56 protein-coding genes (2 of these 56 only partly in view) are annotated in these 55,283 nt (G+C 71.9%); 20 read left to right on the top strand and 36 right to left on the bottom strand.

Translation table 11 applies throughout. The annotated features are described in order from the left end of the window. On the top strand, positions 1-125 hold the 3' end of the coding sequence (locus ACIRB4_RS03045; RefSeq protein ID WP_403288066.1) for an alpha/beta hydrolase. The gene continues 652 nt to the left of window position 1, outside the view; only the last 125 of its 777 coding nucleotides appear in the window; its start codon lies beyond the left edge, outside the window; the stop codon is at positions 123-125. 4 nt (positions 126-129) lie between these two features. Here the strand turns inward: ACIRB4_RS03045 and ACIRB4_RS03040 are convergent, their stop codons facing one another. After that, the gene (locus ACIRB4_RS03040) at positions 130-1,083 is read right to left on the bottom strand and encodes a LysR family transcriptional regulator (protein ID WP_403288065.1); all 954 of its coding nucleotides are present in this window, start codon (positions 1,081-1,083) and stop codon (positions 130-132) included. A gap of 62 nt (positions 1,084-1,145) precedes the next feature. Between ACIRB4_RS03040 and ACIRB4_RS03035 the strand changes: the two genes are divergently transcribed. The 3 genes from ACIRB4_RS03035 (at position 1,146) to ACIRB4_RS03025 (ending at position 4,255) form a co-directional block, all read left to right on the top strand. Beyond that, positions 1,146-2,420, top strand: coding sequence for an MFS transporter (locus tag ACIRB4_RS03035; protein WP_403288064.1), 1,275 nt, complete (start codon positions 1,146-1,148; stop codon positions 2,418-2,420). Between the two features lie 77 nt (positions 2,421-2,497). Then, positions 2,498-3,196 carry a L,D-transpeptidase family protein gene (locus ACIRB4_RS03030; protein WP_403288063.1) on the top strand — a complete coding sequence of 233 codons (699 nt, stop codon included), beginning with the start codon at positions 2,498-2,500 and terminating at the stop codon, positions 3,194-3,196. A gap of 81 nt (positions 3,197-3,277) precedes the next feature. Next, entirely contained in the window at positions 3,278-4,255 is a 978-nt protein-coding gene (locus tag ACIRB4_RS03025) for a sigma-70 family RNA polymerase sigma factor (protein WP_403288062.1), read from the top strand. Between the two features lie 13 nt (positions 4,256-4,268). Here ACIRB4_RS03025 and ACIRB4_RS03020 read toward each other — a convergent pair whose 3' ends face one another. The 13 genes from ACIRB4_RS03020 to ACIRB4_RS02960 all read right to left on the bottom strand — a co-directional run bounded on the left by ACIRB4_RS03020 (position 4,269) and on the right by ACIRB4_RS02960 (position 18,710). After that, positions 4,269-4,538: an STAS domain-containing protein gene (locus tag ACIRB4_RS03020; protein WP_403288060.1), complete on the bottom strand. Its 270-nt coding sequence runs from the start codon at positions 4,536-4,538 to the stop codon at positions 4,269-4,271. A 75-nt stretch (positions 4,539-4,613) separates the two neighbouring features. Next, positions 4,614-5,204 (bottom strand): Uma2 family endonuclease, encoded by a 591-nt coding sequence (locus ACIRB4_RS03015; RefSeq protein WP_403288059.1) that lies wholly within the window; start codon positions 5,202-5,204, stop codon positions 4,614-4,616. 100 nt (positions 5,205-5,304) lie between these two features. Further along, positions 5,305-6,582: a thymidine phosphorylase gene (locus ACIRB4_RS03010; RefSeq protein WP_403288058.1), complete on the bottom strand. Its 1,278-nt coding sequence runs from the start codon at positions 6,580-6,582 to the stop codon at positions 5,305-5,307. 80 nt (positions 6,583-6,662) lie between these two features. Beyond that, complete coding sequence (locus tag ACIRB4_RS03005) at positions 6,663-7,067, bottom strand: cytidine deaminase (protein WP_403288057.1); 405 nt, start codon at positions 7,065-7,067, stop codon at positions 6,663-6,665. After that, on the bottom strand, positions 7,064-8,356 hold the full coding sequence (locus ACIRB4_RS03000; protein WP_403288056.1) for an ABC transporter permease: 1,293 nt from the start codon (positions 8,354-8,356) through the stop codon (positions 7,064-7,066). The genes ACIRB4_RS03005 and ACIRB4_RS03000 overlap by 4 nt, the downstream gene beginning before the upstream one ends. Next, positions 8,353-9,465 carry an ABC transporter permease gene (locus tag ACIRB4_RS02995; protein ID WP_403288054.1) on the bottom strand — a complete coding sequence of 371 codons (1,113 nt, stop codon included), beginning with the start codon at positions 9,463-9,465 and terminating at the stop codon, positions 8,353-8,355. Before ACIRB4_RS02995 ends, ACIRB4_RS03000 begins: the two co-directional genes overlap by 4 nt. Continuing rightward, positions 9,462-11,072: an ABC transporter ATP-binding protein gene (locus tag ACIRB4_RS02990; RefSeq protein ID WP_403288655.1), complete on the bottom strand. Its 1,611-nt coding sequence runs from the start codon at positions 11,070-11,072 to the stop codon at positions 9,462-9,464. Before ACIRB4_RS02990 ends, ACIRB4_RS02995 begins: the two co-directional genes overlap by 4 nt. Before the next feature lie 194 nt (positions 11,073-11,266). After that, positions 11,267-12,307: a BMP family protein gene (locus tag ACIRB4_RS02985; RefSeq protein WP_403288053.1), complete on the bottom strand. Its 1,041-nt coding sequence runs from the start codon at positions 12,305-12,307 to the stop codon at positions 11,267-11,269. A gap of 254 nt (positions 12,308-12,561) precedes the next feature. Continuing rightward, on the bottom strand, positions 12,562-13,806 hold the full coding sequence (locus tag ACIRB4_RS02980) for an amidohydrolase (protein WP_403288052.1): 1,245 nt from the start codon (positions 13,804-13,806) through the stop codon (positions 12,562-12,564). 116 nt (positions 13,807-13,922) lie between these two features. Then, positions 13,923-15,179 (bottom strand): hypothetical protein, encoded by a 1,257-nt coding sequence (locus tag ACIRB4_RS02975; RefSeq protein WP_403288051.1) that lies wholly within the window; start codon positions 15,177-15,179, stop codon positions 13,923-13,925. Further along, complete coding sequence (locus ACIRB4_RS02970; protein ID WP_403288049.1) at positions 15,176-16,093, bottom strand: N-acetylneuraminate synthase family protein; 918 nt, start codon at positions 16,091-16,093, stop codon at positions 15,176-15,178. Before ACIRB4_RS02970 ends, ACIRB4_RS02975 begins: the two co-directional genes overlap by 4 nt. 14 nt (positions 16,094-16,107) lie before the next feature. Beyond that, positions 16,108-17,418 carry a cytidylyltransferase domain-containing protein gene (locus ACIRB4_RS02965; RefSeq protein WP_403288048.1) on the bottom strand — a complete coding sequence of 437 codons (1,311 nt, stop codon included), beginning with the start codon at positions 17,416-17,418 and terminating at the stop codon, positions 16,108-16,110. Next, positions 17,418-18,710, bottom strand: coding sequence for a DUF6716 putative glycosyltransferase (locus ACIRB4_RS02960; protein ID WP_403288047.1), 1,293 nt, complete (start codon positions 18,708-18,710; stop codon positions 17,418-17,420). The genes ACIRB4_RS02965 and ACIRB4_RS02960 overlap by 1 nt, the downstream gene beginning before the upstream one ends. Positions 18,711-18,930: 220 nt before the next feature. On the opposite strand from ACIRB4_RS02960, the gene ACIRB4_RS02955 reads away from it, so the two are divergent. Beyond that, complete coding sequence (locus ACIRB4_RS02955; RefSeq protein ID WP_403288046.1) at positions 18,931-19,935, top strand: glycosyltransferase family 2 protein; 1,005 nt, start codon at positions 18,931-18,933, stop codon at positions 19,933-19,935. Beyond that, positions 19,932-21,278 carry an alpha-2,8-polysialyltransferase family protein gene (locus tag ACIRB4_RS02950; protein WP_403288045.1) on the top strand — a complete coding sequence of 449 codons (1,347 nt, stop codon included), beginning with the start codon at positions 19,932-19,934 and terminating at the stop codon, positions 21,276-21,278. Before ACIRB4_RS02955 ends, ACIRB4_RS02950 begins: the two co-directional genes overlap by 4 nt. A gap of 75 nt (positions 21,279-21,353) precedes the next feature. Here the strand turns inward: ACIRB4_RS02950 and ACIRB4_RS02945 are convergent, their stop codons facing one another. From ACIRB4_RS02945 to ACIRB4_RS02935, 3 genes are read right to left on the bottom strand one after another with little or no spacing between them, the layout of a single operon-like run. Next, positions 21,354-22,178, bottom strand: a complete 825-nt coding sequence (locus ACIRB4_RS02945; RefSeq protein WP_403288044.1) for a MerR family transcriptional regulator — start codon at positions 22,176-22,178, stop codon at positions 21,354-21,356. Positions 22,179-22,215: 37 nt separating this feature from the next. After that, positions 22,216-22,863 carry a leucine efflux protein LeuE gene (gene leuE / locus ACIRB4_RS02940; protein WP_403288043.1) on the bottom strand — a complete coding sequence of 216 codons (648 nt, stop codon included), beginning with the start codon at positions 22,861-22,863 and terminating at the stop codon, positions 22,216-22,218. A gap of 58 nt (positions 22,864-22,921) precedes the next feature. Continuing rightward, positions 22,922-24,502 (bottom strand): methylmalonyl-CoA mutase, encoded by a 1,581-nt coding sequence (locus ACIRB4_RS02935; protein WP_403288042.1) that lies wholly within the window; start codon positions 24,500-24,502, stop codon positions 22,922-22,924. A 204-nt stretch (positions 24,503-24,706) separates the two neighbouring features. Here ACIRB4_RS02935 and ACIRB4_RS02930 point away from each other — a divergent pair, with 204 nt between their 5' ends. Further along, positions 24,707-25,567 (top strand): L,D-transpeptidase family protein, encoded by an 861-nt coding sequence (locus ACIRB4_RS02930; RefSeq protein ID WP_403288041.1) that lies wholly within the window; start codon positions 24,707-24,709, stop codon positions 25,565-25,567. A 185-nt stretch (positions 25,568-25,752) separates the two neighbouring features. On the opposite strand, the gene ACIRB4_RS02925 is transcribed toward ACIRB4_RS02930, so the two are convergent. From ACIRB4_RS02925 to ACIRB4_RS02910, 4 genes are all read right to left on the bottom strand, one after another. Next, complete coding sequence (locus tag ACIRB4_RS02925) at positions 25,753-26,952, bottom strand: hypothetical protein (RefSeq protein WP_403288040.1); 1,200 nt, start codon at positions 26,950-26,952, stop codon at positions 25,753-25,755. Continuing rightward, the gene (locus tag ACIRB4_RS02920) at positions 26,952-27,620 is read right to left on the bottom strand and encodes an RNA polymerase sigma factor (RefSeq protein ID WP_403288654.1); all 669 of its coding nucleotides are present in this window, start codon (positions 27,618-27,620) and stop codon (positions 26,952-26,954) included. Before ACIRB4_RS02920 ends, ACIRB4_RS02925 begins: the two co-directional genes overlap by 1 nt. Positions 27,621-27,913: 293 nt before the next feature. Beyond that, positions 27,914-28,765 carry a DUF2690 domain-containing protein gene (locus ACIRB4_RS02915; protein WP_403288039.1) on the bottom strand — a complete coding sequence of 284 codons (852 nt, stop codon included), beginning with the start codon at positions 28,763-28,765 and terminating at the stop codon, positions 27,914-27,916. Further along, the gene (locus tag ACIRB4_RS02910) at positions 28,762-29,559 is read right to left on the bottom strand and encodes a peptidoglycan-binding protein (RefSeq protein ID WP_403288038.1); all 798 of its coding nucleotides are present in this window, start codon (positions 29,557-29,559) and stop codon (positions 28,762-28,764) included. Before ACIRB4_RS02910 ends, ACIRB4_RS02915 begins: the two co-directional genes overlap by 4 nt. 311 nt (positions 29,560-29,870) lie before the next feature. On the opposite strand from ACIRB4_RS02910, the gene ACIRB4_RS02905 reads away from it, so the two are divergent. Then, positions 29,871-30,338 (top strand): hypothetical protein, encoded by a 468-nt coding sequence (locus tag ACIRB4_RS02905; protein ID WP_403288037.1) that lies wholly within the window; start codon positions 29,871-29,873, stop codon positions 30,336-30,338. A gap of 74 nt (positions 30,339-30,412) precedes the next feature. Here the strand turns inward: ACIRB4_RS02905 and ACIRB4_RS02900 are convergent, their stop codons facing one another. Beyond that, positions 30,413-31,066, bottom strand: a complete 654-nt coding sequence (locus ACIRB4_RS02900) for a hypothetical protein (RefSeq protein ID WP_403288036.1) — start codon at positions 31,064-31,066, stop codon at positions 30,413-30,415. Between the two features lie 76 nt (positions 31,067-31,142). On the opposite strand from ACIRB4_RS02900, the gene ACIRB4_RS02895 reads away from it, so the two are divergent. Further along, entirely contained in the window at positions 31,143-31,880 is a 738-nt protein-coding gene (locus ACIRB4_RS02895; RefSeq protein ID WP_403288035.1) for a Clp protease N-terminal domain-containing protein, read from the top strand. Positions 31,881-31,948: 68 nt separating this feature from the next. Here ACIRB4_RS02895 and ACIRB4_RS02890 read toward each other — a convergent pair whose 3' ends face one another. The 3 genes from ACIRB4_RS02890 to ACIRB4_RS02880 all read right to left on the bottom strand — a co-directional run bounded on the left by ACIRB4_RS02890 (position 31,949) and on the right by ACIRB4_RS02880 (position 34,533). Next, on the bottom strand, positions 31,949-32,497 hold the full coding sequence (locus ACIRB4_RS02890; protein WP_403288034.1) for a hypothetical protein: 549 nt from the start codon (positions 32,495-32,497) through the stop codon (positions 31,949-31,951). A 121-nt stretch (positions 32,498-32,618) separates the two neighbouring features. After that, the gene (locus ACIRB4_RS02885) at positions 32,619-32,753 is read right to left on the bottom strand and encodes a hypothetical protein (protein ID WP_403288032.1); all 135 of its coding nucleotides are present in this window, start codon (positions 32,751-32,753) and stop codon (positions 32,619-32,621) included. Between the two features lie 130 nt (positions 32,754-32,883). Then, positions 32,884-34,533, bottom strand: coding sequence for a glycoside hydrolase family 20 protein (locus ACIRB4_RS02880; RefSeq protein WP_403288031.1), 1,650 nt, complete (start codon positions 34,531-34,533; stop codon positions 32,884-32,886). Positions 34,534-34,750: 217 nt separating this feature from the next. On the opposite strand from ACIRB4_RS02880, the gene ACIRB4_RS02875 reads away from it, so the two are divergent. From ACIRB4_RS02875 to ACIRB4_RS02850, 6 genes are all read left to right on the top strand, one after another. Beyond that, the gene (locus ACIRB4_RS02875) at positions 34,751-35,284 is read left to right on the top strand and encodes a 2-oxo-4-hydroxy-4-carboxy-5-ureidoimidazoline decarboxylase (RefSeq protein WP_403288653.1); all 534 of its coding nucleotides are present in this window, start codon (positions 34,751-34,753) and stop codon (positions 35,282-35,284) included. 172 nt (positions 35,285-35,456) lie between these two features. After that, positions 35,457-35,837, top strand: coding sequence for a succinate dehydrogenase, cytochrome b556 subunit (sdhC, locus tag ACIRB4_RS02870; RefSeq protein ID WP_356885877.1), 381 nt, complete (start codon positions 35,457-35,459; stop codon positions 35,835-35,837). Positions 35,838-35,845: 8 nt separating this feature from the next. Then, on the top strand, positions 35,846-36,322 hold the full coding sequence (locus ACIRB4_RS02865; RefSeq protein WP_403288030.1) for a succinate dehydrogenase hydrophobic membrane anchor subunit: 477 nt from the start codon (positions 35,846-35,848) through the stop codon (positions 36,320-36,322). A 24-nt stretch (positions 36,323-36,346) separates the two neighbouring features. Then, positions 36,347-38,101 carry a succinate dehydrogenase flavoprotein subunit gene (gene sdhA / locus ACIRB4_RS02860; protein ID WP_403288029.1) on the top strand — a complete coding sequence of 585 codons (1,755 nt, stop codon included), beginning with the start codon at positions 36,347-36,349 and terminating at the stop codon, positions 38,099-38,101. Then, entirely contained in the window at positions 38,101-38,859 is a 759-nt protein-coding gene (locus ACIRB4_RS02855; protein ID WP_403288028.1) for a succinate dehydrogenase iron-sulfur subunit, read from the top strand. Before sdhA ends, ACIRB4_RS02855 begins: the two co-directional genes overlap by 1 nt. Before the next feature lie 81 nt (positions 38,860-38,940). Then, on the top strand, positions 38,941-39,450 hold the full coding sequence (locus tag ACIRB4_RS02850; RefSeq protein WP_403288027.1) for a hypothetical protein: 510 nt from the start codon (positions 38,941-38,943) through the stop codon (positions 39,448-39,450). A 50-nt stretch (positions 39,451-39,500) separates the two neighbouring features. On the opposite strand, the gene ACIRB4_RS02845 is transcribed toward ACIRB4_RS02850, so the two are convergent. Continuing rightward, positions 39,501-40,085 (bottom strand): MarR family winged helix-turn-helix transcriptional regulator, encoded by a 585-nt coding sequence (locus tag ACIRB4_RS02845; protein WP_403288026.1) that lies wholly within the window; start codon positions 40,083-40,085, stop codon positions 39,501-39,503. Positions 40,086-40,171: 86 nt separating this feature from the next. Between ACIRB4_RS02845 and ACIRB4_RS02840 the strand changes: the two genes are divergently transcribed. Then, positions 40,172-41,395: an MFS transporter gene (locus ACIRB4_RS02840; RefSeq protein WP_403288025.1), complete on the top strand. Its 1,224-nt coding sequence runs from the start codon at positions 40,172-40,174 to the stop codon at positions 41,393-41,395. A gap of 19 nt (positions 41,396-41,414) precedes the next feature. On the opposite strand, the gene ACIRB4_RS02835 is transcribed toward ACIRB4_RS02840, so the two are convergent. Next, complete coding sequence (locus tag ACIRB4_RS02835; RefSeq protein WP_403288023.1) at positions 41,415-42,176, bottom strand: alpha/beta fold hydrolase; 762 nt, start codon at positions 42,174-42,176, stop codon at positions 41,415-41,417. An 82-nt stretch (positions 42,177-42,258) separates the two neighbouring features. Between ACIRB4_RS02835 and ACIRB4_RS02830 the strand changes: the two genes are divergently transcribed. Then, positions 42,259-43,140: a TetR/AcrR family transcriptional regulator gene (locus tag ACIRB4_RS02830; RefSeq protein ID WP_403288652.1), complete on the top strand. Its 882-nt coding sequence runs from the start codon at positions 42,259-42,261 to the stop codon at positions 43,138-43,140. Between the two features lie 26 nt (positions 43,141-43,166). On the opposite strand, the gene ACIRB4_RS02825 is transcribed toward ACIRB4_RS02830, so the two are convergent. The 3 genes from ACIRB4_RS02825 to ACIRB4_RS02815 all read right to left on the bottom strand — a co-directional run bounded on the left by ACIRB4_RS02825 (position 43,167) and on the right by ACIRB4_RS02815 (position 46,602). Beyond that, entirely contained in the window at positions 43,167-44,726 is a 1,560-nt protein-coding gene (locus ACIRB4_RS02825) for an ABC transporter substrate-binding protein (protein ID WP_403288022.1), read from the bottom strand. Between the two features lie 196 nt (positions 44,727-44,922). Continuing rightward, the gene (locus tag ACIRB4_RS02820) at positions 44,923-46,344 is read right to left on the bottom strand and encodes a metallophosphoesterase (RefSeq protein ID WP_403288021.1); all 1,422 of its coding nucleotides are present in this window, start codon (positions 46,342-46,344) and stop codon (positions 44,923-44,925) included. Between the two features lie 12 nt (positions 46,345-46,356). After that, positions 46,357-46,602, bottom strand: coding sequence for an SCO4848 family membrane protein (locus tag ACIRB4_RS02815; RefSeq protein WP_403288020.1), 246 nt, complete (start codon positions 46,600-46,602; stop codon positions 46,357-46,359). 109 nt (positions 46,603-46,711) lie between these two features. On the opposite strand from ACIRB4_RS02815, the gene ACIRB4_RS02810 reads away from it, so the two are divergent. Continuing rightward, positions 46,712-48,007 carry a D-alanyl-D-alanine carboxypeptidase family protein gene (locus ACIRB4_RS02810; RefSeq protein ID WP_403288019.1) on the top strand — a complete coding sequence of 432 codons (1,296 nt, stop codon included), beginning with the start codon at positions 46,712-46,714 and terminating at the stop codon, positions 48,005-48,007. Here ACIRB4_RS02810 and ACIRB4_RS02805 read toward each other — a convergent pair. From ACIRB4_RS02805 to ACIRB4_RS02795, 3 genes are read right to left on the bottom strand one after another with little or no spacing between them, the layout of a single operon-like run. Beyond that, positions 47,937-48,842 carry a YihY/virulence factor BrkB family protein gene (locus tag ACIRB4_RS02805; protein ID WP_403288018.1) on the bottom strand — a complete coding sequence of 302 codons (906 nt, stop codon included), beginning with the start codon at positions 48,840-48,842 and terminating at the stop codon, positions 47,937-47,939. The two genes, ACIRB4_RS02810 and ACIRB4_RS02805, sit on opposite strands and share 71 nt — an antisense overlap. Before the next feature lie 26 nt (positions 48,843-48,868). Continuing rightward, positions 48,869-49,837, bottom strand: a complete 969-nt coding sequence (locus ACIRB4_RS02800; RefSeq protein WP_403288017.1) for a decaprenyl-phosphate phosphoribosyltransferase — start codon at positions 49,835-49,837, stop codon at positions 48,869-48,871. Next, a complete protein-coding gene (locus ACIRB4_RS02795) occupies positions 49,834-50,544 on the bottom strand; it encodes a phosphatase PAP2 family protein (RefSeq protein ID WP_403288016.1) in 711 nt (236 codons plus the stop codon). The genes ACIRB4_RS02800 and ACIRB4_RS02795 overlap by 4 nt, the downstream gene beginning before the upstream one ends. Before the next feature lie 181 nt (positions 50,545-50,725). Here ACIRB4_RS02795 and ACIRB4_RS02790 point away from each other — a divergent pair, with 181 nt between their 5' ends. Both ACIRB4_RS02790 and ACIRB4_RS02785 read left to right on the top strand, forming a co-directional pair. Then, positions 50,726-52,123 carry an FAD-binding protein gene (locus ACIRB4_RS02790; protein WP_403288015.1) on the top strand — a complete coding sequence of 466 codons (1,398 nt, stop codon included), beginning with the start codon at positions 50,726-50,728 and terminating at the stop codon, positions 52,121-52,123. Positions 52,124-52,245: 122 nt separating this feature from the next. Further along, entirely contained in the window at positions 52,246-53,001 is a 756-nt protein-coding gene (locus ACIRB4_RS02785; RefSeq protein ID WP_403288014.1) for a decaprenylphospho-beta-D-erythro-pentofuranosid-2-ulose 2-reductase, read from the top strand. 36 nt (positions 53,002-53,037) lie between these two features. On the opposite strand, the gene ACIRB4_RS02780 is transcribed toward ACIRB4_RS02785, so the two are convergent. From ACIRB4_RS02780 to glyA, 3 genes are all read right to left on the bottom strand, one after another. Next, on the bottom strand, positions 53,038-53,628 hold the full coding sequence (locus ACIRB4_RS02780) for a 2'-5' RNA ligase family protein (RefSeq protein ID WP_403288013.1): 591 nt from the start codon (positions 53,626-53,628) through the stop codon (positions 53,038-53,040). A gap of 94 nt (positions 53,629-53,722) precedes the next feature. Then, a complete protein-coding gene (gene trpS / locus ACIRB4_RS02775; protein WP_403288012.1) occupies positions 53,723-54,736 on the bottom strand; it encodes a tryptophan--tRNA ligase in 1,014 nt (337 codons plus the stop codon). Positions 54,737-54,866: 130 nt separating this feature from the next. Further along, positions 54,867-55,283: the final stretch of a serine hydroxymethyltransferase gene (gene glyA, locus ACIRB4_RS02770; RefSeq protein ID WP_403288011.1), read on the bottom strand. The gene runs 852 nt beyond the window's last position; the window shows 417 of its 1,269 coding nt (coding positions 853-1,269); its start codon lies beyond the right edge, outside the window; its stop codon occupies positions 54,867-54,869.

Genomic DNA, 55,283 nt, shown 5'->3' with positions numbered 1-55,283 from the left:
TCGTGCTCGGTTCACTCTTCTCCCGCCCCTACGCCCGGCCGCTCGCCGACGCGCTGGCGGCCCCGCCGCCGCTGGGTCTGCGGATGCCGCTGGCTGCGGGGTTCGGCCGCTCGCGGCGGCGGTGAGCCGTCACTCCGGCAGGAGATGGCCCCGCTTGCTCAGGAGGAACTTCTTGAAGGCGGCCACCGGGGCGGTGTCCGGGTGGCCGTCGAGCCAGGCGACGCCGATCTCGCGGACGGCGCGGGGGGCCGTGACGTTGAGTTCGACGACGCCGGGGCGCGGGACGGCGGGCGGCGGCAGCAGGGCCACGCCGAGGCCCGCCGCGACCAGGCCGCGCAGGGTCTCGGCCTCCTCCCCCTCGAAGGCGACGCGCGGCTTGAACCCGGCCTCGGCGCACAGGTCGTCGGTGATGCGACGCAGCCCGTAGCCCGGCTCCAGGGTCACGAAGGTCTCGTCGGCGGCCTCCGCGAGGCGGACGCGCCTGCGGGTCGCGAGGCGGTGGTCGTCGGGCACCACCAGGCGCAGGCGCTGCTCGTCGATACGCCGGGCGACCAGGTCGGGCGCGTCCGGGACCGGGGAGGTCAGGCACAGGTCCAGGTCCCCGGCCCGGAGGCGTTCGATCATCGCCTCGCCGTAGTTCTGGACGAGGGTGAACCGGACCCGGGGGTGGTCGACCCGGAAGGCCCGGATCAGCCCCGGCACGGTCTCCGAGCCCATCGTGTGCAGGAACCCGAAGGCGACCCGCCCCGCCGTGGGGTCCGCATCCGCCCGTACGGAGTCCGCCGCGCGCTCCACCTCCGCGAGCGCCCGCTCGGCCGAGGCGAGGAACGTCCGGCCGGCCGGGGTCAGGGAGACCGTGCGGCCCTTGCGGGCGAACAGGGCGACTCCGAGGTCCTGTTCGAGCCGGACCATCGCCCGTGAGAGCGTCGACTGCGGGACGCCCATCTCGGCCGCCGCCCTGGTCACATGCTCGTGCCGGGCCACCGCCGCGAAGTACGCGAGCCGTGGCGCGAGCAGCAGCCCCATGTCTTCTTCGTAACTACCCGGTGACAGCCGACCCTGTGACCTGTACTCATGCACCATGGGAACGATTACAGCAGTTCCATGCATTGGACGCATGAAATGATCCGGCCTACGTTCGATGCATGCCTTCCGCCAGTACCAAGGCGGCCGCCACCAGCACGGTCGCCGACACCCGCCTCTCCCCCGGTGCCCCCGGCTACCGCCGTATGAGCTTCGCTCTCTTCGCCGCCGGACTCGCCACCTTCGCTCTTCTCTACTCCACCCAGGCCCTCCTCCCCGCGATCTCCGCGGAGTTCGGCGCCACCGCCTCCGCCGCCTCCTGGACGGTCTCCGCCGCGACCGGCGCCCTCGCCCTCCTCGTCCTCCCGATGAGCGCCCTGTCCGAGCGCTTCGGGCGGCGCGCGCTGATGACCGCCTCCCTCGCCGTCGCGGTCGTCGTCGGGCTGCTCGTGCCGTTCGCCCCGAGCCTGGAGTGGCTGGTCGCCCTGCGCGCCGTCCAGGGCGCGGCGCTCGCCGGTCTGCCGGCCTCGGCGATGGCGTTCCTGGCCGAGGAGGTGCGGCCGAAGGCACTGATCGCCGCGATCGGCCTGTTCGTCGCGGGCAACTCCATCGGCGGCATGAGCGGCCGGATCGTCACCGGCTGGGCGGCCCAGCTGTGGGGCTGGCGCGCCGGTCTTCTCGCGGTCGGTCTGATGGCCGTGGTCTGCGCGGTCGTCTTCCGGCTGATGATCCCCAAGGCCCGGCACTTCACGCCCGGTTCTCTGAACCCCCGCGCACTGGCCCGGACCGTCCGCACCCACCTGTCCGACCCGCTGCTGATGCGTCTGTACGCCATCGGCGCCCTGTTCATGACGGTGTTCGGCGCGGTCTACACCGTGATCGGCTACCGCCTGGTCGAGGCCCCGTTCTCGCTCCCGCAGGGCGTTGTCGGCTCGATCTTCCTGGTGTACCTCGTCGGTACGGTCTCCTCCGCCGCGGCCGGGAAGCTGGTGGCCCGCCTGGGCCGGCGCGGTGCGCTCTACCTGGCCGTCGGCACGACCGCGGCCGGACTGCTGCTGTCGCTCGCCGACACCCTGACCGCCGTCCTGCTCGGCCTTGTCCTGATCACCGCCGGGTTCTTCGCCGGGCACGCGGTCGCCTCCTCCTCGGTGAGCCGTACGGCGACGACCGGCCGCGCCCAGGCGTCGGCGCTCTACCAGTCGGCGTACTACGTCGGCAGCAGCGTGGGCGGCACGCTCGGCGCGATCGCCTTCCACGCCGGCGGCTGGGCCGGCACGGTCCTGCTCGGACTGGTCGCGGTCCTCGGCGTCGTGTCGATCACCCTGTACGGCAGCCACAGCGCGCGCGTGGCGGCGCGGGCCGAGGCCCGCCGCTTCCAGCTCCGTACGGCGGCCTGAATCCGTACGGAGAACGTACAACCGCACCGGCTCTTCGTTCGTCCTATGTCGTAGGACCCTAGGGGGAGTTGGTGATCATGGAAGCCATACGCAAGCGGACCGGGATCGTCCTCGGCATCACCTCGATGGTGGTGCCGCTGACGGTCGCCCTCGGCGCCGCGCCGGCCCAGGCGGCCTCGTCGTGCAACGTGACGACGGGGCCGTACCAGAAGCAGGTGGAGAAGTTCCTCGGCCGGCCGGTGGACGGCCGTCAGTCGCGGGCGGACTGCCTGGCCGTCCAGACGTTCCAGCGCAAGCACGGCATCACCCCCGCGCAGGGGTACGCCGGGCCGCTGACCTGGCGGACGATGAACACGATGCTGGCGCAGAAGGCGGCCGGCACCAACCCGAACAAGGCCGGGTCGTGCCCGACCAACCGGGGCCGGATCGCCTGCGTGGACCTGACCCGCCAGCTGAGCTGGATCCAGGACGGCGCACGGCTGAAGTACGGCCCGGTTCCGGTGCGTACGGGCAAGAACGGCACCGAGACCCGCACCGGCTCCAAGAAGATCTACTGGCGCAGCATCAACCACTGGTCGACGCTCTACCACGTCTCCATGCCGTACGCGCAGTTCTTCGACGGCGGTCAGGCCTTCCACTCCACGACCAAGTCGATGTGGAACCCGCCCGGGTCGGGCGGCTGCGTCAACATGCGCCCGGCGGACGCGAAGAAGTACTGGAGTCTCCTGCGGAACGGCGACGACGTGTTCGTCTACGGGCGCAAGCCGGGAACCTGACCCGCGCTGTCGGTGGGCTGCGGTAACTTCCCCTCATCGGCACCGCGTCGGTGCCGATGAGGGGCGAGTGGGGTGGACCCGATGAGCGATCTGACGACGACCGGCGATCTGGACGCGCAGCTGGAGAAGTACCGCACCGAGCTGACCGGCTACTGCTACCGGATGCTCGGTTCGGCGTTCGAGGCCGAGGACGCCGTCCAGGACACGATGGTCCGCGCCTGGCGGTCCATCGACTCCTTCGAGGGGCGCTCGTCGCTGCGCTCCTGGCTGTACCGCATCGCGACCAACGTCTGCCTGGACTCGCTCAACGCGGGCAACAGGCGGGCCAGACCGATGGACCTGACGGCCGCCACCCCCGTCGCCCAGGCCCAGTTGAACGCCCGGCCGGAGATCACCTGGCTGGAGCCGGTGCCCGATGGGCGGGTGCTGCCGTCGGTGGCCGACCCGGCGGAGACGGCGGTGTCCCGCGAGACCGTGCGGCTGGCGTTCGTGGCCGCGCTGCAGCACCTGCCGCCCAAGCAGCGGGCGGTGCTGATCCTGCGCGAGGTGCTCGCCTGGAAGGCGAGCGAGGTGGCCGAACTGCTTTCGACCACGGTCGCGTCGGTCAACAGCGCGCTCCAGCGGGCGCGTGCCACGCTCGCCGAGCAGGGACCGGCCGCCTCGGACCCGGCGAACCCGCTGGACGAGGAGCAGAAGGAGCTCCTCGAGCGCTATGTCGCCGCCTTCGAGGGGTACGACATGAAGGCGCTGACCGCGCTCCTCCACGAGGACGCGACGATGTCCATGCCGCCGTACGACCTGTGGCTGCGCGGTCACGACGACATCGTGGGCTGGATGCTGGGCGTCGGCGAGGTCTGCGCGGGCTCCAAGCTGGTCCCGACCGTGGCCAACGGCGCCCCGGCGTTCGCGCAGTACCACCCGGCCCCGGAGGGCGGGTACAGCCCGTGGGCGCTGATCGTCCTCGACATCCGCGAGGGCAAGGTCGCCGGGATGGACTTCTTCCTGGACACCAAGCGGTGGTTCCCGCTGTTCGACATGCCGGAGCGGCTGGAGGCGTAGCCGTAGGGGCGCGTCATACGACGTCGGCGAGTCCCACGAGCTCCAGAAGGGTCCGCAGGTCGGCTCGGGTGCCACGGAAGGTGAGCCGGTGCCCGAGCCGCCCGGCGGTGAGCCGCAGCCGGGCCAGGGCGTCCACGGCGGCGAGATCGGCGCGCGCCAGCCCGCCGACGTCGCAGATCACGTCGGTGGGCGCGGCGCCTTCGAGCAGCGCGCACAGCCGCGCCACCTCCTCGGGGGTGGCCCGTGCGGCAAGGGTCAGTACGAGCGGTCGACTGGTGTCCACACCAAGGAGACCTGCGCCGGGTCCGGAACTCATCGGAGCACCTGGGCTGGGGGCCCTTGGGGCGGGGGACGCTGGCTAGCCGATGGGGAAGGTGCTGGTGTCGAGGGTCAGGTCGAAGGGGGCGGGGATGTGGATCTCCTCGCCGAACTGCCCGACCGCCAAGACCCGGTACATGCCGCTCCTCGGCTCACCGTAGAGCGTTGCGGTGGGGCGACCCACGTGCCAGCGGTCCAACAACAGGTAGAACGGCACACCGGCGGTTGCGTAACCCTGAAGCTTCTCCACACGGTCGTGGTTCGCGTTCCACCGCGCCGTGACCTCGACCACGAGCTGCGCCTCGCCCCCCGGCACGTGTCCCTGCGCGTCCCGGGGTGCTGTTTTCGGAATGACAACGAGGTCCGGAACGTACAGGCCCCGGCGCTCAGGAACAGTGACGCTGACGGAGTGGTAGATGCCCCAGTCTCGGGGAATCACGGCGTAGAGCACTCGCTGCACCTCGTCGACAGTGTCGCTGTGCTCCCACGTTGGCGTCGGCGCCACGGTGATGATCCCCTCGATGATCTCCACCGTCCAGCCCTCGGGTACGCCCGTCCCCTCCCGGATCCGGACGAGCTCGTCCCAGACCGGTCCACTGCTGGGCCCCGGCTCGACGGCGAGTGCGCTCATGGTGTGCTCCTCAATCGGTCGTCACCGATCCCAGCATGCCGAACGGGACCGGTGGAGGTCCACCGGTCCCGTTCACCTGAACGTGTCAATGACATATGCCTCAGGCGATGCGGTCCAGGACGATCGGGTTCGGGGTGAACGCCGTGCCCGCCGGCGCGATGTCCCAGGCGGCGTCCAGGGACTTCAGCGCGTACTCGAACTTCTCCGGGGTGTCCGTGTGCAGGGTGAGCAGCGGCTGGCCCGCCGTCACCGTGTCGCCGGGCTTCGCGTGGAGTTCGACGCCGGCGCCCGCCTGGACCGGGTCCTCCTTGCGGGCGCGGCCGGCGCCGAGGCGCCAGGCGGCGATGCCGATGTCGTAGGCGTCGAGGCGGGTGAGGACGCCCGAGGACGGGGCCGTGACGACGTGCTGCTCGCGGGCGACCGGGAGGGTGGCGTCCGGGTCGCCGCCCTGGGCGGCGATCATGCGGCGCCAGACGTCCATCGCGGAGCCGTCCGCGAGCGCCTTCGCCGGGTCCGCGTCCTTGATGCCGGCCGCGTCGAGCATCTCCCGGGCGAGGGCAAGCGTCAGCTCGACGACGTCGGCCGGGCCGCCGCCCGCCAGGACCTCGACCGACTCGCGGACCTCCAGGGCGTTGCCCGCGGTCAGGCCGAGCGGGGTCGACATGTCGGTGAGCAGGGCGACGGTCTTCACGCCGCTGTCGGTGCCGAGTCCGACCATGGTGGAGGCGAGTTCGCGCGCGTCCTCGATGTTCTTCATGAACGCGCCGGTGCCGACCTTCACGTCCAGGACCAGCGAGCCCGTGCCCTCGGCGATCTTCTTCGACATGATCGAGCTGGCGATCAGCGGAATGGCCTCGACGGTGCCCGTGACGTCCCGGAGGGCGTACAGCTTCTTGTCGGCGGGGGCCAGTCCGTCGCCGGCCGCGCAGATCACGGCGCCGGTCGTGTCCAGGACGTTCAGCATCTCCTCGTTGGAGAGCAGGGCGCGCCAGCCCGGGATCGACTCCAGCTTGTCCAGCGTGCCACCGGTGTGGCCGAGGCCCCGGCCGGACAGCTGCGGTACGGCCGCGCCGCAGGCGGCCACGAGCGGCGCGAGTGGAAGCGTGATCTTGTCGCCGACGCCGCCGGTCGAGTGCTTGTCGGCCGTGGGGCGCGAGAGGGACGAGAAGTCCATGCGCTCGCCGCTGGCGATCATCGCGGCCGTCCAGCGGGCGATCTCGCCGCGGTTCATGCCGTTGAGCAGGATGGCCATGGCGAGGGCGGACATCTGCTCGTCGGCGACCTCGCCGCGGGTGTACGCGTCGATGACCCAGTCGATCTGCTCGGGGCTCAGCTCGCCCTTGTCCCGCTTGGTCCGGATGACGGAGATGACGTCCATGTGGTGCCTCTTTCTACGCGCATAGAGGGGAAAAGGGAGAGCGGCCCTTCCCATCGTGCCGGAAGGGCCGCTCCGAGGTGTTACGGGGCGAGGTGGTCCGGGCCGAAGGCCTGCGGAAGCATCTCCGCGAGCGTCACCCGCCCGGCCGGGGTCTCCAGGACGAGTTCGGCGCCGCCGAACTCGTACAGCAGCTGGCGGCACCGGCCGCAGGGCACCAGCGGCTCGCCGCGGCCGTCGACGCACACGAAGTGGGTCAGCCGGCCGCCTCCGGTCGCCTGGAGCTGGGAGACGAGCCCGCACTCGGCGCACAGGCCGATGCCGTACGAGGCGTTCTCCACGTTGCAGCCGGAGACCACCCGCCCGTCGTCGACGAGCGCGGCGGCGCCGACCGGGAAGCGGGAGTACGGGGCGTACGCGTGGGACATGGCCTCGCGCGCCGCCGTACGCAGGGCCTCCCAGTCGGCCTCCGAGACGCCGGGCGTCACTTGCCCTGGCCCTTGCGGTACCGCATGCCGTCCGCCTTGGGCATCCGCAGCCGCTGCGCGGAGAGCGAGAGCACCAGCAGGGTGACGACGTACGGCGTGGCGCTGACGAACTCGGTCGGGACCGTGTCCGTACCGAGGTACCAGATCAGCACGCCGACGGCGATGACGGCGCTGATCGCGGCCGTGATCCAGCGCTTCTTGTACGCCTTCCAGGCCGCCAGGATCACGAGGATCGCGAAGAGCAGCAGGAGCAGCGCGTGCACGGACTGGCCGCCGCTGCGCAGCTGGAGCGCGTCGGCGAAGCCGAAGAGGCCCGCGCCCATGGCGAGTCCGCCGGGCCGCCAGTTGCCGAAGATCATGGCGGCGAGGCCGATGTAGCCGCGGCCGCCGGTCTGGCCCTCGTTGTAGATGTGCGAGGTGACGAGCGACAGGAACGCGCCGCCGAGTCCGGCGAGTCCGCCGGAGACGATCACGGCGATGTACTTGTACTTGTAGACGTTGACGCCGAGGGACTCGGCGGCGATCGGGTTCTCGCCGCAGGAGCGCAGGCGCAGGCCGAACGAGGTCTTCCAGAGCACGAAGTACGAGCCGATCACGAGCAGCACGGCGAGGACCGTCACCAGCGAGAGGTTGGTGACCAGGCCGCCGAGGATGCCGGCGATGTCCGAGACCAGGAACCAGTGGTGCCTCTCGACGTCGGCCAGCCAGTCGGAGACCCCCGGCACGGTGATCGAGGTGATGTCCTCGGCCGGCGGGGACTGCTTGGGGCTGCCGCCCTTGGCCGCGGCCTCGCCGGAGTTGAACCACAGCTTGGCGAAGTAGGTGGTGACACCGAGCGCCAGGATGTTGATCGCGATGCCGGAGATGATGTGGTCGACGCCGAAGGTGACGGTGGCGACCGCGTGCAGCAGACCGCCGAGCATGCCGCCCACGATGCCGGCGAGGACGCCGAGCCAGGGGTCGGTCTGCCAGCCGGCCCAGGCACCGAAGAAGGTGCCGAGGATCATCATGCCTTCGAGGCCGATGTTGACCACGCCCGCGCGTTCGGCCCACAGACCGCCGAGACCGGCGAGGCCGATCGGCACGGCGAGGGAGAGCGCGGCGCTGATCTGGCCCGCGGAGGTGAGGTCCTGCGCGCCGGTGATGGCGCGGACGGCGGAGAGGGCGACGAGCCCGCCCGCCACGATCAGCAGGATCACCGGGAGGGAGAGGCGGCGGGTGCGGCCGCCCTTGCCGCCGGCCACCTTGGGGGCCGCGGGCGGCGGGGTGGAAGTCGCCGTGGCGCTCACGCCGACACCTCCGTCTTGTCGTGGGTACGGGCCTGGGCGGCGAGCTTCTCGCCGACCTGGCGCTGCTGACGCTTGAGGCCGTAGCGGCGGACGACTTCGTAGGCGATGACGACGCAGAGGACGATGACGCCCTGCATGACGCCGACGATCTCCTTGTCGTACTCCTCGAACTCGAGCTTCTGCGAGCCTCGCTCGAGGAAGCCCCAGAGGATCGCGCCGAGGGCGATGCCCACCGGGTGGTTGCGGCCGAGCAGCGCGATGGCGATACCGGTGAAGCCGATGCCGACGGGGAAGCCTCCGCCGTACTCGTACGACTCGTTGAGCAGGGTCGGCATGCCGATCAGACCGGCCATGGCGCCGGAGATCAGCATGGAGGTCACGACCATCTTCTTCACGTTGACGCCGCTGGCCGCGGCGGCCGTCTCGGACTGGCCGACCGTGCGCAGGTCGAAGCCGAAGCGGGTGCGGGAGAGGACGTACCAGTACGCGACACCCGCGAGGACCGCGATGACGACGAACCCGGCGATCGGGGTCGGCATGGTCGGGAACTCGAAGAAGTGCGAGGACTCCGGGAGCGGGTTCGTGGCGACCTCGGTGCCGGCCTCGTCCAGGTGGCCGAGACGGCCGGGCTGGAGGAGGTAGCCGATGATCGCCGTCGCGATGAAGTTCAGCATGATCGTGGAGACGACCTCGCTGACACCGCGGGTGGTCTTGAGGACACCGGCGATGCCCGCCCACATGGCGCCGACGATCATCGCGGTGATGATGATCAGCGGGATCTGCACGATGCCGGGCAGCGTCAGGGCGCCGCCGACGGCGGCGGCGAAGAACGCGGCGAGGCGGTACTGCCCGTCGACGCCGATGTTGAACAGGTTCATACGGAAGCCGATGGCCACCGCGAGACCCGCCAGGTAGTACGTCGTCGCCTTGTTGATGATGTAGACCTGGCTGTCCGACTTCACGCCGTAGTCGAACATGATGCCGAAGGCGCTGAACGGCTCCTTGCCGGTGGCGGCAAGCACCAGGGCGGTGATCAGGAAGGCGGCGACGACCGCGAGGAGCGGTGCCGCGATGCCCAGGAGCAGCCGCTCCTTGTCGATCTTCTTCATCGGGCCTCGTCCTCCGGGCCGTCGGTGCGCTCGGGGCCCGCGGGGCCCTCGGCGCTCTGTTCGTGCTCAAGGTGGCCGGTGGCGGCACCGGTCATGGCCGAGCCCAGCTCCTCCGGCGTGATCGTGGCCGGGTCGGCGTCGGCGACCAGCCGGCCGCGGTACATCACGCGCAGGGTGTCGGAGAGGCCGATGAGCTCGTCCAGGTCGGCCGAGATCAGCAGCACCGCCAGTCCCTCGCGGCGGGCCTCGCGGATCTGGTCCCAGATCTGCGCCTGCGCGCCGACGTCCACGCCCCGGGTGGGGTGCGCGGCGATCAGCAGCTTGGGGGCGTGGCTCATCTCGCGGCCGACGATCAGCTTCTGCTGGTTGCCGCCGGAGAGCGAGGCCGCGGTGACGTCGATCCCGGGGGTGCGGACGTCGTACTCGCGGACGATCCGCTCGGTGTCCCGGCGGGCCGCCTTCAGATCGAGGACGGCGCCCTTGGAGTTGGGCTTCTCGGTGACGTGACCGAGGATGCGGTTCTCCCAGAGGGGGGCCTCCAGGAGCAGGCCGTGCCGGTGGCGGTCCTCGGGGATGCAGCCGATGCCGTCCTCGCGCCGCTTGCGGGTCGGCGCGGTGGAGATGTCGGTGCCGTCCAGGGTCAGCACACCGCGGTCGGGGTGGCGCATGCCCATGATCGCGTCGACGAGCTCGGACTGGCCGTTGCCCTCGACACCTGCGATGCCCAGGACCTCGCCCTTGTGGATGGTGAAGGTGATGCCGTCGAGCACCGCGCGGACCACGCCGTCGGGGTCGACGGCGCTGAGCGACAGGTCCTCGACCGTCAGCATCGGGACGTCCGTCACCGTCGACTCGCGGGTCTCCGGGGAGGGCAGCTCCGTACCGACCATCAGTTCGGCGAGCTGCTTGGGCGTGGTGGAGGCCGGGTCGGCGGTGCCGACCGTCGTGCCGCGCCGGATGACGGTGATGTCGTCCGCGACCGACAGGACCTCGCCCAGCTTGTGCGAGATGAAGATGACGGTCAGGCCCTCTGCCTTGAGCTCGCGCAGGTTGGCGAAGAGCGCGTCGACCTCCTGCGGGACCAGGACCGCGGTCGGCTCGTCGAGGATCAGCGTGCGGGCGCCGCGGTAGAGGACCTTGAGGATCTCCACGCGCTGGCGGTCGGCCACGCCCAGGTCCTCCACGAGGACGTCGGGGCGGATGCCGAGGCCGTACGCGTCCGAGATCTCCTTGATCTTGGCGCGGGCCTTGTCGCCGATGCCGTGGAGCTTCTCGGAACCGAGGACGACGTTCTCGAGGACGGTGAGGTTGTCCGCGAGCATGAAGTGCTGGTGCACCATGCCGACACCGCGGGCGATGGCGTCACCGGGGTTGTTGAACGACACCTGCTCGCCGTCGATCGCGATGGTGCCCTCGTCCGGCTTCTGCATGCCGTAGAGGATCTTCATCAGGGTCGACTTGCCCGCTCCGTTCTCGCCCACGAGGGCGTGCACGGTGCCGCGGCGCACGGTGATGTCGATGTCGTGGTTGGCCACGACTCCGGGGAAACGCTTGGTGATGCCGCGGAGTTCTACGGCGTGGGGACTACTGGAGCTGGAGGCTTTGATGGCGCACTCTCCTAGGCAGGGAGCGTGAGGAGGATGAGGCAGGACGCAGGCGCTGTCGGTGGCGAAAAATACCGTGCGGGCCGGGAGCTACGCGCGTAGCGTTCGCGAAATTGTTCAACTGCCGGTGGGCATACGTGTGAAGGGGGCCCGGAGTGTCGGCCGAAGCCGCTCTCCGGGCCCCCCTCCGACGAACGTCAGAGGGTCGTGGCGACCTTGATCTGACCGTCGACGATCTTCTTCTTGGCCTCGTCCAGCTTGGCCTGGATGTCCTTGAGGTGGTCACCCGTGGTGGTCAGGGAGACGCCGTTCTCGGCCAGCGAGTAGGGCTGGGTACCGGTCAGCGGCTTGCCGTCCTTGACGGACTTGATCAGGTCGAAGACGCCGGTGTCGACGTTCTTGACGACCGAGGTCATGATCGAGCCGGAGTACTTGGACAGGGCCGGGTCCTTGGCCTGGTCCGAGTCCACGCCGATCGCCCAGGTGCCCGGCTTGGCGGCGACGGCCTCGATGGCGCCGGCGCCCGAGCCGCCCGCGGCGGCGAAGATGACGTCGATGCCCTTGTCGAGCATGCCCTTGGCCGCGGCCTTGCCCTTGTCCGGGGCGCCGAAGCCGGAGAGGTCCGTACCGGTGGACAGGTACTGGATCTGGACGCTGGCGCTCGGCTTGGTGTCCTTGACGCCCTGCTGGAAGCCGGCGGCGAACTTCTTGATCAGCGGGAGGTCGACACCGCCGATGAAGCCGATCTTGCCGTCCTTGGACTTCAGCGCGGCGGCGACACCGGCGAGGTAGGAGCCCTGCTCCTCGGTGAAGACGATCGAGGAGACGTTCTTCTTGTCCGAGACCGAGTCGATCAGACCGAAGGTGGTGTTCGGGAACTTGGCGGCCACCTTGTCGATCGCGTCCTTGTACGCGAAGCCGACACCGATGACCGGGTTGAAGCCGCCCTCGGCCAGCGAGGCGAGGCGCTGCTCACGGTCGGCCGGCGTCTCGCCGTTCTTGGCCGTGAGCTCCTTGGTCTCGACGCCGAGGTCGGCCTTGGCCTTGTCCAGGCCGCGCGCGGCGGAGTCGTTGAAGGAGTTGTCGCCACGGCCGCCGACGTCGTAGGCCATGCCGACCTTGATGGTGCCCTTGTCGGAGCCCGTGGCCTCGGTGGAGGACTCCCCGCAGGCGGTGGCAGTGAGAGCGAGAGCCGCGGTGACAGCACACGCGGCGGTGATCTTGGATACGCGGCGCACGAGGAGGGTCCCTTCGAGACTGACCGAAAGCGCCTCTTGCGGCGCTGGCTTTTCGGCGATCGTAACGCGCGTAGATGTCAGTTAAAGACCCGTTCACGAGTCGTTACCGGATCGACGCCCACGAGTCGTACCAGACCGTCACGCAGGCGTGTTGGGGCACCGTGCGGGCCAACCGGGTGAGGGGTGCGCGGCCGGGCGGACCGGCCCGGACGGGCCGGCCGGGGGTTGGCCGGATTACGTCCGAGCCGGGGGCGTCAGAGTCGCGGGGCCGGGGGCGTCAGGGCCGCGGGGGCCGCGTCCAGGAGGGCCGCCGCCGTGAAGAGCTCCACGCCGACCTGGATGGCGCGTTCGTCCACGTCGAAATCGCCGGAGTGCAGGTCACGGTGGGTCGGGTCGCCGGGAACGCGGACGCCGAGGCGGGCCATCGCGCCCGGGACGTGCTCCAGGTACCACGAGAAGTCCTCGCCGCCGAGGCTCTGCTCGGTGTCCTCGATCGCATACGGTCCGCGGCGTGCGGCCATCGCGTCGTGGAGGAGGTCGGCCACGACCGGGTCGTTGACGACCGGCGGGACGCCGCGGACGTAGTTGATCGTCGACTTGGCGCGGTGGAGGGTGGCGATCTCGTCGACCGCCGCGTGCACCAGGTCGGGCGCCTCGCGCCAGGTGCGCAGGTCGAGGCAGCGGATGGTGCCGGACAGCTCGGCGTGCTGCGGGATGACGTTGCAGGCGTGGCCGGACGCGATCCGGCCCCAGGTGACCGAGAGTCCGGCGCGGGCGTCCACGCGGCGGGCCAGCACGGCGGGCACGTCGATGGCGATGCGGGCGGCGGCGGTGACCAGGTCCGTGGTCAGGTGCGGGCGGGCGGTGTGGCCGCCGGCGCCGTCGAGGGTGACTTCAAGCCGGTCGCAGGCGGAGGTGATGGCTCCGTGGCGCAGTCCGATCTTGCCCGCGTCGACCTTCGGGTCGCAGTGCACGGCGATGATCCGGCCGACCCCGTCCAGGACGCCCGCGGCGACGGCGTCGGCGGCGCCGCCGGGCAGCACCTCCTCGGCGGGCTGGAAGATCAGCCGCACCGCGTTCGGCAGCAGGCCCTGCCGGTCCAGGTCGGCGAGGACGAGCCCGGCGCCCAGGACCGTGGTGGTGTGGACGTCGTGCCCGCAGGCGTGCGCGCGGTTGGGAACGGTCGAGCGGTACGCGACGGTCTTGACGTCCGGGATGGGCAGCGCGTCGAGGTCGGCGCGGATCGCCAGCATGGGGCGTACCCCGTCCCAGGTGCCGATGTCGCACACGAGCCCGGTGCCCGCCGCGAGGACCTTCGGCGCGAGGCCGGCCGCCTCCAGGCGGGCCTTCAGGGCAGCGGTGGTACGGAACTCCTGGTTGCCGAGCTCGGGGTGCATGTGCAGGTCGCGGCGGAAGTCGATCAGTTCTGCGCGCAGCGAGTCGGACAGCGTTCCGGGCAGAGCGAGGGAGTCGGGCTCACGGGACTTCAACTGGTTCACCTTTTGAAGGGTAGGCCCCCGAAGAGATCAACTGCCCGTTGATCAGAAAAAGTTCAGTCCGATAGGGGAAAGAAACCCGTTTGACGAGGCGTGACGGCCATCCCTTGTGGGTAAGCTCACCCGAATTCGAGCCGTTCGACGGCCGGGGCGGCGCGGGTGGTGAGCCGGTCGACCTCGTGGGCCGCGGTGCCGGCGACTCCCGCGAGGAAGCCCTGCGCCCGGGGGGACACGTTCTCCCTCAGCCATTCGGGGGCGATCTCGCAGACGGCGACCTTGACCCCGGTGCCCTCCAGGGCCAGCGGCAGGGTGTGCACGACGGTGGACGGGAAGCTGACCACCGTACGCCCGATCGGGCCGCGCCGGGCGATCACCTCCAGCGGCAGCTCGGGGCGGACGATCTCCAGACCGGTCTCCACCGCGATCCGGTGCAGTTTCTCGGTGGACTCGCGGCGGTGGGCGAAGTAGCGGGTCGCTCCGTGGGTGCGGGCGAGATCGGCGACGGCCTTCGTGTACCGGTCGGCGTCGACCACGCCCGTCTCGACGAGCGAGGTCCCGACGAGGTCGGCGCCCCGGGTGAGGCGGGGCGGGCCGAAGCGGGCGCGGGTCCAGGCGAAGGTGTGCGGGGTGACGGTGGTGCCGGGGGGCGGCTGGACCGGCAGCGAGGTGAAGATCTCGACGGTGCGGCGGCGGGTGGGGGCGAGGCGGCGGCGGGCGAGCGCGGAGACGGGGGCGAGGACGAGCTCGCGCGGACCGCGGCTGCCGCGCCGGTGCCACCGCACCAGGCGCTCGCCCCGGGCCAGCTGCGAGGCGAACTCCATCGTGGCGGTGCCGTCGTCGACGACGGTCAGCCGCCGGGGCCCGAACAGGGTGAGCAGCAGCTGTACGTAACGGGAGAACGGGTCCCCGACGATCACCCGGTCCGCGGCGCGCAGCAGCGGCGCCAGTTCGCGCAGCGTACGGACGAGCGCGCCCCGGCCGCCGCGGGCCTCCTGCCAGCGGACGTGGAACCCCTCGTCGCGGGCCAGCTGGGCCATCCGGCGCAACTGGCCGCGCGACATGGGGTCGGTCGGCGAGAGCACGACGATCGTGAGACCGGCGGTGGGACCGGCCGCCGCTCCCCCGGTCGCCCCGGATTCCCCGGCTCCCGAGCCGGCGGCCGGCCCCTCAGCTGGGGCCGGGGCCGCCCGGCGGTGGCGCTGGGCCGGGAGGCCGGGAAGGCCGGTGCCCGGCTGGGGGCCGGCGGGGCCCGCGAGCGGGGCCGTCGCCGGGTCCTGGGCCCGGGCCGTCGCCGGGGCGCAGGTGCGGGCGTGGGACCACTCCAGGACGTTCAGGAGCTGGACCGGGCTCTCGACGAACGCCAGCTGGCCGGTCATGCGGCGACGAGCCCCTGGACCCGGCGGAGCTTCTTCATGGGGCCGAGCTCCGACTCGTACACCTTCTTGACGCCGTCGCCGAGCGCGGTCTCGATGGTGCGGATGTCGCGGACCAGGCGCTGCAGGCCCTGCGGCTCGACGGACGCGGCCTGGTCGGAGCCCCACATCGCGCGGTCCAGCGTGATGTGGCGCTCGACGAACGTGGCGCCGAGCGCGACGGCGGCCAGCGTGGTCTGGAGGCCGGTCTCGTGGCCGGAGTAGCCGATCGGGACGTTCGGGTACTCCTCCTTGAGCGTGTCGATCACCCGGAGGTTGAGCTCCTCCGCCTTGGCCGGGTACGTCGAGGTGGCGTGGCAGAGCAGGATGTTGTCGCTGCCGAGGACCTCGACCGCGTGGCGGATCTGCTTCGGGGTGGACATGCCGGTCGAGAGGATCACCGTACGGCCGGTAGCTCGCAGGGCGCGGAGCAGTTCGTCGTCCGTGAGGGAGGCGGAGGCGACCTTGTGGGCCGGGACGTCGAACTTCTCCAGGAAGGCGACGGCCTCGGTGTCCCACGGCGAGGCGAACCAGTCGATCCCGCGCTTCCTGCAGTGCTCGTCGATGGCGCGGTACTCGTCCTCGCCGAACTCCACGCGGTGGCGGTAGTCGATGTACGTCATCCGGCCCCAGGGGGTGTCGCGCTCGATGTCCCACTGGTCGCGCGGGGTGCAGATCTCGGGCGTGCGCTTCTGGAACTTCACGGCGTCGCAGCCCGCGTCGGCGGCCGCGTCGATGAGCGCGAAGGCGTTGTTCAGGTCGCCGTTGTGGTTGATGCCGATCTCACCCGTGATGTAGACGGGGTGGCCGGGGCCGGCGGTCTTGCTGCCGAAGGTACGGATGCGGGGGTTGGCGCTGGCGCTGGTGCTGGTGCTCATGGTTCGTGTGTTCCTTACGCGTCGGGGGTGTGGAGCTCGGGTCCGAGGAGCCAGGCGGCGATCTCCCGGATGGCTCCGGAGCCACCGGGGGTGACGGTGACCGCACGGGCGGCGGCCCGTACGGAGTCGTGGGCGCTGCTCACCGCGACGGGCCAGCCGACGAGGTGGAAGCAGGGCAGGTCGTTGACGTCGTTGCCGGCGTAGAGCACGCGCTGGGGGTCGATCCCCTGCTCCTCGCACCACTGCTTGAGGGCGAGGTCCTTGCGGTCGATGCCGTGCAGGACGGGGATCTTGAGCTTGCGGGCACGGGCGGCGACGACGGGGTTCTGTTCGGTGGAGAGGATCAGGAGCGGCAGGCCGGCGCGGCGCAGGGCGGCGATGCCGAGGCCGTCGCCGCGGTGGACGGAGACGAACTCGCGTCCCTCGCCGTCGATGTGGACGCGGTCGTCGGTCTGCGTGCCGTCGAAGTCGAGGACGACCGCGTCGACGTCGTCGATCCGGGGGGTGGTGGGGGTGTCGAGGAGGGGGGCGAGCGCGCGGGCGCGGGCGAGGTCGTGCGGATCGTCGATCTCCAGGACCCGGGAGGGGTCGGTGACGACGAGCGCGGTGCGGCCGAAGAAGCGGTGGCGGTGGGTACGGAAGCCCTCGGCGTCCATGGCGTAGACGGCGCCGGTCTCCAGGTACTCGGGCTCGCGGTCCTGGCGGCGGGGGCGGTGCGCCTTGTCGTGGTTGACGCCGTGGGCACCGGACGCGGGGCCACCGGCGTCGATGCCGGTTTCGGTGCCGGTGCCGACCGTGCCTTCGCTGGACGCGGGGCCGGTGACTGTGCCGGTGTCGCCATCGTTGTCGGTGCCGACCGTTTCGCCGGTGGGCGCCCGGCCCTCGCGCCAGAGGAAGCCGTGGGTCGGGGACACCGTCAGCGCCGTGTCGGCCGTGCCCGATGTGATCCGGTCGGCCGCCTCGCTCACCTCCTCCGGGGTGAGGAAGGGGCTCGTGCACTGGACGAGGAGGACCACGTCGGCGCGGCGCCCCCGGGTGGCCTCGAAGGCGTCCATCGCGTGGAGCACCGCCGACTCGCTGGTCGCCGTGTCGCCCGCGAGCGACGCCGGGCGGTGGATCGCCTCCGCGCCGGCCGCGCGGGCCTCCGTCGCGATCGCCGCGTCGTCCGTGGAGACGACGACGTCGGTGACCGCACGGGCGCGGAGGCAGGCGCGGACCGCGCGGGAGACCAGCGGGACGCCCGCCACCGGGGCGAGGTTCTTGGCGGGGACGCCCTTGGAGCCGCCCCTCGCGGGGATCACGGCCAGCACGGTGGGGGTCGGCATCAGAGTTCTCCAAGGCGGCGGATGACGGGGGCCACGCGCTGGACGCCGTGGCGGTACGCGCCCCGCGCCGCCTCCCGGACCACACGGCGCAGCCCGCTGTCGCGGGGCTCCGGGGCGGTCGCGTCGAGGCGGTGGCGGGCGAGGATGCCGGGGAGGTAGCCGGGGGCCGTCTCCGCCGTGTAGTAGGGCGCGATCGGGGGCAGTGCGGGCCGGGCCAGCAGCTCGCGGACGCGCGCCCGCGCCGCGTCGAAGGAGGACGCGTACGACCCGCCCCCGGCGGCGACGCCCTGCCGCGCCAGCCACTCCTCGTCCGGCACCGGCCGTACGTCCGCGTCCAGGCGGTCGAAGGAGGTCAGCAGGCCCGAGCCGATGAAGTGGTGGTTGCCGAGCACCTCGCGGACGCCCAGGTCGGTGAGGACCGCCGTGGGGATGCGCCGGTGCAGCGCTTCGAGCGCCGCGGTCGAGGAGACGGTGACCAGCAGGTCGGTACGGTCGAGCACCTCGCCCATGTGCCCGTACACGAGACGGAAGTTGGGCGGTACGGCGAGCTCGCGCACCAGCCTCTGGTACGGGAGTTCCTCCAGGTGCGTCGTGTGTTCGCCGGGCTTGGAGCGGAGCTTGAGGAGGACCTCGCGCTCCGGGTGGGCCCGGGCGTACCCGACGAGCCTGCGCAGCAGGTAGGTGCGTTCGGCGCGGGTGGCCGGAACGGACGGCTGGGCCGCGAAGACGAGCGTGTCGCGGCCCGCCTCGGGGGCGTAGGGCGCCCCGCCCAGGAAGGGCAGCGCGGCCTCCACGACCGAGGAGGCGTCGGCGCCCACTCCCTCGTACACCGCGCGGAAACGCTCCGCGTCGTGCCGGGAGTTGGCGAGGACGACGTCCGCGCCGTGGCGCAGCAGGAGCCCGTCGGCGAGCTTCTCGTAGACGACTCCGACATAGCCGGTGACGATCACCGGCCGCCGCGGGAGGGAGAGTTCGGCCAGGCCCTGCAGTACGGCGCGCACGGTGCCGCCGACGAGGGCGAGGACGACGACGTCGTACCCCTCGTCGCGGGCCGCCGCATCCCGTACCGCGCGCAGGAACTCCGCACCCGTCACCTCGCGCGGCGGCGTCGTGGACACCCCCGTCTCGGCGAGCTGGCGCGCGGTGGGGGTGGCCCGGCCGCGCAGGAGGAAGCCGGTGGGTTCGACGGCCTCGGCCGTGATTCTGCGCGCGGTGAGCGCGCCCCATTTCCACCGGGTGTCGGAGTCGGCGAGTACGGCGACGCGTACCGCTTCATTGGTACTTGCTGGCACGTCGAGGACGTTAGAGAGGCATTCCGGTTCCCGGCCCAACTGGGCCACAACAAACGGTGAACAGCGCCACTACGCCTTCTGAAAACGCCCGGGAAGGGCGTGTCGGAGAAGGGCGGGAGGTGTTTCGCTCAAGGTGGTTAAGGGCCCCGCCGCTTCATGTTCACCCGGCATCTCTCTACCGGTCAGGACGAATGCCGGGGCGGCGCATAGCGTCGGCCGCGTGGTCAAGCTCTCCGTCGTCGTGCCGTTCTACAACGTGCAGACATACGCCCCGGACACCCTCAGAAGCCTGCGCGCCAACGCCCGCGAGGACTTCGAGTTCCTTCTCGTCGACGACTGCTCGACGGACGGGACCGCGGAGCTCCTCGAACGGGCCGTCCGCGAGATCCCGGGTGCCGTCCTGATCCGGCACGCGCGCAACGAGGGCCTCGCCACGGCGCGCAACACCGGCCTGGACGCGGCTCGCGGGCGCTATCTCGCCTTCCTCGACGGGGACGACTGGCTCGCGCCCGGCCACTACGGCCGGCTCGTCGCGGCCATAGAGGAGTTGGGCTGCGACTTCCTGCGCACCGACCACGTCCGGGTGACCGGGCGGACCCGTTCGGTGCGCCGGTCGCCGGTCGGGCGGCGGGGCGAGGTGCTGCGGCCCCGGGACGTGATCCTGCCCGCCGGCCGGACCACCTCGGTGGACTACCCGTACGCCTGGGCCGGGCTCTACGACCGGCGGCTCCTCGACCGCGGGCTGCTGCGCTTCACGCCCGGGCTGCGGACGGCGGAGGACCGGCCGTGGATCTGGAAGCTGCACCGGGAGGCGGATTCCTTCGCGGCGGTGAGCACGCTGGGAATCTTCTACCGGCGCGGAGTCTCCACATCGCTCACACAGATCGGCGATATCCGCCAGCTGGATTTCATTCGCGCTTTCGATCAGGTGATCGACGAAACCGCGAATGATCACGACGCCGACCGCCTTCTCCCTAAGGCGGTACGGACCTACTGCGCGCTCATTTCGCATCACGTCGGAAACATGGAGCGGTACGAGCCGATGGTGGCGAGGAAATTGCGTGCGATGAGCGCGGCCGCGCTGCGGCGCATGCCGCAGGACCTGCTCGGCGAGGCGCTCGGGTCGATGGACGAGCAGCGGGCGGCCGTGCTGCGCAAGCTGCGCCGAAGCCGGGTGGGCACGAGCGCCCTCCCCCGCGCCCGCAGCACGGAGGCCGCCGCATGAGCACCACCGAGACCACCCGGGCCGTCGGCACCACGCAGATCTTCTACGCCTCCACGCTGTACGGCGCCGCCACGCTGGCCGCCGCCCTGGACAGCGGCTGCTTCGGGCCGGCCGACCGGCGGCTGCTGCTGGTCGCGAACAACGCGGCGGTACCGGAGACGACGCCCTCCCTGGACGAGATGCCCGGCTTCGAGAGGCTGCGCGGCCGGTTCGACGCCGTCCTGTCCTGGAACGAGGCGATCTCCCCGCTCCACCCGGCCGGCTGGACCCCGCGAGCGGACGACCTGCCGCTCCTGGAGCGCCATCTGCGGCTGCTGTGGGGGCTCGGCGACGACCGGCTGGAGATCGCGGTGGAGTCCGTGCAGGTGACGCCCGCGCTGACGGTCGCCCGGCTGTTCCCGGACGCGGCGCTCGACGTGTACGCGGACGGGCTGATGAGCTACGGCCCCACCCGCAACAAGATCGATCCGCTCGTCGGGCAGCGGGTGCGCCGGCTGCTCCACCTCGACCTGGTGCCCGGCCTGGAACCCTTGCTGCTCGGGGAGTTCGGGCCGGTGGCGACGGTGGTGCCGACGGAGGCGTTCACCAAGGTGGTCGACGAGCTCGCGGACGACGCCGCCACCGCCGGGGACGGGCAAGGCCCCGCGCTGCTGCTCGGCCAGTATCTGGCGGCGCTGGACCTCCTCACCCCCGCCGAGGAGGAGGAGCTGCACGTACGGATGGTCCGCGGCGCGATCGCGCGCGGGCACCGGCGGCTCGTCTTCAAACCGCACCCGACGGCGCCGGACGCCTGGACGAGGAGCCTGGCCCTGGAGGCGGAGCGGCTCGGGGCCGAACTGGCCGTCCTGGACCGGCCCGTGCTCGCCGAGGTGCTGTACCGGGAGCTGCGCCCGGCGCTGGTGGTCGGCTGCTTCTCGACGGCGTTGATGACGGCGCGCGCCTTCTACGGGGTCCCCGTCGCCCGGGTCGGCACCGAGACGCTCCTGACCCGGCTCACCCCGTACCAGAACAGCAACCGTGTGCCGGTCACCCTCGTCGACGCGCTCGTCCCCGCTCTGGAGGAGGACGCGGCCGGCGCCGTGGCGGACGCACCGGATCCCGAGGAGCTGGCCGGTCTGGTCGCGGCGGTCGGGTTCGCGATGCAGCCGAAGATCCGCCCGGATCTGCGGGAGGCCGCCGTACGGCACCTCTCCGGCCCGCTCGCCGCACGCACCCGGCACCACTTCACCCGCCGCCGTCTCACCGTCCTCGGCCTCCCGGGCGGCCTCCCGGTCCCCCGCCACCCCGGGGTCCGCCGGCTCGCGCGCCGTGCGCTGAAGCTGAAGCGGGCGCTGATCCGGTAGACGGCGGGCGCTGATCCGGTAGTCGGCATGGAGACGGTGCGCGGGGCCCGCCCGGGGCCCGCGCACCGCACCTTTCTACGCCCGGCTGACCGGTTCCTGGAGCTCCGTCACCCACTGGGAGCGGTCGTCCGGGCACTCCAGATACAGCTCGCGGGCGTACCCCTCCGACCGGTAGCCGTGGGTGTCGATCCAGGTGGCGAGGGTCTGGGCGGTGGGCAGGATGTCGTCCATCGAGCCCCGGTGGACGACCGTCGCCGCCTCCTCGAAGCCGGGCAGGACGACCACGTCGACGCCCTCGGCCGCCCGGACCCCCTCGGGCAGGATCATCCCGGCGTGCACGACGACCGAGCCGTCGCCCCGGCCCGCGTCCTCGTAGTACGCGACCGCGGGGCCGTAGCCGCCGACCCCCGCCGCGTCCAGCCGGGCGCACACCTCGTCGTACAGCGGGTCGATCACCGGGGAGATCTCCTCGGTGCCGAAGCTCGCGGCGAGGCCGCTCAGCTCGGCCAGGCGTACCGCGGGCACCTTCTTGATCACGACGTCCTGGGTGGGCATATGTCCCTCGCTCTCGATGGCCCGGAGCCTCGCGCCGACCTGTGCCAGCCGTCCCGCCGCCTCCGCCAGGGCCGTCTCCAGCTCGGCCTGGCGCAGCCGCAGCATCCCGCGCAGCTCCTCCGCGCCGATCCGCTCGTCGAGGATCGACCCCACCTGGTCGAGGGTGAAGCCGAGCTCCTTGAGCGCGATGACACGGTTGAGCCGGGCGAGCTGTTCCGCCTCGTAGAAGCGGTAACCGCTGCGCGGGTCGACATGGGCCGGGCGCAGCAGTCCGATGGCGTCGTAGTGGCGCAGCATGCGGACCGACACGCGCCCGTGCCGGGCGAAGTCTCCGATGGTGAACATGACGCCCCCTACGGAACGGCCTCAAACGGTGTCAGGGTCAAGCCAGCGAGAGCTTCGCGGCGAAGCCGAGGAAGAGGGCTCCGGCGGCCGTGGTGGCCCCCGCCGCGAGCCGCCGGCTGCTGCGGAACGCCGCCGCGAGCCGTGTCCCGCCGAATATCAGCATCGTGAGGTAGAGGAAGCTGCCGAGCTGCAGCAGCGTGCCGAGGACCAGGAAGGACAGGGCCGGGTAGGCGTAGCCGGGGTCCACGAACTGCACGAAGAACGAGATCAGGAAGAGGATCGCCTTCGGGTTGAACAGGCTGATGATCAGCGCGCGGCGGTACGGGTTCTCCCCCGCGGCGACCTCGTCCGGCGCCGGCTCACCGGCGGGCGTCTCGCCCCGGGAGCGCCACATGGACCAGGCGGCCCGCAGCATGCCGTACGCCATCCAGGCCAGATAGCCCGCGCCCGCGTACTTCACGATCATGAAGAGCAGGGGGGTGGTCTGGAGCAGCGAGGCCGCGCCGAGCGCGGCCAGGGTCATCAGGACGGCGTCGCCGGTGAAGACGCCGGCGGCGGCCTTGTATCCGGTCCGGGTGCCCTTGCGGGCGGCGACGGACAGCACGTACAGCGAGTTCGGTCCCGGCAGAAGGATGATGAGGACGAGCCCGGCGAGATAGGTCGGAAGATCGGTGACACCCAGCATGAAGCGGAGTGTCGCACGCGGGTACGACACTCCGCCCTGTTGTTTCGTATCGCGGAAATCAGAACGCGTCGGTCGGGACGTAGGTGCCCCAGACCTCGCGCAGCGCGTTGCAGACCTCGCCGACGGTGGCGCGCGCCCTGAGGGCGTCCTTCATCGGGTAGAGCACGTTGTCCGTGCCCTCGGCCGCCTTCTTCAGCTCCGCGAGCGCCGCGTCGACGGCCGCCTGGTCCCGCTCGGCACGCAGCTTGGCGAGCCGCTCGGCCTGCTGGGCCTCGATCGCCGGGTCCACCCGCAGCGGCTCGTACGGCTCCTCGACGTCGATCGTGTAGCGGTTGACGCCGACGACGACCCGCTCACCGCTGTCGGTCTGCTGCGCGATGCGGTAGGCGGACCGCTCGATCTCGTTCTTCTGGAAGCCGCGTTCGATCGCGTTGACCGCGCCGCCCAGCTCCTCGACCTTCTCCATCAGCGCGAGCGCCGCGGCCTCCACGTCGTCGGTCATCTTCTCGACGACGTACGAACCGGCGAAGGGGTCGACGGTGGCGGTGACGTCCGTCTCGTAGGCGAGGACCTGCTGCGTCCGCAGCGCCAGCCGGGCGCTCTTGTCCGTCGGCAGGGCGATCGCCTCGTCGAAGGAGTTGGTGTGCAGCGACTGCGTGCCGCCGAGGACGGCCGCGAGGCCCTGGACGGCGACGCGCACCAGGTTGACCTCGGGCTGCTGGGCGGTGAGCTGCACACCCGCGGTCTGGGTGTGGAAGCGGAGCATCAGCGACTTGGGGTTCTTCGCCCCGAACTCCTCCTTCATCACCCGCGCCCAGATCCGGCGGGCGGCCCGGAACTTCGCGACCTCTTCGAGGATGGTGGTGCGTGCCACGAAGAAGAAGGAGAGCCGGGGCGCGAAGTCGTCCACGTCCATGCCGGCGGCGACGGCCGTACGGACGTACTCGATGCCGTCGGCGAGGGTGAACGCGATCTCCTGCGCGGGCGAGGCACCGGCCTCGGCCATGTGGTAGCCGGAGATCGAGATGGTGTTCCACTTCGGGATCTCGGCCTTGCAGTACTTGAAGATGTCCGCGATCAGCCGCAGCGACGGCTTGGGCGGGAAGATGTACGTGCCGCGGGCGATGTACTCCTTGAGCACGTCGTTCTGGATCGTGCCGGTCAGCTGGTCGGCCGGGACGCCCTGCTCCTCGCCCACGAGTTGGTAGAGCAGCAGCAGGAGGGAGGCGGGGGCGTTGATGGTCATCGAGGTGGAGACCTTGTCCAGCGGAATCCCGCCGAACAGCACGCGCATGTCGTCGATCGAGTCGATGGCCACACCGACCTTGCCGACCTCGCCCGAGGAGATCGCCGCGTCGGAGTCGTGGCCCATCTGGGTCGGCAGGTCGAAGGCGACGGACAGGCCCATCGTGCCGTTGGCGATCAGCTGCTTGTAGCGGGCGTTGGACTCCACCGCGGTGCCGAAGCCCGCGTACTGCCGCATGGTCCAGGGACGGCCGGTGTACATCGACGGGTACACGCCGCGCGTGAAGGGGTACGAGCCCGGCTCGCCCAGCTTCTCGGCGGGATCCCACCCGTCCAGGGCGTCCGGTCCGTAGACCGGCTCAATGGGCAGTCCCGACTCCGACTCGCGCGCCATCTGTTGTGCCTCCCGATAGACCTACTGAGTGGTACCGACCCTCGCGACGGACTGTAGCGGCGGCCGTGCGGCCGGTGGAGGGCCGCACGCTGGGACCTTCCTCACAGCATGCTCCGTACTTCATGCTCCGCACTTCGGCCGGGTGCGCAACCAACGGGGCACGGGGAGCATCCCTACGTACACACACTCGTTCGGGGGGCTCCGATGCAGCGTTCGTCCGTCATACGAAGAGCACTACTGGCCGCGGCGGCCGTGGCACTGGCCACGGGCTGTACGGCGCAGGCGGCCGGTACGGGAGGGACGGCGTCGAGGCCGTCCTCCTCCTCTCCGTCCGCTTCCGCCGCGGCTCCCGCGCCCACTGCCTCGTCCCCGTCGGCCTCGGCGACGGCGGACGGCAAGCCGTCGTCCTCGTCGACACCGGACAAGCCGGCGGGCAAGGTCCTGATGGACGACGGCGACGAGAGCGCGCAGGTGCGCGAGCTGCAGGCGCGGCTGCGCCAGGTCGGGTACTTCGACCGGGCGCCCACCGGGTTCTACGGCACGATGACGGCGGGGGCGGTGAAGGGCTTCCAGAAGAAGCGGGAGCTGCCCCGGACCGGCTCCGTGGACGAGACCACCTGGCAGCGGCTGCTCGCGATGACCCGCGAGCCGACGGCGGACGAGCTGAAGCCGTCCACGACGAACAAGCTGGACAAGCCGGACGCGCGCTGTATGACGGGCCGGGTGCTGTGCATCAGCAAGGAGAGCCGGACGCTGGCCTGGATGATCGACGGCAAGGTCGTGTCGTCGATGGACGTGCGCTTCGGCTCGGAGAACACCCCCACCCGCGAGGGAACGTTCAGCGTCGGCTGGAAGGCCAAGGACTGGAAGTCGACGATCTACCACACGCCGATGCCGTACGCGATGTTCTTCAGCGGCGGTCAGGCCGTGCACTACTCGTCGGACTTCGCGGCCCGCGGCTACAACGGGGGCTCGCACGGCTGTGTCAACGTCCGTGACCGGGGGAAGATCGCGACGCTCTTCGACCAGGTGAAGGTCGGCGACAAGGTCGTCGTCCACTGGTGAGCGGCCGATGGCGGCTGATGAGCGGCGATGAGCGGCCGGTGGGATGAGGGGGCGCGGGTGGGACCGGGGGAACGTGTCCCACCCGCGCCAGTGCGCAGAGCCGAAGGTACGGGGGGAACCCCGGCTCCATGCGCGGCCGATGACCAGTCGGCTCACTCAGTACTGCGCCGGCGAGCCGAAAAGTGTCACACCTCGTGTGTCACGGCCTCCGCGGCGGCCGGCGCGGGCGTCTGCACGGGGGCGGCGGCGGCGTTACGGGCGTGGCTCCGGCCCTTGCCCTGGCCACCGGCTCGGCTCTTGCCCGGGTCGCTTCCCGGGGCACCGCGCGAGCCGTCCTTCCCGTGACCCGTGCCCTTGCCGCCGGCACCGGAGGATCCGGCGGTGGTGCCCCCGCCAGCCCCCGAGGATCCGGCGGAACCGGCTCGATCGCCCTCTCCGTCGGCGGAGCCGTCCTCTTCCTTGCCCTCGCCGCCCGAGGAGTCGCCGCCGGACGTGCGGCCGGTCGCGCCGGTCACACCGCCCGTAGCGGCTGAGCCGCTCGCTCCGGCCGAGCCGCCGGCCAGGACGCGGTCGCAGAAGCCCGAGACGCTCTCGCCCTTCCTGGCCTCGCCGGCGAGCCGCTGCCGGTCGCCGTCGCCGAGGCGTCCGGCGCGGTGGTCCAGGCACCACTTGACGGTCTTGGCGCGCACGGCCGCGGCGTTCTCCCCGGAACCGTCCGCGCTCTTCCGGGGCGTCGGGTCACCGCCGTCCGTGCCGCCGGGGCCGGCGGTGGCGGGGGGCGCGGTCGACGAGGGCGAGGGGCCGGGGGAAGGGCCGTCGCCGGTCTCCGGTGGCGCCGACGGCGTACCCGTGCCGGCGGTGTCACCGGGGGAGTCCGAGGCGAGGGGCTCGGGGGTGTCGGCCACCGTGACGGACACGGCGGGCTCGGGGGCGTCGTCGAACGGCCGGGGCAGCAGCCCCGTGCCGGCGGCGACGGCGACCCCGCCGACGGCGACGGCCGCGACCGCGGCGGCCAGGCCGTACCGCAGCGAGCGGCCCCACCGGCGGGCGGCGGGCAGCGGCGCCGCGACCCGTACGCGGTCGAGCTCGGCGACGGGCCCGGGCGCGTCGGCGGGCGAGGGGATGAGGGGTGAGGGGGCCGGGGACGAGGCGGCGAGAGACGCCCGCTCGGCCGTGGCCTTGCGGAAGGCGGCCAGCGCGGCCGCCTCGCCGGGGAGCTCGGCCTCCGCCGCGAGGACGGGTGGCAGGGGACGCGCCGACGCGAGGGCCTGCGCGAGGCGTTCGGCCTGCTCACGGGCGTGATCGTCGACGGGGTCGACCGGCTCGCCGCGCAGCAACCGCTCCGCGGCCTCCTGGTCGAGCCACTGGTACCGCTCGTCGGCCATCACATGTCCTTCTGCGTACGCGCGCGCGATTGCGTCACACCACCGGGGGCCGGGGCCTCCGGTCTGCGACCGCGTTGCGGCGGTACGCCCCCGAGCGGGGCCGTGCCGGCGTCGGCGCCGTCGGCGCCGAGGAGTTCGGCGAGCCGCTTGAGGCCGCGGTGCGCCGCGGTCCGTACGGCCCCGGGGCGTTTGCCGAGGGTGTCGGCGGCGCTCTTGGCGTCCAGACCGACGACGACCCGCAGGACCACGGCCTCGGCCTGGTCCTGGGGGAGTTGTGCGATCAGATTCATCGTGTGGCCGGTGGCCAGTGCTTCCATGGCCTCGTCCGCCGTGTCGGACTCGGCGGGCTTGTCGGTGAGTTCGGTCTCGTCTCCACCCACGGCGGGGCGTCTGCCGCGCATCCGGATGTGGTCGAGCGCCCGGTTGCGGGCGATACGGGCCGCCCAGCCGCGGAACCGGTCGGCGTCGCCGCTGAAGCGGTCGAGATCGCGGGCGATCTGGAGCCAGGCCTCGGAGGCGACGTCCTCGGCGTCGGCGTCGCCGACGAGCGTCCTCATGTAACCGAGCAGCCGGGGATGCACGGCGCGATACACAGTACGGAAGGCGTCTTCGTCCCCGTCCTGCGCAGCGAGCACCGCGGCCGTCAGCTCCGCGTCGTCCCCCAGCACTCCCCACAACCTGTTCGTCATCGCGGCTGGTCACCACCGCCACCACGCCGCCCGGCGCAGAGCAGCACGCTACGTCCTTTCCCGTGGCGGCGTCCATGTTCGTCCGCTCTTTGTACAAACTGCAACCTTCAGCTGACCGCATGTGGTGTGACAGAAAACGCATGCACGGCGCTGAGAGAAGTACGGGGCCGTGCTGCGGCCCCGGCGGACGGCGACCGGGGCCTCTCCTGTGGGGGGTGGCGGCCCCGGTCGTCCTCCTTTTCCGGCCGGGTACGCGCTGACCGCTCGGCCGTTCAGGGGGCCGCGCGCACACGGGCCTCGACGCACTCCCGTTCGCCCTCGGCCGACGCGGGCCGGAAGCAGGCCCGGACCGTGCTGCCGGGGCGGGCCGCGGCCATCTCGGTGAAGACGTACGTTTCCGCGTCGGCCCTGTTCTCGACGCGCACCTCGTGGGTCGGGCCGCCCGCCGTGATCTCCACCTGGTCGCCGATCCGGGTCCCCCACGTCCGGGCCCAGCTCGCGCCGCACTTCTCGCTGTAGCGCAGCTCCACATGGGCGCCGGTGGCGGTGCGGTACGTGGTGAGGGTGTCGGGGCCGATGCCGCAGACCAAGCGCATCGGGTCCAGGCCCTCGCAGGCGGCTCCATGACACTGAGGGGCGAGGGAGTACGGGGCGGAAGCCGGCAGCGGTTCGTCCTCCGCGGCCTCCCGGTCCGGCAGCAGGAGGACCGCCAGGGTCACCACGACGCCGATCACCGTGTACGCCGAGGCCAGCGCCAGCAAGAGCCGGCCCCCACGGCCGCGCGGCCGTCCGCTCTCCGGAGGCCGGGGCGGTACCTGCGGCTGTGGTTCTCGCGGCTGTGGCCGGGGGCGCGACTCGGCGGCGGCCGGGGCGGGAACCGCCGCGCGTCCGCTCCAGTCCGCCTCGGCGATCTCCCACAGGGCCAACAGCCGTCCGTCCGGTTCGTTCGCGACCCGGCACAGCTCCCGTACGGCCTGACGAGGAGGCAGGCTCTTGCCGTTGAGGTAGCGCTCCCACGAGGACTTGCTGTACGCCGTGCGTGCCGACAGCGCCGCCAGGCTCAGACCCGTACGGGCCCGCAGCTCCCGCAGCACCGCGGTCAGCCGCGCGCGCTCCGCGGTCACTCCGGCGCCACCGCCCGGAGGGCCTTCCAGGTGTGCGGGCCGATGACACCGTCCACGACCAGCCCGTCCCGTGTCTGGACGCGCTCGACCGCACGCTGTGTCTTCGGGCCGAAGACGCCGTCGATCTCGCCGGGCGAGATGCCCGCCCGGCGCAGCAGGCACTGCGCCTCGGCCACTTCGGGCCCCACGTGGGTGTACGCCAGGATGGTGTCCGTGGTGCGGCTGAGGCCCGCGTACCAGCGGCCGTCACGCCGCTCCGGCCGGCAGGTGTATATGACCGGCACCAAGGACTCCGACACGGTGGCCGGGGCCGCCGCGACCGTACCGGCGCGGGCGTCCGCGAGCTCGGCGCGGGCGTCGGCGAGCCGGACGGCGAGCAGGAGCGCCGCGGAGACGGACAGCACCAGGGCCACCGCTCCCGCCGTGACCAGGGCGGGTACGCGACGCCCGTACGGCTGCCGCTCCGTGGGCGTGTGTGCCGGCGCCGAGGGGGCGCTCTCCGGGGCACCGGCGGTGGCCACGCGGCCCTCCGCCCAGCGCTCGGCGGCGAGCTCGTGCAGCACCAGCAGCCGGGTCGGGTCGTCACCGCCGATGCGGGCCATCGCCTCGACGGCCTTCCGCGGCGGCAGTGACCGGCCGTTCAGATACCGCTGCCACGACCTCGCGCTGTAACCGGTCTTCGCCGCCAGTTGTCGCGTACTCAGTTCGCCGCGGTCCTTCAGTCTGCGCAAGCGCACGAGCAACTGGTGGACGTGTGGATGCAGTTCCGCGGGCAGCGCCTTCCAACGCGACATGTTCTCCCCCACTCGCGTCAGGGCCCGCTGGTCCGGCCCTCCGTGTCAGCGGCCTCATTCTGCATCAGCCGTCACAGCGTCGTTCGCGGAACGGTGACCCCGCCCTGGAACAGAATCGGCCACTCCCGCTCTTGGCCGTCCCGCCGTGCCGACTCGGCGGGCGGCGTCCCAGCAGGTCAGCGCGTGGGACGTCCCCGGCTGACGCCACTTTCATGTCGGCTGTGGCCGGACATCGCGCCGAACCCGCAGTCTCGTTGCGGAGCCGTCCGGTGCGGACGCTCCGCCCATGCCACCTCATCAGGAGCGTTCCCATGAAGCTGAACAGAAAGCTGGCGGCGACCCTGCTCGCCTCCGCCGGACTGGCCGCGACCCTCACCCCGCTGACGGCCTCGCCCGCCTCGGCCGCCGGCATGCACGGCTGCTCCTACCCGCGCGTGTGCGTGTACAGCGGCTCCTACTCCAGCGGCAGCATCATCGGCTGGTTCCAGGACACCTACTACCAGAACATGCCACCCGCCATACAGAACGACCCGGACGCGGTCGTCAACACCCGTGACGACGATTCCGTCTGGCTGATCGACACGGGCGCCTCCCCGGACGCCTACATCTGCATCCCGAAGAACAGGGCCGTGAACCTCGGCAGCTACAGGCACCCCGGCGGCACCAGCTGGGCGAACCGCGTCGACACCATCAAGATCTGGGGCGATCCCGACAACGGGCTGTGCAGCGGAGCCAACGACGTGCGGCAGGGCCGCATTCCCGACGGCTGGCGTCCCTGACACACGCGGCCGTTCCCCGGGCCTCGGGTCCGGGGAACGGCCGTGACACCGCTCCTCCTTCTCCGCCCGGGACGTCACTCCCCCGGGACCCCGGCGTACCAGCGCCACGAAGTGCGCCGCTCCCGCCCGGGGAGTCCGCCCCGGCCGGTCGCCCACAGCAGGGTCGGCCAGCGCTCCGTGTCCGTCGGGGCGTCCGGGAAGAGCCGGGCGAGGACCCGGTCGCAGAGTCCGGCCGGCGGGTTCCACGGAACGCCCAGGCCACGGGCGATGTCATGGGTGTGGACGAGCACTTCGACGATGCCCATGGCCGCGAAGCCGGCCGCGTCGGAGATCCCGAAGCAGTGGTACGCGCGCCGGTCGGCGGGGGCCGTGCGCACCAGGGCGGCCAGCATCGCGCCGCAGGACTCCAGGACCTGCAGGAGGCCGGTGACGCCGCCGGCGGGATCGGCGTAGGTGACGTTGGCGGGGCCGCCCTCCCTCCGCCGCTCCCAGCGGAAGGGCACCTCCTTGTCGAGCGGCGGTGCCTCCGCGCCGATCTGGGCCGCGTAGGCGAACAGGTCGTCGGCGAGGTGTTCGGCGGTCTCCCAGCAGCTCCAGGTCAGGGTCCCGGCGGGCCGCTCCCACTCGGCGGCGGTGGTGCCGGCCGAGGCGCCGCGCAGGGTGGTGAGGGCGAGGCGGACGGCGTGCCGGAGGTCGTCCGCGGCCATGGCGTGCTCGGGCGTCGTCATGGCGATCATCATGACGAGCTTCGAACTGTCAACTGACGGTTGACACCTCGGTGACTGTCAACCTAGGGTTGCACCCATGACGAAACCAGTCGGCATGACCCCTCCCGTCCGGCTCGACGACCTCATCGAAGCGATCAAGAAGGTCCATACGGACGCGCTCGACCAGCTCTCCGACGCGGTCATCGCGGCGGACCATCTCGGCGATGTGGCGGACCACCTCATCGGCCACTTCGTCGACCAGGCCCGGCGTTCGGGCGCCTCCTGGACCGATATCGGCCGGAGCATGGGCGTGACCCGGCAGGCGGCCCAGAAGCGCTTCGTCCCCAAGGACCCCGACGCCACCGCGCTCGACCCCGGTGAGGGCTTCGGCCGGTTCACCCCCCGGGCGAGGAACGTCGTCATGGCCGCCCACAACGAGGCCGCGGCCGCGCGCAACGCCGAGACGCTCCCCGGCCATCTGGCCCTCGGCCTGCTCGCCGAACCCGAGGGGATCGCCGTCCACTGGATCACCTCGCGGGGGGTGACCCCGGAGCAGGTGCGCGAGGCCGTCACGGCGACGCTCCCCCCGGCGGTCGAGGAGGTGCCGTCGCTCATCCCGTACGACGCGGGGGCGAAGAAGGTACTGGAGCTGACGTTCCGGGAGGCCCTGCGCCTCGGGCACAACTACGTCGGTACCGAGCACATCCTGCTGGCGCTGCTGGAGTTCGAGGACGGCAAGGGGGTCCTGACGGGCCTGGGCCTCGACAAGGCGACGGCGGAGCGGGACATCGCGGAGCTGATCGCGTCGGTCTCGCTGCCGGGCCAGGAGGCATGACCATCGGCCGGGCCCCCGCCGGGCGCCCGGCCACCATGCTTGGTCGCCCTGCGCCGGCGAGGGCTTCGTCAGGCCGTGCGGGCCCGGCGGGAGACGACGGCCCGGAGCACCCGGCCGCCCTCCGTGGAGAGTTCGCGGGCCCGGCGCAGTCCGGTCGGGCCATGGGCGACCGATTCGAGGACGGTCTCCTGCCGGCGCAGCTCACCGGCGACCAGCGGGCCCGCTCCGGTCCCGTCCCCGGCGCGGCAGCGCGCGATCGCCTCGTCGGTGACCTCGCCCGCGTCGTACCGGCCGTGCAGGGCCAGCGCGGTGACGGAACACCCGGAGGCCCACTCCCGCAACGGCCCCTCGGCCCACTCGGCGGGCGCGGCGTCCAGCATCGCGCGTACGAGCCCGGCCGCCTCGTCGTCGTCCCCGGGGGCGTCCAGCTCGACCCGGGCCTTGGCGATCGCCTCGCCCCACGCCGCGCCGTCGCCGCGCGCGACCGCCGCCCAGACAGGCCGCAGCACCTCTCCGCCCTGAGGGGCGAGCAGCGGCAGGCAGCGGTCCAGGCAGGCGAGCCCGGCAGCCGCCAGACTCCGCTCGTCGGCCCGGTCGATCAGTTCCAGCAGGCTCATGGAGGCCTCCCGTTGCGGACGCAGTACTCCCCTTACTGCGCCGCCTGGCGCGATTACGTCACTGCGCGGCCGGAATCATGCCAGTCGCCTTCGCGTGCTGCATAGAGGACGGACGGGACTCCTACGACCCCGGCCCCCCGTGGGTCTTCTCGTCGAACACCTCGACCGGGCACTTGGCCCGGGTGGCCCGCGCGCCGGCCCCGAGCCGGCCGTCACTCGTCACCAGCGGTACGTCGTACCCCTCGGCGAGCGCCACGTGCAGAGCGTCGTACGCACTGAGGTTCGCGTCCAGCTCGCGTACGCGCGGCAGCAGGAACAGCTGCTCCGACCTGCGCAGCGGCAGGTCCGAGAAGGCCGCGCGGGCGTGCTGGCAAGCCCCTCCGGCCTCAGCGCACCTGGCCCGCCAGCGCCCTGAACCGCTCCCACGTCATCGCCGGGGCCCGCTCGTCCCACAGTTTCTGCGCCGTCGCCGTCAGCGGCATCCGGATCCCGGCCGCCACCTGCGCCTGCGTCTGCGCGCCCGACAGGTCGCACCAGACCGCGAACCGGCCGCCCAGGATCTGCGGCCCGTAGCGCGCCGGCACCGGTGTCGTGCCGCGCAGCACCAGGGGTGTCCACTGCTCGTAGATGCGGCGGCCCGTGGGGTACGTGAACTGGTTCGGCTCGCCGAGGACGTAGTAGAGGAACTCGTCGTTGAGGTTCACGACCTTGCGGCCCTCGGCCAGGTACTCGGCCGGCGGCCGGGCGCCGATCTCCTTGCCGGTCCAGTACTCGACCTCGATGCGCTGGTCGGCGTGGACGACCCCGCCGCGGAAGAAGCCGTCGTTCCACGCCTTGGCCGTCTTGCCCGCCGCGCGCACGACGGCCGCGCGGTCGTTCAGCCAGCCCTCCGCCAGATCCTGCACCCCCGCCGACGCGCCGTACTTCTCCCGCGCGGCCCGCGCGAGCTGCGGATAGGAGGCGGCCGGGTCGCTCACGGTCAGCGCCTGGTACTCGTCCGCGCCGACGTGGAACCACCGGCCGGGGAACAGCTGCGCGTACTCGCGCAGCAGATCGTCCACGATCCGCGCCGACTCGGGCTTGGAGATGTCGATCGCGCCCTGCCTCGCCGTCCCCTGGACGTTGCGCAGCTGGAGGTCCGGGTGGGCCCGCAGGACCGCGCCGAGGTGTCCGGGCGAGTCGACCTCCGGTACGACCGTGATGTGCAGGCTCCGGGCGAGCGCGATGATCCGGCGCACCTCGGCCTTGGTGAGGTGCTGGGCGGAGACGATCTCGGGGTGGCTGTCGGAGGCGATCCGGAAGCCCTGGTCGTCGGCGAAGTGCAGCCCGAACTGGTTGAGCTTGAGGTCGGCCATCTCCCGCAGCCGGTCCTCGATCCAGGCCGCGGTGAAGTGCTTGCGCGCGGTGTCGACCTGGAGGCCGCGCTGCGGTTTCGCCGGCCGGTCCCTCACCACGCCCTCCGGCATGGCGCCGGAGCCTTTCACCGACTGCTTGAGGGTGCGGGTGCCGTAGAAGACCCCGGCCTGGTCCGGGCCGGTGATCCGGACCCGGTTGTCTCGGGTCGTCAGGGTGTACGACTCGGCGGCGCCGTTCCCGCCGAGCGCCAGCTCGACGTCGCCCGCGCGGGCGGCGACGGCCCCGCGGTACTGGATCCTGAGCTCTCCGGCGAGCAGCCGCCCCTCGTCGGCGAGGCCCTCGCTGCCCCGGGCGACGACGACACCGGCCCCGGGCACGGGCCGCCAGCCGGGGCCGCGGGCGGCCTCGTGCGAGCGGACGGCTGGCACGGTGAGCGGCGCCGTCGAGAGCGGATACGTCCGGGTGGGGGTCGGGGTGGGCGTGGGGCTCGGCGCCGTACCCGTACCGGTGGTCGGCCCGGTGGTCGGCGCGCCGACCGCGGACGGCGGGGTGCGGGGGCCGGAGGCGGTCCCCGCGGAACCCTCCGGCGACCCGCCGGCACAGGCCGCGACGGTGACCCAGACCACCGCGGCCGCGAGCAGAGCCGGGCCCCTGTGGGACCCACGTATGGAGTACCGCATCACTCGGAATCCTCCCTCGGGGAACGGAGTGGGGCCATTCGGGGGCACGGAGCCCGGGGCACGTACGTCCACTGCCGTATCCCAAACTCTCCCTTCCGGGTGAAATTCGCGCATCCGTCGGACGGCTACCCCTTCCCGTCGATAACGTTGCGCCACATTCACCCCACCCTTCCCGGAGCCCACGCTGACCAGCGACACCCACGCCCCCTCACGGAACCTGGGCTCCCCCGCCATACGCGCTCCGCAGGGCGGTCAACGGCACCCCACCGGACTCGCGGGTTTCAACGCCGCCGCGCCCGGTCTCGCCGAGGAGCTGCTCCTCGGCTGCTGCGCCAGCCGCCGTTGGGCCGAACGGGTGGCCGCGCACCGTCCGTATCCGACGCTGGACGCCCTGCTCGCCGCCGCCGACGAGGCGGGTTACGACCTGTCCGCCGCCGATCTCGACGAGGCGCTGGCCCAGGAGTCCTCGGCCGCGTCCGCCGCGCTGCACCCGCACGCCCCGGCGGCCGCGCTCACCGCGCTGCGGGCCGCCCGCGCCGCGTACGAGAGCCGATTCGGACACGCGTTCGTCATCAGCCTCGACGGGGTGAGGCCGGGCGAGCGGCTGGACCAGGTCCTCGCCGCCCTCCGGTCCCGGCTCGGCAACGAACCGGACGAGGAGCGGGCCATCACCGCCGACGAACTGCGCCGGCTCGCCCGTACGCGCCTGGTCCATCTGGTGTCCCGGCAGAATCTGTCCGGAATGCGGTGATCCGGGCTTGTGCGATAGCCCGTCCGTGCCTGTTTGATCACACCTATGGACCCCGCGCGAACGAACCGACAACTCGTCGCTACGATGACCAGGGCCGGTGGACCGTACCCGGCCGGGTCAGACCGACACTGAAGCCGGCCGACCCTGATCCCCGCTCCCGGAGGGTTTTTCCGTGCCGGCTGGAACGCTGTACCGCGGCCGGGAAGGAATGTGGTCCTGGGTGGCTCATCGAGTCACCGGCGTCCTCATCTTCTTCTTCCTGTTCGTACACGTGCTGGACACCGCTCTCGTCCGCGTCTCCCCCGAGGCCTATGACGAAGTCGTCGCCACGTACAAGACGCCGCTCGTCGCACTCCTTGAGTACGGCCTCGTGGCCGCCATCCTCTTCCACGCGCTCAACGGCCTTCGCGTCATCGCCGTGGACTTCTGGTCCAAGGGCCCGCGCTACCAGAAGCAGATGCTCTGGACCGTCGTGGGCATCTGGGTCGTGCTGATGGCGGGCTCCCTGTACCCCATCCTCGGCCACGCCGCACGTGAACTGTTCGGGAGCTGACGCCAGACATGTCTGCTGACACCTCTACCGCTATCGGTCCCGTCGAGGGCGGTGCCCACTACGACGTGGACAACCCCGCGCCGTACATCGAGGCTCCCCGCAAGCGCACGGGCAAGACCCCGCGGGCGACCCGCGGCAACTTCGAGATGGCCGCATGGCTCTTCATGCGCCTCTCGGGCATCGTCCTGGTCGTCCTCGTCCTCGGCCACCTGCTGATCCAGCTCTACCTGGACGGCGGCGTCTCCAAGATCGGCTTCGCCTTCGTCGCCGGCCGCTGGGCGTCCCCGTTCTGGCAGGTCTGGGACCTGCTGATGCTGTGGCTGGCCATGCTCCACGGCGCCAACGGCCTCCGCACGGTCATCAACGACTACGCGGAGCGGGCCAGCACGCGCCTGTGGCTCAAGGGCCTGCTGTACACCGCCACGGTGTTCACCATCCTTCTGGGCACGCTGGTGATCTTCACCTTCGACCCGAACATCCGCTAGGCACGGGGCTGAGGTAATCCACTCATGAAGATCCACAAGTACGACACCGTCATCGTCGGCGCCGGTGGCGCCGGCATGCGCGCCGCCATCGAGGCGACGAAGCGCAGCCGCACCGCCGTGCTGACGAAGCTCTACCCCACCCGCTCCCACACGGGCGCCGCGCAGGGCGGCATGGCCGCCGCGCTCGCCAACGTGGAGGAGGACAACTGGGAGTGGCACACCTTCGACACGGTCAAGGGCGGTGACTACCTGGTCGACCAGGACGCCGCCGAGATCCTGGCGAAGGAGGCCATCGACGCCGTCCTCGACCTGGAGAAGATGGGCCTGCCGTTCAACCGGACCCCGAACGGCACCATCGACCAGCGCCGCTTCGGCGGCCACTCCCGCAACCACGGCGAGGCCCCGGTCCGCCGGTCCTGCTACGCCGCGGACCGCACCGGCCACATGATCCTCCAGACGCTGTACCAGAACTGCGTCAAGGAGGGCGTGGAGTTCTTCAACGAGTTCTACGTCCTGGACCAGCTGATCACCGAGGTGGACGGCGTCAAGAAGTCCGCCGGTGTGGTCGCCTACGAGCTGGCCACCGGCGAGATCCACATCTTCCAGGCGAAGGCCGTCATCTACGCCTCCGGCGGCACCGGCAAGTTCTTCAAGGTGACGTCGAACGCCCACACCCTGACCGGTGACGGCCAGGCCGCCTGCTACCGCCGCGGCCTGCCCCTGGAGGACATGGAGTTCTTCCAGTTCCACCCGACGGGCATCTGGCGCATGGGCATCCTGCTGACGGAGGGCGCCCGCGGTGAGGGCGGCATCCTCCGCAACAAGGACGGCGAGCGCTTCATGGAGAAGTACGCGCCGGTCATGAAGGACCTCGCGTCCCGTGACGTCGTCTCGCGCTCCATCTACACGGAGATCCGCGAGGGCCGCGGCTGCGGTCCCGAGGGCGACCACGTCTACCTCGACCTGACGCACCTGCCGCCGGAGCAGCTGGACGCCAAGCTCCCGGACATCACCGAGTTCGCCCGTACGTACCTCGGCATCGAGCCCTACACGGACCCGATCCCGATCCAGCCGACCGCGCACTACGCCATGGGCGGCATCCCGACCAACGTGATGGGTGAGGTCCTCAGCGACAACACCACCGTCGTCCCGGGTCTGTACGCGGCGGGCGAGGTCGCCTGTGTCTCCGTGCACGGCGCCAACCGTCTGGGCACCAACTCGCTCCTGGACATCAACGTCTTCGGCAAGCGGGCCGGCATCGCCGCCGCCGAGTACTCCGCGAAGTCGGACTTCGTCGAGCTGCCCGAGAACCCGGCGGAGTTCGTCGCCGAGCAGGTCGAGCGGCTGCGCAACTCCACGGGTACGGAGCGGGTCTCCGTCCTCCGCAAGGAGCTGCAGGAGACGATGGACGCCAACGTGATGGTGTTCCGTACCGAGCAGACCATCAAGACGGCGGTCGAGAAGATCGCCGAGCTGCGCGAGCGCTACCTGAACGTGTCCATCCAGGACAAGGGCAAGCGCTTCAACACCGACCTCCTGGAGGCCATCGAGCTGGGCAACCTGCTCGACCTGGCCGAGGTCATGGCCGTCTCGGCCCTGGCGCGCAAGGAGTCCCGCGGCGGCCACTACCGCGAGGACTACCCCAACCGCGACGACGTCAACTTCATGCGCCACACCATGGCGTACCGCGAGGTCGGCGCCGACGGCTCCGAGACCGTGCGTCTCGACTACAAGCCCGTCGTCCAGACCCGCTACCAGCCGATGGAGCGTAAGTACTGATGGCTACCCCCGTGCTCGACAAGGTGGAGAAGGACTCCGCCGCCTCGCCGTACATCACGGTCACCTTCCGGATCCGCCGCTTCAACCCCGAGATCTCGGACGCGGCGGTCTGGGAGGACTTCCAGATCGAGATCGACCCCAAGGAGCGCGTGCTCGACGCCCTCCACAAGATCAAGTGGGATGTCGACGGCTCGCTCACCTTCCGGCGCTCCTGCGCGCACGGCATCTGCGGCTCCGACGCGATGCGGATCAACGGCAAGAACAGGCTCGCCTGCAAGACGCTGATCAAGGACATCAACCCGGAGAAGCCGATCACGGTCGAGGCCATAAAGGGCCTCACGGTCCTCAAGGACCTCGTGGTCGACATGGAGCCGTTCTTCCAGGCGTACCGGGACGTCATGCCGTTCCTGGTCACCAAGGGCAACGAGCCGACGCGCGAGCGTCTGCAGTCGGCCGAGGACCGGGAGCGGTTCGACGACACCACCAAGTGCATCCTGTGCGCCGCGTGCACGTCGTCCTGCCCGGTCTTCTGGAACGACGGCCAGTACTTCGGTCCGGCCGCGATCGTCAACGCGCACCGCTTCATCTTCGACTCGCGTGACGAGGCGGGCGAGCAGCGCCTGGAGATCCTGAACGACAAGGACGGCGTGTGGCGTTGCCGCACGACCTTCAACTGCACCGACGCGTGCCCGCGTGGCATCGAGGTCACCAAGGCGATCCAGGAAGTCAAGCGCGCGCTGATCACGCGCCGTTTCTGACCGGTCGCACGGCCGAAGGCCCGTTTCTGTACGCTGCGGCGTGCAGGAGCGGGCCTTTGTCGTTGTGGAAAGCGGGGAGACATGACCGAGCCGAACCCCTACGCGGACGGTGAGTACCAGTGGGGACCCGAACAGCAGGCGGGTGCGCCCGGTTACGGCTACCCGCACGCGGCGTCCGGGCCCGCGTACCAGCCGACGCTGCCGGGCGTACCGGTGCCGCCGCAGTATCCGCCCATGGCGCAGGGCGGGGCACCGCTGCTGGCCCTCGGTGACATCACCGTCGTCGGCGACCAGATCATCACGCCCGCCGGAGCGATGCCGCTCAAGGGCGCGGTGTGGAACGCGATGGACATGTCCCGGACGGAGGAGAAGATGCCGACCGCCGCGATCGTGCTGGCCGTCATCTTCTTCATCTTCTGTCTGCTGGGTCTGCTCTTCCTGCTGATGAAGGAGAAGCAGACGACCGGCTTCATCCAGGTCACCGTCACCAGCGGCGGCCGGCACCACTCCACGATGATCCCGGCGACCGGGCCTGACACCATCCACTGGGTGATGGGGCAGCTCAACTACGCGCGCTCGCTGAGCATGTGAGCCGGTAGGACGCGAGGCCGACGGGCGCACGGGCACGGGTCGGGCACGGGTCAGCCGTGCCAGGCCTCCGTGCCGCCCGGCTCCTCGGCCACCACCATGATCCGGCGCAGCATGTCGTTGAGCAGGACGCGCTCGTCCGCGTCGAGGACGCCGAGCAGCCGGTACTCCTCGTGGCCGAGGACGTCCATCGCGCCGAGCCAGGTCTCGCGGCCGGAGGCGGTGAGTTCGACGACGACACGGCGGCGGTCGGTCGTGGACTGCGTACGGCGGATGAATCCGCGCCGCTCCAGGGCGTCGAGGCGGCCGGTGACCGAGGCGGGGGCGAGGTCGAGGTCCTTGGCGAGCTCGGAGGGGGCGGCGCTGCCGCCTCGGCCGGCGAGCTTGTGCAGGGTGTCGAACTCGTGGCGTTCCAGGTCGAAGTCGAGGAGGGACTGCTCCCGCACCCGGCGCAGATGGACGGAGAGCTTCTTCATCCGGGTGACCGCGCCTTCGACGACGGGGTCGAGGCCGGGCAGGACGGGCTGCCAGCGCGCCACGTGCTCGTCGGTCCAGTCACGCCGCGCCGGTTCCGTGGACTGGGTGGGCTGGGTGGGCTGAGGCTGCTCTGCGGGCTGCGGGGGCTCGGTCGGCTCCATGGGCCGATCGTACGTCGAGGCGGCGGGTCCCTTCGTTCCCGAATATTTCGTTGCCGAATTATTCGGTAACGAAATACATTGGCGGCATGCCCGCCGCGCCTTCCGACACCGCACCCCTCCCCCACCCCCTGCGCAGCCGCTCCTTCCGGCTGCTCCTCACCGGCCGCACCTTCTCCCTCCTCGGGGACGCCGCCATCCCCGCCGCCCTCGCCATCGCCGTCTGGGAGGCGACCGGGTCCGCCTCGGCGCTCGCCCTCGTGCTGGCCTGCGCCATGGTCCCCAAGCTGCTCCTGCTGCCCCTCGGTGGTGTCGTCGGCGACCGCTTCAACGCCCGTACGGTGGCCCTGACCACCGACGTCGTCCGCTGCGTCACCCAGCTCCTGGTGGGCGTACAACTCCTGAGCGGCGAGCCGAGCCTCTGGGTCATCGCCTGCGCCGAAGTGGCCGGTGGCGCGGCCGGCGCCTTCGCCATGCCCACGGGCTCGCCCCTGATCAAGGGAACGGTCGCCCCCGAGTCGCTCCAGCGCGCCAACGCCGCGATGAGCGTCGCCCAGAGCGCCACCCGCGTCGGCGGCCCCGCCCTCGCCGGAACCCTGATCCTGACCGTCGGAGCGGGCTGGGCCTTCGTCCTGGACGCGGCCACCTTCGCCCTCAGCGCGGCCCTGCTCGCCGCCGTACGCGTCAAGCGGGTGCCGATCCCCCGTCGCTCCCTGGCGGCCGACCTCAAGGAGGGCTGGCAGGAGGTCCGCTCCCGCGACTGGTACTGGACCAGCCTGGTCGCCCACAGCGCCTGGAACGGCGCCGCCGCCGTCCTGATGACGCTCGGCCCCGTCATCGCCCTCACCCGGCTGGGCGGCAACGCCACCTGGCTGCTCTTCCTCCAGGTCGGCGCGGTGGGCGTCCTCGTCGGCGCGCTGGCCGCCGACCGGGTGCGCCCCAAGCGCCCGGTCCTGACGGCCAACCTCGGCCTGGCCACGTACGCGCTGCCCCTGCTGCTCCTGGCCCTGCCGGCCCCCGCGCCGGTCACCATCGCCGCGTACGGGATCGCCCAGGCCGGTCTCGGCTTCCTCTCCCCCGTCTGGCAGACCGCCGTACAGGAGGCGATCCCGGCCCACGCCCTGGCCCGGGTCACCTCGTACGACTGGCTGCTCTCCCTGGCCGCGATGCCGGTGGGCTATGCCCTCGCACCGCTCGCCGCCTCCGCCTGGGGGCCCGAAGTGCCGCTCGTCGCCGCCGCGTCGGTCGTCGGCTGCTGCTGTCTGGCGACGGCCCTCGTGCCCGGCGTGCGACGCTTCGGCACCGACCGCTGAGCGCGCCCGGCGCGCAGCCCTAGGGGGCGGCCAGGAAGGTCGTGAGCAGGGCGCTCGTCTCGTCGGGGCGCTCCAGGGCGGGAAGGTGGCCCGCCCACTCCAGTTCGACGTGGCGGGCGGCCGGGAGGAGGGCGGCGAGGCGGGGGCCGATCGCGCGGAAGTCGGCGACGTCGTGGGCGCCGGAGACGACGAGGCACGGCACGTCGATCGCGGCCAGCTCCGGCTCGCGGACCTCCGGGTCGACGGGATGGAACTCCTCGGGCGCGGCGAGCTGGAGCTCGAAGGCGCGCCGCTGCATCGCACGGACTCGCTCGCGGGCCTCGGGCCCGGCCTCCGGTCCGAGCCAGGTGTCGACGTTGAGCGCGACGGCGCCGTCGAGGTCGCCGGACTCGATCAGTTCGTCCTCGCGCTTGCCCCAGGCCCGCAGGTCCGCGCTCGCCTCCTGGCCGGGCACGGCAGGGCAGAGCAGCGCGAGCGCGGAGACCCGGTCGCCGTGGCGGGCCGCGAACTCCAGGGCGATCCGGCCGCCGAAGGAGGAGGCGACCAGGGCGGCCCGGTCGATGCCGAGGGTGTCGAGCAAAGCGCGCAGGTCCTCGATGTGGGTGTGCGGCCGGTCGATCGGGGACTCGCCGAAGCCGCGGAGGTCGCAGCGCACGACCCGGTGTCCGGCGTCGGCCAGGGCCTTGAACTGCGCGTCCCACATCCGTCGGTCACAGACACCGGAGTGGAGGAGGACGACGGCGGAAGAGCCTTCGCCGGCGAGGTCATGAGAGAGCGTCATCCGCCCGACCTTAGGCCGCCGCCACCTCGGCCGCCTCCTCTTTTCACGGCGCACCCGGCTAGGCTCGGGCACCGTGAAGGACGTGAAGGACGTGAGGGACGTGAAGGAAGAGCAGCCCGCGGAGGCCGTCGGGGCCGCCGCCGGGACCGAGGTCCCCGCCCCGGCCGAGGCGGCCAAGCCGCCGAAGAGCGAGCAGACCCGCACCCTCATCCTCGAAACGGCCCTCCGGCTCTTCAGGGAACGCGGTTACGACAAGACGACGATGCGGGCCATCGCCCAGGAGGCCGGGGTCTCCGTCGGCAACGCGTACTACTACTTCTCCTCCAAGGAACACCTCGTCCAGGGGTTCTACGACCGGATCGCCGAGGAGCACCAGGCGGCGGTCGGGGAGATCCTCGACGGCGACGAGAAGGACCTCGCGGCCCGTATCCGCGGCGTCCTCCTCGCATGGCTCGACATCGCCGAGCCGTACCACGAGTTCGCGGCCCAGTTCTTCAAGAACGCCGCCGACCCGGACAGCCCGCTCAGCCCCTTCTCCCCGGAGTCGGAGAGCTCGCGCGAGGCCGTGATCGAGGTCCACCGCCGGGTCATCTCCGGTGCGTCGGTGAAGGTCGACCCCGAACTCGCCGAGCCGCTGCCGCGGTTGCTCTGGCTCCAGCACATGGGCCTGGTGCTGTTCTGGGTCTACGACCGCTCCGAGGGGGCCGCCAACAGCCGGCGCCTCGTCGAGCGGCTCGCCCCGGTCACCGCCCGCGCGATCGCGCTCTCCCGCTTCCGCCTGCTGCGGCCGCTCGTCCGGGAGACGCACGACCTGCTCGCCGACTTCATGCCGACGGCGGCGGGGATGGCCGCGTCGGGCAAGCCCCAGCGGGCCCCGTCGACGACGGCGAAGGCGGCGAAGAAGGCGTCCGCGAAGAAGCCCGCGAAGGCGCGGGGAGCGGAGGACGGGGAGGGCGCCGCCTAGAGGCGGACGCCCGCTAGGAAAGGTTCCTAGATCCAGTCGAGTTCCCAGAGGCGCCAGATGCCCGTGCCGTCGGTCAGGTACTGCGAGCCGGCCACGTCGTCCGTCGCCAGGACGTAGTCCTTCTTCTGCCACAGCGGCACCAGGGGCACGTCCTCGGCGACCTCCAGCTGGATGGCCTCGAAGTCGTTGCTGGCGGCGCCCCGGTCGCCGTACTGCTGCGTCGCGGCGATCAGGGAGTCGACCTTCCGGCTCGAGTAGCCGTTGTGCAGCGTGTTGCCGGTGCCGACGAGCGGCGCGGTGAAGCTGTCGGAGTCGGGGAAGTCGGGGAGCCAGCCGACGGTGTAGGCGTCGTACTCGCCCTTGGCGTACGCCTTCTGGAAGTCCTTCCACTCCGCGGCGACGACCTCGACCTCGAAGAGACCGGTCGCCTCCAGCTGGCGCTTGAGCTCGGCGGCCTCGGCGGCGTAGGTGGCGTCCTCGCGGTAGCCGAGGGTGAACGAGACCGGGGTCTCGACGTCCGCCTTCCTCAGCAGGCTCTTGGCCTTCTTGACGGAGGGGTCCGGATAGGTGTCGTAGAACGCGGTGCTGTGGCCGATGAAGCCCTGCGGGATGAGGGAGTACAGCGGCTCGACGGTGCCCTGATAGGCACCGGTGACGATCGCTGGGCGGTCGATGACGGCGGCGACGGCCTGCCGCACCGCCTTCTCCGCCATCGGCGACCCGGAGCGCACATTGAAGTTGAGGTTCCGGATCTCCGGGCTCTCCGCCTCGGTGATCCGGCCGCTGGTCTCCTTGGTGCTGCCCAGGCCGGCGAGGAACTTCGGCGGCATCTGCCGGTGCGTGACGTCGACCTGCTTGTCCCGCCAGGCGGCGGCGAGCTGCTCGGACGCGGTGAAGTACCTGACGACGACCGGGCCGCCGGCCTTGGTGATCGCGCCCTTGTAGTGCGGGTTGGGCTCGAACCGCGCGCTCTCGCCGGGCTTGTACTCCTTGAGGACGTACGGCCCCGATCCGTCGACCGTGTTGCCCGTGCGCAGCGCGCCGGCCGGGTACTGGCTGCGGTCGACGATCGAGCCGGCGCCCGTGGCGAGCTTCAGCGGGAAGGTCGCGTCCCGGCCGCTGAGGTGGAAGGTGACCGTCCGGCCCTCGGCCACGACGTTCTTCAGGGTCGGGAAGAGCGGCTGGGGGCCGACGTCCGTCTTGATCCTCAGCATCCGCTCGAAGGAGTACTCGACGTCCTGGGCGGTGACCTTGCGGCCGTTGGCGAAGGTGAGGTCGTCCCGGAGTTCGCAGCGGTACGTCGAGAGCTTCGCGTCGGCGAACTTGCAGCTCTCGGCGGCGTCCGGGACGGGGGTGGTGAAGCCCGTCCTGAACGTCAGCAGCGACTGGAACACGTTGCTGTACAGCGCCCAGGAACCGGCGTCGTAGGCGCCTGCCGGGTCCAGCGAGGTGACCTCGTCGGTGGTGCCGACGGTGATGGCGTCGGTCCGTTCCTCGTCGGACGGCAGAAGCTGCCAGCCCCCCAGCCCGGCGGCCACCAGAACTCCACACATGATGAGGATCCGCAGACGGACCGTCGACCGCATTGCCGTGCTTCCTTTTGTCGAGCCCACCCCTGTCGCGGCGGCGCCCGGCCGTGCCGCGATGGCGCTCACCCAATCACACGAAATTCACTGGTGGAAGAGTAAACCTTCACCGCGCAGGCATATGTCCGGGATATCAGCCTTCAGGTGACCGACCAGTACGTATCGGTCACCGCGGCGGCGGGCGCGCCGGGCGCGCTCATGCCTGCTTCGACGCCAGCTGTACGAGGGTGATGTCGGAGGGCGCTCCGACGCGGACCGGGGGTCCCCAGGCGCCCGCGCCACGGGAGACGTAGAGCTGGGTGTCGCCGTACCGCTCAAGGCCCGCGACGGTCGGATTGGCCAGCTCCGCGAGGTAGTTTCCGGGCCAGAGCTGACCGCCGTGGGTGTGGCCTGAGAGCTGGAGGTCGACGCCGTGGCGGACGGCGTCGTGGATGACGATCGGCTGGTGCGCGAGGAGCACGGCGGCCTTCGCGCGGTCGCGGTCGCCGAGCGCGCCGGCGAAGTCGGGGCCCTGGCCCTCGCTCTCGCCGGCGATGTCGTCCACGCCCGCGAGGTCGAAGCCGGCGCCGATCTCGACGCGTTCGTTGCGCAGGGGGCGCAGTCCCAGTTCCCGGACGTGGTCGACCCAGGCGTCGGCACCGGAGAAGTACTCGTGGTTGCCGGTCACGAAGAAGGAGCCGTGCCGGGCGCGGAGCCGGGCGAGCGGCTCGGCGGCGGACCCGAGGTTCTCCACGGTGCCGTCGACGAGGTCGCCGACGACGGCGATCAGATCGGGCTGGGTGGCGTTGACGGCGTCGACGATGCGCTGGGTGTGGGCGCGGCCGAGGATGGGCCCGAGGTGGACGTCGGACACGACGGCGATCCGGTAGCCGTGCGCGGCGCGGGGGATCTTGGCGAGCGGGACGGTGACCCGCTTGACGCGGGGGCCGCGCAGCACGCCGTGGGCGCCGTTGCCGACGGTTCCCAGGGCGGCGGCCGCAGCCGCGCCACCGACGACCCGGGACACGAACAGCCGCCTCGACACGGCGGAAGCGGGGGCGGGGGCGGAGGCTGGGACGTGGGTGGTCTCGGCGGCGGTCGAGGAGCCGCTCCCCGGCCCCCCGGTCACCGTCGCCGTCGTACCGGACCGCTCGCCGGTCGCGCCGGGCAGGACCCCGCCGCTCGGGGCTCCGGCGGCTGCCGGGGCCGGGGCCGCCGAGGTCGCCGCGGCTGCTCCGGCGGGAACGCCGGGCGCGCCGGTCACGACAGCGCCGGGCTCCGGCGCGGGCGCGGCGGGCGCGGCGGGCTCCGGCGCGGGCGCGCGGCGGGCCGCCCAGCGGTGCAGGAGGGGCCGGACCGCCTCGCCGACCACCAGGGCCAGCGTCACGTACAGCAGCAGCGCCAGCCAGAGGAAGCCGGGCCAGGCCACCACCTGCTGGAACCAGAACGGAGCACCGAGCCGCGAGGAGGTGAGGGCGGTGAGCGAGAGGAGCGGGAGGACGAAGGCCGCCGCCGTGCCGAGGCGGCGCGCCACGCCGCCCGGGGCCGTCACATCACGGACCAGGCGCCGCCACACGTACCAGTGGGCCCCGCCCAGCAGGGCGAGGACCACCACGAGAACCAGCAGGAAGACGACCACGCCCGGAAACCCCTATCCGCGTTCACGCCGCAATGCGCGCACGCCACGCAACCCGATCGCACCGACCGCCGTCCCCAAGACAAAGGACGTGATGGCGAGCAGCAGATGAACCCAGAAGTAGGCCGTCGGATCGCCCGCGTCGTCGAAGGCGAGCCCGCTCCCGTCGTTCCACAGGTTCTTGACGAAAGAGATCCAGATGAACCAGCTCCACACACCGAACGCGAGCAGGAACCAGGAGACGGGCCGGCTGAGCTTCATGACCCCAGTATCACCGCCCGTCCCAGGGACCCCGCGTCCGGGTGGACGGCCGCCGGCGAACCGCCCGGCGGGGTTCGGATCCCTCAGGCGTGCATGTACGTTTCCGACCGTGTCTGCTTCGAAAAAGACCGCATGGACGGTCACCGCCGCCGCCACGGCCGCCGCGCTGCTCCCCCTCCTCACCGCCGCGCCCGCGCTCGCGCACCCGTCGGCGGACGAGAAGGAGGACAAACAGCCCAAGCCGCCCGCCGTCATGTCCCACGTCGGCGGCGCGCTGCTCGGCAAGCCGGGCACCCAGGTCCAGCTCGGGCCCGGCGCCCCGGTCCTCCCCAAGGAGCTCAGCGCCCGGTCGTGGATCGTCGCGGACGCGGAGACCGGTGACGTGCTCGCCGCGCACAACTCCCACTGGCGCCTCGCCCCCGCCTCCACGCTCAAGATGCTCTTCGCGGACACGCTCCTGCCGAAGTTCCCGAAGACGACGACCCACACCGTCGCCTCGGCCGACCTGGCGGGCATCGGCGCGGGATCCAGTCTGGTGGGCATCAAGGAGAAGCAGACCTACACCGCGCATGAGCTCTGGCTCGGCGTGTTCCTTCGCTCGGGCAACGACGCCGTCCGTGTTCTGTCGGCGATGAACAACGGCATCCCGCAGACCGTCCGGGAGATGAACGAGCACGCCGCCGAGCTGCAGGCGCTCGACACCCACGTGGTCTCCCCCGACGGATACGACGCCCCGGGCCAGGTCTCCTCCGCGTACGACCTCACCCTCATCGCCCGCAGCGGCATGCAGAAGCCGGACTTCCGCGAGTACGCCGCGACGGCCCGCGCGAAGTTCCCGGGCGAGCTGAAGCCGGGCAAGAAGCGCGAGACCTTCGAGATCCAGAACACCAACCGGCTGCTGACCGGGGACTTCGGCGTAGCGCCGTACCAGGGCATCGCCGGGGTCAAGAACGGCACCACCACACACGCCGGCGCGACCTTCACGGGCGTTGCGGAACGCAACGGCAAAGTGCTGCTCGTGACGGTGATGAACCCGTCCTCCAAGGAGCAGCACGCCGTCTACAAGGAGACCGCCCGGCTGCTCGACTGGGGCTTCGCGGCGTCCGGGAAGGTGACGCCGGTCGGCGAGCTGGTCCCGCCGAAGTCCGCCCGTACCGGCACGGAGCCCGGGTCCGGCACCGGTACGGACCCCAGCTCGCTGCCCGTGTCCGGCAAGGACGTCCCGGCCACGGTCGAGAAGGCCGGCGTCGCCCAGGAGAAGTCCGGCGGGATCGGCATCGCCCTCGCGGTGGTGGGCGGCGTCCTGGTGGTGCTCGCGGGCGCGGTGTTCCTCGTCAACCGTCGCTGGCCGCTCCCTGAGCTGGTCGGTCGGCGTCAGCCTCGGGACGAGAGCGTGAACCCGTAGCCGTCCAGGCCGCGCAGAACAGCAGCAGCTTCGCGGTGAAGTTGATCCACAGCAGCAGGGCGACCGGCACGCCGAACGCCCCGTACATCGACTTCCCCGCGACACCGCTCATATAGCCGCCGAGCAGCAGTTTCAGCAGCTCGAAGCCGACCGCGCCGATCACCGCCGCCACCACCAGGCGGCGGCGCGGCGGCTCGACCCCGGGCAGCAGGGTCAGGACGTACAGCAGGATCAGGAAGTCGGCGAGCGCGGCGAACGCGACCGCGGCGGCCTGGAGCAGGACACCGCCGACCCCGCCGCCGGAGATCCCGAGCTGTCCGGCGCTCCAGCCGACGGCGGTGGAACCGAGCGAGGACGCGGCGAGCGAGCAGAGCCCCACCCCGCCGAGCCCGAGCAGGACGACGGCGTCCTTGCCCTTGCGCACCACGGGGTTGCCCTCGTCCTCGTCGTCCTTCTTCCACACCGCGCGCAGACAGTCCCGCATATAGCCGACCCACCCGATGCCGGTGAAGAGCAGCAGCGCGCCGGCCACGATCCCGATCGTGCCGGCGTTGTCGACGAGCGCGTTGATGTCGAGCTGGTCGGAGATGCCCGGGACCTGCTCGGACATCTTCGCCTGGATGCTGTCGAGCTGCGCGTCGGTGAGCAGCGCGGCGCCGACCGTCGCGGCGACGGTGATCAGGGGGAAGAGGGCGAGGAAGCTGATGAAGGTGATGGCGGCGGCGAGCCGGGTCCAGTGGGCCTCGTCGAGGGTCTCGTACGAACGCCAGGCGTGGGTCCGCATGAGCCGGGCGGCCCAGGGGCCGATGACGGGGAGTTTGGTCAGCCAGTCCATGACGTACGCCTACCCCTGGAACCGGCTCACAGGTCGGTGACCGCCATCCCGTACATCGCCGCCCACGCCACGCCGATGACGGCGAGCGGTCTGTCGCGCAGCACGACGTCCTCCGGGGCTCCCGCCGTGCCGCGGTCGGCGAAGACGGCGTAGCGCAGCACGGCGAGGATGAAGGCGATCACGGAGAGCTGGCGCCACGGCAGCAGCGAGCCGTGGGCGACGCCGCCGCTCTCCAGCGCCCAGAGGCAGTAGCCGAGGACGGCGACCCCGGCCGCCAGCTGCCAGACGAAGCGCAGGTATCCGGTCGTGTACTGGGTGAGAAGGGCCCGGGTCGCCCCCCGCGCGCCCTCCAGCTGCACGGCCTCGGAGTACCGCTTGGCGGCCACCATGAAGAGCGCGCCGAAGCCGGTGGTGATCAGGAACCAGCGGGAGAGGGGGATGCCGAGCGCGACCCCGCCGATCATGGCCCGCATCAGGAAGCCGGTGGTGACGACGGCGAGGTCGACGACGAGGACGTGCTTGAGGCGGAGGCAGTACGCGCCCTGCATGACGAGGTACGCGACGAGGAGCGCGGCGGTCATGGGGTTGCACAGGACCGCGCCCGCGACGGCGGCCCCGAGGCCGAGGAGGATCCCGGTGGCGTACGCGAGCGGCACCGGGACGAGCCCGGCGGCCACCGGGCGGCGGCACTTGACCGGGTGGGCGCGGTCGGCGTCGGCGTCCCGGGCGTCGTTGACCAGGTAGACGGCGGACGCGGCGGCCGTGAACAGCGCGAACACCAGGGCGAGTCGGGCGGCCGTGTGCCAGGAGACCAGCTGGCCTGCGGCGACGGGCGCGGCGACGACGAGGACGTTCTTGACCCACTGCCGCGGCCGTGCGGTGCGCAGGAGCCCGGCCGGCACGGCGACCACCGCCCACGGCACCCGGGCGCGTCGCCGCTCGCGTACGACGGCGGGCTTGTCGAGGAGCACGGCCCCACTGGTGCGCTCGGTCACGGCGTCCGCCGGGAGAGCGGTGACACGGAGCCCCGGCCGGGACCGGCCACCTCGGAGCCCGGGCGTCGTCGGGGCACCCGGAGGGCCGGGACGAGGCGAAGCACGGCCCCGGATGCCACGCGCGCGTGCAGGACACGTGCCGCGGGCGCGCGTGGCGCGGTGACCGCCCGCGCCCCTCCCGGCCGGCGGTGACCGGCGGTCGCCGTCACCGCGCCCAGGAGCACGCCCGCCACCACGTCCGTGGGGTGGTGGACGCCGACGACCAGGCGGGACAGGCACATCGCGGCGGCCGCGGGGACGAGCAGGCGCCGGACCGGCGGCCGCAGCGCTCCGAGGGCGACGGCCGCCGCAGCGGCGGAGGTGGCGTGGGAGCTGGGGAAGGAGTGCCGGCCCGCCGTACGGACCAGGGGCGCGTACCGCTCCGCGTCCGGTCGGGGCCGCCGCACCACCCGCTTGAGCCCCATGCTCGCGAGATGGGCCGCGCCGACCACGGCCGTGCCGCGCAGCCAGTCCGACCGGCGCTCGGTGTCCACGGCCGCGCCGGTGAGTCCGGCGGCGAGCCACAGCGCGCCGTGCTCACCGGCGAAGGACAGCGCGCGGGCGGCCGTCGCCACCGCCGGCCGGCGGCCGCAGCCGCGCAGGACGGCCAGGAGCCTCCTCTCGGCTCCGATCGCGGTCCTCGCCCAGCCCCGGTCCGCGTCTCGCATCGACTCCGCCTCCCCGCTCCCCGGCCTTCGGTGCCGGGCACTCGGTCAATCCGGGGCGACTCTGACCCGGTGCGCGGCCGACCGCACGGCAATCTTTCCTGACACTCCTTTAATCACCCATTTCGACGAACCGCAGGGCGAACCAGGCATACGGCACACTCGGGGCGATACGGTCGCGTCCATGGCTGCCGAGACCGACACCGGGCCCGCGACCGTCGCCGCCGCCGGGGTCCCCGAAGACGCCGAAGCCCTCACCGGATGGGGCCGCACCGCGCCCACCCTCGCGCGCGTGCACCGGCCCCGCACCTACGAGGAGGCGGCCGCCGCCGTCCGCGCCTGCGGTGCCCGCGGCTCCATCGCCCGCGGTCTCGGCCGCGCCTACGGCGACGCCGCCCAGAACGCCGGCGGCTCGGTCCTCGACATGACCGGGCTCGACCGGATCCGTACCGTCGACGCCGCCGCCGGCCTCGTCGTCTGCGACGCCGGTGTCAGCCTGCACCGTCTGATGGAGGTGCTGCTGCCGCTGGGCTGGTTCGTCCCCGTCACCCCCGGGACCCGGTACGTCACCGTCGGCGGCGCGATCGGCGCCGACATCCACGGCAAGAACCACCACGTCTCCGGCTCCTTCGCCCGCCACGTGGCCGCGTTCGAACTCCTCACCGCCGACGGGGAGATCCGTACCGTCGTCCCCGGCACCGACCTGTTCGACGCCACCACCGGCGGCATGGGCCTCACCGGAGTGATCCTCTCCGCGACCCTCCGGCTCCTCCGCGTCGAGACCTCGCTCATGGCCGTGGACACCGAGCGCGCCACCGATCTCGACGACCTGATGGCCCGGCTCACCGCCACCGACCACCGCTACCGCTACTCCGTCGCCTGGATCGACCTGCTCGCGCGCGGCGCCGCGACCGGCCGGTCCGTCCTCACCCGCGGCGACCACGCGCCGTACGGCACACTCCCCCGCCGCGCCCGCCGCGCGCCCCTCGCCTTCCGGCCGGGCCGGCTGCCGTCCGCGCCCGCGCTCGTCCCGGAGGGGCTGCTCGGCCGCACCACCGTCGGCCTCTTCAACGAGCTCTGGTACCGCAGGGCCCCGCGCCGCCGCACCGGTGAGCTCCAGCGAATCTCCACCTTCTTCCACCCCCTGGACGGTGTGCCGCACTGGAACCGGATCTACGGCCGCGGCGGCTTCGTCCAGTACCAGTTCGTCGTCGGGTACGGCCAGGAGGAGACCCTGCGCCGGATCGTGAAGCGCATCGCGCGGCGCGGCTGCCCGTCCTTCCTCGCCGTACTGAAACGCTTCGGCGCGGGCGACCCGGGCTGGCTGTCCTTCCCCATGCCCGGCTGGACGCTCGCGCTCGACATCCCCGCCCGGCTCTCCGGGCTCGGCGCGTTCCTGGACGAGCTGGACGAGGAGGTCGCGGGGGCGGGCGGCCGGGTCTATCTCGCCAAGGACTCCCGGCTGCGGCCGGACGTGCTGCACACGATGTATCCGCGGCTCGCCGACTTCCAGGCGCTGCGCGCCGCTGTCGACCCCCTCTCGGTCTTCACCTCCGACCTGTCGCGCCGGCTGGCCCTGTGAGGGCCGCCGCCCCGCCACGACCGGGGCGTCCGGGGGACGACGCCCCCGGACGACGCCGTACCCCGGACCTGTCCCGCCGTCTCGCCTGTCCCGCCGTCTCGCCCCTGAGGAGCCCGCTCGCCATGAAGGACGCCTTCGGCATCCCGCAGTCCCTGCTCGTACTCGGCGGCACGTCCGAGATCGGTCTGGCCACCGCACGCCGGCTGGTCGCCCGCCGCACCCGTACCGTCTGGCTGGCCGGGCGCCCCTCACCCGCCCTGGCGGCCGCCGCCGACTCGCTGCGCGAGCTGGGCGCGGACGTCCGCACGGTCGATTTCGACGCGCTCGACACCGCGTCGCACCAGGAGCGGCTCGGCAAGGTCTTCGCCGAAGGCGACGTCGACATGGTGCTGCTCGCCTTCGGTGTCCTCGGCGACCAGGCGCGCGACGAGTCCGACCCGCTCGCCGCCGTCCGGGTGGCCCAGACGAACTACACCGGCGCGGTCTCCGCGGGCCTCGTCTGCGCGCAGGCTTTGCAGGCGCAGGGGCACGGCTCGCTGGTGGTGCTCTCCTCGGTGGCCGGCGAACGGGCCCGGCGCGCCAACTTCATCTACGGCTCGTCCAAGGCCGGTCTCGACGCGTTCGCCCAGGGGCTCGGGGACGCGCTGCACGGGACCGGGGTGCACGTGATGGTCGTACGGCCCGGATTCGTCCGCTCGAAGATGACCGCCGGGCTCGACGAGGCACCGCTGGCGACCACTCCGGAGGCGGTCGCCACGGCGATCGAGCTGGGTCTGCGGCGCCGCTCGGAGACGGTGTGGGTGCCGGGAGCGCTGCGGGCCGTGATGGCGGCGCTGCGGCACGTGCCGAGGCCGCTGTTCCGCCGCCTCCCGGTCTGAGCGGGCGGGGGCGCGGCTCGGGGGCCGGGACCTGGGTCAGCCCGCCGCCGGGGTCGGGGTGTCCAGCGGGGAGCCCTGGGCCGGGACGGCGGAGTGGGTACGGCCGCCTCCGAACTCGTACTCCTTCAGCTTGCGCCACACCCCGTCCGCGCCCTGCTCGTAGAGCGCGAAGGACGAGCAGGTCCACGCCGCCTCGAACTCGGCCAGCTCTTCGTACGCCCGGTCCATCGCCTCCTCGGAGATGCCGTGCGCGACCGTCACGTGTGGGTGGTACGGGAACTGCAGCTCCCGCACCAGCGGGCCGGACGTGTCACGGACCCGCTGCTGGAGCCAGGCGCAGGCCGAGACGCCCTCGGCGAGCTGGACATAGACCACCGGCGACAGCGGGCGGAACGTTCCCGTGCCGCTGAGCCGCATCGGGAAGGGGCGGACACCGGCGGCGATCCCGGTGAGGTGCACCTCGATCGCGGGGAGCCGGGACGCGTCCACCTCGGTCGGCGGAAGCAGGGTGACATGCGTGGGGATGCCGTGGGCGGCGGGATCCCCGAAGCCCGCGCGCAGCTCCTGGAGCAGGCTGCCGAAGGGCTCCGGGACCGCGATCGAAACGCCGAGCGTTACGGTCCCCACGTCTTGTCTCCTCACTCGTCCGTGCCGGTGGTGCAGCCGCCAGTGTGCGGCCTGCACCACCTCTGTGGCCAGGGTCCTCGGACCGGGTCGTCGGTCAGTGCTTCGCGGGCAGGAAACCCACCCGCTCGTACGTCTGCGCCAGGGTCTCCGCGGCGACCGCACGGGCCTTCTCCGCGCCCTTGGCCAGGATCGAGTCCAGCGTCTCGGGGTCGTCGAGATATTCCTGCGTACGGGCCCGGAACGGCGTGACGAAGTCCACCATGACCTCTGCCACGTCCGTCTTCAGCGCGCCGTACATCTTGCCCTCGTATCCCTGTTCCAGCTCGGCGACGGAGGTGCCGGTGAGGGTGGAGAGGATGGTGAGGAGGTTGGAGACGCCGGGCTTGTTCGCCGGGTCGAAGCGGATCACCGTGTCGGTGTCGGTGACCGCGCTCTTGACCTTCTTCGCCGTCGTCCTCGGCTCGTCGAGGAGGTTGATCAGACCCTTGGGCGTGGAAGCCGACTTGCTCATCTTGATCGTCGGGTCCTGCAGGTCGTAGATCTTCGCCGTCTCCTTGAGGATGTACGGCGCCGGCACCGTGAAGGTCTGGCCGAAGCGGCCGTTGAACCGCTCCGCGAGGTCGCGCGTCAGCTCGATGTGCTGGCGCTGGTCCTCGCCGACCGGGACCTCGTTGGCCTGGTAGAGCAGGATGTCGGCGACCTGGAGGATCGGGTACGTGAAGAGGCCGACGGTGGCCCGGTCGGCGCCCTGCTTGGCGGACTTGTCCTTGAACTGCGTCATGCGGGACGCCTCGCCGAAGCCGGTGAGGCAGTTCATGACCCAGCCGAGCTGCGCGTGCTCGGGGACATGGCTCTGGACGAAGAGCGTGCAGCGCTCGGGGTCGAGGCCGGCGGCCAGCAGCTGGGCGGCGGCGAGCCGGGTGTTGGCACGCAGCTCGGCGGGGTCCTGCGGGACCGTGATCGCGTGCAGGTCCACCACCATGTAGAACGCGTCGTGGGTCTCCTGCAGCGCGACCCACTGGCGCACCGCGCCGAGGTAGTTGCCGAGATGGAACGAGCCTGCGGTGGGCTGGATTCCGGAGAGCACACGAGGACTGTCAGAGGCCATGCCCCTCATTCTCGCAGGTGCCACGGACAGCTCGGGAACGGATCCCGCCCGCCCCCGGCGGGTCCCCTCGTCACCGTACCGAGTGAGACGAGGAACACAGGGAGCGGGCGGGCAGACGGGCGGGTAGGCGTCAGACCGGCAGGCCCGGGGCCGGGTGGGCGGCCATCAGGTCGGCGACCTCGGCGCGGATCTTGGCCAGGGAGTCCTCGTCCCCGGTCCGTGCCGCCGCCACGCCCCGGTCGATCCAGTCGGCGACCTGCTCCATGTGCCGCGTACCGAGGCCGCGGGAGGTGAGGGACGGGGTGCCGATGCGGACGCCGGAGGGGTCGAAGGGCTTACGGGGGTCGTAGGGGACGGTGTTGTAGTTGACGACGATCCCGGCCCGGTCGAGGGCCTTCGCGGCGACCTTGCCCGGGACCTCCTTGGGGGTGAGGTCCATCAGGATCAGATGGTTGTCGGTGCCGCCGGAGACCAGGTCGAAGCCGCGGGCGAGCAGCGCTTCGGCGAGGGCCCCGGCGTTGGCGACGACCGCGTGGGCGTAGTCGCG

Origin of the sequence: Streptomyces sp. NPDC093600 (assembly GCF_044764755.1) — a bacterium.
Classification (GTDB): domain Bacteria; phylum Actinomycetota; class Actinomycetes; order Streptomycetales; family Streptomycetaceae; genus Streptomyces.
The sequence above is the reverse complement of the archived record's forward strand: the minus strand, read 5'-3'. Positions and strand labels throughout refer to the sequence as shown.

Coding starts and splice junctions, on each gene's coding strand:
- ACIRB4_RS02845 (WP_403288026.1), bottom strand. CDS start 40,085: ATGGAGCCGACCGAGCCCCCGCAGCCCGCAGAGCAGCCTCAGCCCACC.
- ACIRB4_RS02905 (WP_403288037.1), top strand. CDS start 29,871: ATGAAGCTGAACAGAAAGCTGGCGGCGACCCTGCTCGCCTCCGCCGGA.
- ACIRB4_RS03025 (WP_403288062.1), top strand. CDS start 3,278: ATGAGCGATCTGACGACGACCGGCGATCTGGACGCGCAGCTGGAGAAG.
- ACIRB4_RS02850 (WP_403288027.1), top strand. CDS start 38,941: ATGACCGAGCCGAACCCCTACGCGGACGGTGAGTACCAGTGGGGACCC.
- ACIRB4_RS02790 (WP_403288015.1), top strand. CDS start 50,726: ATGGCTGCCGAGACCGACACCGGGCCCGCGACCGTCGCCGCCGCCGGG.
- ACIRB4_RS02840 (WP_403288025.1), top strand. CDS start 40,172: ATGCCCGCCGCGCCTTCCGACACCGCACCCCTCCCCCACCCCCTGCGC.
- ACIRB4_RS02930 (WP_403288041.1), top strand. CDS start 24,707: ATGCAGCGTTCGTCCGTCATACGAAGAGCACTACTGGCCGCGGCGGCC.
- ACIRB4_RS02935 (WP_403288042.1), bottom strand. CDS start 24,502: ATGGCGCGCGAGTCGGAGTCGGGACTGCCCATTGAGCCGGTCTACGGA.
- trpS (WP_403288012.1), bottom strand. CDS start 54,736: ATGGCCTCTGACAGTCCTCGTGTGCTCTCCGGAATCCAGCCCACCGCA.
- ACIRB4_RS02910 (WP_403288038.1), bottom strand. CDS start 29,559: ATGTCGCGTTGGAAGGCGCTGCCCGCGGAACTGCATCCACACGTCCAC.
- ACIRB4_RS03040 (WP_403288065.1), bottom strand. CDS start 1,083: ATGGTGCATGAGTACAGGTCACAGGGTCGGCTGTCACCGGGTAGTTAC.
- ACIRB4_RS02785 (WP_403288014.1), top strand. CDS start 52,246: ATGAAGGACGCCTTCGGCATCCCGCAGTCCCTGCTCGTACTCGGCGGC.
- ACIRB4_RS02825 (WP_403288022.1), bottom strand. CDS start 44,726: ATGCGGTCGACGGTCCGTCTGCGGATCCTCATCATGTGTGGAGTTCTG.
- ACIRB4_RS02835 (WP_403288023.1), bottom strand. CDS start 42,176: ATGACGCTCTCTCATGACCTCGCCGGCGAAGGCTCTTCCGCCGTCGTC.
- ACIRB4_RS03035 (WP_403288064.1), top strand. CDS start 1,146: ATGCCTTCCGCCAGTACCAAGGCGGCCGCCACCAGCACGGTCGCCGAC.
- ACIRB4_RS02890 (WP_403288034.1), bottom strand. CDS start 32,497: ATGAGCCTGCTGGAACTGATCGACCGGGCCGACGAGCGGAGTCTGGCG.
- ACIRB4_RS02970 (WP_403288049.1), bottom strand. CDS start 16,093: ATGAGCACCAGCACCAGCGCCAGCGCCAACCCCCGCATCCGTACCTTC.
- ACIRB4_RS02900 (WP_403288036.1), bottom strand. CDS start 31,066: ATGACGACGCCCGAGCACGCCATGGCCGCGGACGACCTCCGGCACGCC.
- ACIRB4_RS02865 (WP_403288030.1), top strand. CDS start 35,846: ATGTCTGCTGACACCTCTACCGCTATCGGTCCCGTCGAGGGCGGTGCC.
- ACIRB4_RS02950 (WP_403288045.1), top strand. CDS start 19,932: ATGAGCACCACCGAGACCACCCGGGCCGTCGGCACCACGCAGATCTTC.
- ACIRB4_RS02895 (WP_403288035.1), top strand. CDS start 31,143: ATGACGAAACCAGTCGGCATGACCCCTCCCGTCCGGCTCGACGACCTC.
- ACIRB4_RS03010 (WP_403288058.1), bottom strand. CDS start 6,582: ATGGACGTCATCTCCGTCATCCGGACCAAGCGGGACAAGGGCGAGCTG.
- ACIRB4_RS03015 (WP_403288059.1), bottom strand. CDS start 5,204: ATGAGCGCACTCGCCGTCGAGCCGGGGCCCAGCAGTGGACCGGTCTGG.
- ACIRB4_RS02995 (WP_403288054.1), bottom strand. CDS start 9,465: ATGAAGAAGATCGACAAGGAGCGGCTGCTCCTGGGCATCGCGGCACCG.
- ACIRB4_RS02925 (WP_403288040.1), bottom strand. CDS start 26,952: ATGGCCGACGAGCGGTACCAGTGGCTCGACCAGGAGGCCGCGGAGCGG.
- ACIRB4_RS02855 (WP_403288028.1), top strand. CDS start 38,101: ATGGCTACCCCCGTGCTCGACAAGGTGGAGAAGGACTCCGCCGCCTCG.
- ACIRB4_RS03030 (WP_403288063.1), top strand. CDS start 2,498: ATGGAAGCCATACGCAAGCGGACCGGGATCGTCCTCGGCATCACCTCG.
- ACIRB4_RS02795 (WP_403288016.1), bottom strand. CDS start 50,544: ATGCGAGACGCGGACCGGGGCTGGGCGAGGACCGCGATCGGAGCCGAG.
- ACIRB4_RS02945 (WP_403288044.1), bottom strand. CDS start 22,178: ATGTTCACCATCGGAGACTTCGCCCGGCACGGGCGCGTGTCGGTCCGC.
- ACIRB4_RS02805 (WP_403288018.1), bottom strand. CDS start 48,842: ATGGACTGGCTGACCAAACTCCCCGTCATCGGCCCCTGGGCCGCCCGG.
- leuE (WP_403288043.1), bottom strand. CDS start 22,863: ATGCTGGGTGTCACCGATCTTCCGACCTATCTCGCCGGGCTCGTCCTC.
- ACIRB4_RS02815 (WP_403288020.1), bottom strand. CDS start 46,602: ATGAAGCTCAGCCGGCCCGTCTCCTGGTTCCTGCTCGCGTTCGGTGTG.
- ACIRB4_RS02965 (WP_403288048.1), bottom strand. CDS start 17,418: ATGCCGACCCCCACCGTGCTGGCCGTGATCCCCGCGAGGGGCGGCTCC.
- ACIRB4_RS02975 (WP_403288051.1), bottom strand. CDS start 15,179: ATGACCGGCCAGCTGGCGTTCGTCGAGAGCCCGGTCCAGCTCCTGAAC.
- sdhA (WP_403288029.1), top strand. CDS start 36,347: ATGAAGATCCACAAGTACGACACCGTCATCGTCGGCGCCGGTGGCGCC.
- ACIRB4_RS02880 (WP_403288031.1), bottom strand. CDS start 34,533: ATGCGGTACTCCATACGTGGGTCCCACAGGGGCCCGGCTCTGCTCGCG.